Here is a 57671-nt window from a genome sequence, read left to right on the forward strand (position 1 = left end):
GCCGGGCTGTCCAGGGAGACCTGCCAGGCGTCGCCCTTGGTGCCGAACCACTGCGCACCGGCCTGCCAGGCCAGGCCCGCGTAGTTGTAGGCGTCGTTGCCGAAGGTGCCGAGGTAGACGTCGGGGTCCGCGCGGTGCACCTTGCGTGCGGCGGCCCGGTACTCCTCCCAGGTGGCGGGCGGCTTGTCGATGCCGTACTTCGCGAACAGGTCCTTGCGGTAGAACAGCGCCATCGGGGCGGAGTCCACCGGCGCCCCGAAGGTCTGGCCCGCGATGCTCACCTGGTTCCAGGTCCACTGCGCGAACTTCTTCTTGTGCGGGGCGGCGTACTCGGTGATGTCCTGCAGCGCCCCGGCGGCGGCGAAGCTCGGCATGGTCTCGTAGCCCACCATCGCCAGACACGGCGCGTTGCCGGCCTTCGCCGCGGTGAGCATCTTGGTGTAGCCGCCCTTGGAACCCGATGCCGTCTTCTGGAAGTTGACCTTGATGTCGGGGTGGGTCTTGTTGAACTGCGCCACGGCTTCCTCGTAGCCGGGCGACCAGCCCCAGAAGTCGAGGGTGACCTTCTGCCCGGCGGTGTCGGAGCCGCCGTCGCTCGACGAGCACCCCGTCGCTGCCATGATCACAACACTCGCGGCGGCCAGCGCCGCGCTCCGTATCCGTCGGGACCTCATCGTCACCACTCCTCGGCCGTAATAAGTTCGGCTAGGATCTAAAATAAATAGTGGCTCGTCAACGGGTTGGGAGTGGGCAATTCCGCCGCCGGTCGACAGGCGCCTGTCGTACGCTCCCGGCAACCGCGTAACTTGACGGACAGCGCCCGTACGGAACAGGAGCAGGCACTGGTGAAGGCAGATCTACGTGGAGCAGGCGTACGCGACTTGGGCAGTGAGGGCCCGGCGCGGGCGAACGACCGCGCCTCGCTGCGCCGGTCCAACCTCGGTCTCGTACTGCGCCTGCTGCGTGACGCGGGGCCACGCCCCCGCACTCAGATCGCGGCCGAGACCGGCCTGCCCAAGGCCACCATCACCAACCTGGTCGCGGAGCTGGTGGAACTCGGTCTGGTCCGGGAGGGTGAGACCGAGCGCCACGGCTCCGTCGGGCGACCGAGCCGCACCGTGGAGATCGACGGCCGCACCATCTGCGGCATCGGCGTGGAGATCAACGTCGACTATCTGAGTCTGATCGCCTTCGACCTGCGCGGCGAGAACATCGCCGAGCGGCACACACCGCTCGACGCCCGGGGCAATGCGCCCGACGTCGTCCTCGACCGGATGGCGGAGGCGATCCGTGAGACACACGATGCCCTGCGGGCGCGGGGAGTTCACCCGGTGGGGGTCACCATCGCGGCTCCCGGGGTGATCGGCATCGACACCGGCGTGGTCTCGTACGCGCCCAACATCGGCTGGCGGGACGTCGCCGTCGTCGAGGGCCTGCGCACTCGCCTCGGCCCCGGGGCACCACCGATCCGGCTGGAGAACGATGCCAAGCTCGGTGCCATCGCCGAATACCTGGTCGCCGCCGCGGACGACATCCACGACCTGATCTACGTGACCGGCGAGACGGGCGTCGGAGGCGGCATCATCTCCGACGGCCGACTGCTGCGCGGATCGGCCGGATTCGCCGGCGAGATCGGCCACATGCCCCTGGATCCGGGCGGGCATCCGTGTGCCTGCGGACGTCGGGGCTGCTGGGAGACCATGGTCGGCCTGGCCGCCCTGCTGCGACTGGCCGCGCCGGCCGACGACCCGGTCCACGACCCCACGATCGATCTGCAGCAGCGACTGGCCGAGCTGCGCCGCCGCGCCGATGCCGGCGAACCCGCCACTCGCGCGGCGCTCCAGCAGATCGCCGACGGCCTCGCACTGGGACTCGCCCTCCTCGCGGACCTGCTCAACCCCCGCGCCGTCGTACTCGGTGGCCACTTCGCCTATTTCGGCGACTACCTCATCGACCGGGTGCGCAGCGAGCTGTCCGCACGGGTCATGGCTCCCGAGGCCGGCCGTTGCGACGTCATGTCGTCCACCCTGGGGTTCAGCGCCGCGGCGCGCGGCGGCGCCCATCTGGCGCTGGATCGGGTCTACCAGGATCCGGGCGGAGCTTCCGCGGCCGCCGGCACTACGCTCCTCGAGAGGGCGGCTCCGCGCGACGGCCGCTGAAGCAAGCTTGACGGAGCTGCCGCTGGGATGGCCGGCTTCCGGGTCCGCTGCGTTCTGGCCGCCGAGCTCGTCGACGAACTGGTCGAGGCGCATGCCCACCGGCAGCTCCGACCTGGAAGGAGAAGTGCGGCCGCTCCGCCATGTCGTTAGAGAACGCTGCCGAAGCCAGCCAGCCAGCCGGTCACGATTGCTGTGACACCCCCCCCACGTCATCGGGCTGCTATGAGCGTGTCTCGCCTTCAAGCTTGCTTCGCGTTGCGGCGCCGTACTGGCCATTGGGGTCTCCATGGATTCCGCGTGCGACCTGGAATCGGAAGACCGCTTCGTGCACCAGGGGAGTGAACCCGCTGTCCTCCGGGGAGCTTTGAGCGAGGAACTCGCACTCCTTGAGGCGCTGTTGCAACTCGACAACTTCGGGGCCGGTGTCACCAGGCCGCAAGATCGGTGCCGGGTCCACGGCTTCGCCCGTCCCTGGTGAATCTCTGGCCGGCGAAGGGTGTGACTTGGGCTGATGAGCATGGTCACGGCGTGACTCGGAGGGGGACGGCGAGGCCGAGCCAGGGGTAGGGCTGTCGGTGCTCGGGGAGTGATGCGTCGGCTCGGTCGCGGAACTGTCGCGCGGGAACGCGCCGCTCTGCGTGTCACTCGTCCCGTCTGGCCATGCCTGCAGCGTGGCGAGAGCCAGCAGGGCTATCACGCCAAAGCCCGTTGTTATCCGCACGAACGAAGCGGACCGGGCACGCGGCTTCCCCCGCTGAGTGCTGTGCCTGACATCGGGTGCGGTGCTGGCGTCATCGTGGTCGTCACGATGTGCGTGGACTGCTAGGGGCCGACTGGCTGTCGGGGTGCCCTCGCGCGATGTCCATCCCGCATCCGGCTCCACGGGGGTCGCGCTCTGGCACTGCGGGAGCTGGTGCAAGTAGGGGCGGATGTGCATGGGATCGGCTTGGTCCTCGGTGAACGGTCCAGCGCACGTGCACATGGCGTCGGGCAGGGCCGTGAGATCGGCTCCGCAGTCCGGGCAGCAGTAGTAGGAGCCAGTCATCAGGTCACTTTCTTGGTGTGCTTGGTAGCTACGGCGGCACGGCGTCGAGAGAGCCCTGTCCACCATCCATTACGACGTCTCGGCGATGCCCTGGGCGTGAAATGTCCGCACGAAGGCCCACGAATTGCCCTTCCGGTAAGGGCCACTTGAGAGTGCTCACCGTTTGTGGGCCCGCCTGGCGGGCGGCGCGTGCGACTTGATTGCCGCGGTGCCGGAGGACAAGGAACCCGCGCCGGGGGTGCCGCGTCCGAGCCATCGGTGAGTGCACGGCCAGATTCTCCAATGGCGGTTAATCGATGTACCTGTGGGGCGCGATGAGGAGCGTAGGAGGGCTTCCAGGAATGGTCAACTCTGTGCCACAACGGTGTCTGCTGAGCTTGATTGGTGTGACGGATACCCGGATCACGGGGGTCAGCGCCTCGGTAGGAAGCAGCAGTCGAAGCGGACACCGATCCGGACGTCCGCGAGACCGCACCAAACAAAATGGTGCCCTAATGGGGCCCTAAGGGTTGCTTAACTGGCCGTTCTCGCCTGGAGTGCAAGGCGCTGTGATCACTAAGTTGCGTGCATGCCCGATCACAAGAAGAAGCGCCGGCGTCTCGCCCTGAGCGCAGCCGGAGCCCTCGTCGCTGCGGCCGGTTCGGCGGTCGCCGTGTCCTCGGCAAGCGCACACCTCGTCGGCTCCGCGCCGACGGCCAAGGAGATCTGGAAGCCCGATCCTGCCCAGGGGACCACAGCGTTCTCGGGCCTCGACTGTGTGAGCCCCGGCGCGGTCACCGCGGAGCGGGACGCCTTCCTCTTCGACAGGCCGGCAGGCGTCAAGCGCTGCGAGGCCAGAAGCATCAGCGCCACCGGCGGAGACAACGAGGGGCGCCCCGACCTGGGCTATGGGTTCAGCGAAGGCAAGAGGTACCACCTGCACTGGAAGGTGAAGACCGACGCGAGCGACGCCGGCACCGTCTTCCAGTGGAAGTCACACCCGAACGCGCGGCAGAACTACCCGGTCCTCCTCAAGGTCGAGGACGGGCGCCTGAAGCTCTTCAAGGTCGCGCCGGGGGAGCAGTGGAACCTTGCCTGGAGCGCGCCCATGCCCAGGAACCAGTACAGAACCATCGACCTGACGCTCAAGACCTCCACGTCCAGCGACGGAGAGGTCTCCCTCTCCGTCGACGGTGAACAGGTCTCCCACTTCGCTTGGCGCACCTGGGACAGTCTCAACCGGCCGCAGTGGGGCACCTACGGCGCCGACGTACAGGACAAGGCGGCCAAGGTATGGCTCGCGGACCTGCGCATCAGCGAGGCAGGGTAGTTAGCCAGCCGCCCAGACGCGCCGGTGACAGCGCCGGATCGAGCACCATGCGCGCGAGATGGTCTTGTCCCACTGGATCATCGGTTCCAAGGGGTTCAGAGGCGTGGGCGGTTGGGGCGTGCAGGGCTGCGGTCGGTCGGTGCGATCGCGCTCATTCACCGCACCCGGGTCACGGCAATCGCCTCACGATATGCGTCCGCCAAGTCCGAGGCGGTTTCGTCGGCGGTCACCGCACCCTCGTCGCCCTCGAGCTCGCGGTGGGCGCCGGCGTAGGCCCGGACGAACCAGTTGAGCTCGACGGCCGTCAGGTGCTTGAGCCGCGTACTCTCGGCTACGTGCCACGCCACTCGAAGAAGCCCCGCCGACTGATCGCGGATGGGCGCGTGTACATGTGGACGATGCGCCACAGCCACCAAAAGGACGATCACGGCCGGTCCGTGGACTGCCGCCAAGTCCTCACCGTGTTCCCGCAACCGGCCGGAACCGGCGGACCGCTGCGCATTGTCTTCGCCGACGGCCCCGGTCGGTACGTCCCGGGCGGGGCTCCCTTCGGCTCCGGGGACGTGGGCTTCACTCGGGGTGCGGACCTGAACCTGCATGAGCCGGGCGCTGTCCGCGCCCTGCTCGACGTGGCGCTGGCCGGTGGGTGGCAGCCGGGGGAGCGGCGGGCGGTGGAGGTCGACGGCTGGTCGCTGCTGGAACAGGCGGCGGCCGCGCGAGCCGGGGACACCGGCCCCGATGCCTCGTAGGGGTGCCGACTCGGCGGTGAGGGTGCTCGACGAGGTGAGCGTCCCGGCGGGCGAGATTACCGCCGTCCCGGCCTCCAGCCGATCGCACCGGCGGCGATGCCCGGCACATGACGCCATCACGTCTGCCGTGCTCATATCCCTCCACCCCGAAAGTGAAACAGCAGTCAGGCAGTTTCGGTGTGGCACGCCCCCACGACTGATCAGCCAAGGCGACTGGGAGAGGTGCGGCAGAGCTCGGCGAAGGCGCGAACTCGGGCGCTCTCGCCGGATGTTGGCCAGATGAGCCCGTACTCGATGGGAGGGGCATCGTGGAAAGGGACCCAGGTGAGATCGGGGCGGCTGTTGTAACGCTCTACTCCCACGGCGACGGGGGACACCCCTTTGCCCACCGCGACGAGGTTCAAGATCTCGGGCCAATAGGTGGCGGCGTAGCCGTGGCGAATGGGTTGTCCGTTCGGGGTGTTCCGAGGGAAGTGGTAGTCCAGCCAGTACTGCGGAACAAGGTCCCCGGCGATGGTCAGGAGAGTCACGTCGGCGAGATCTTCGAGTGACACGGACGCGCGCTGGGCGAAGGGGTGGCGCCTCGGGACCATCAGTGCACGCTCCTCGGACACGAGGACGCCGCCGACAGCGAGGTCGGGTTCGTCGACCGGGTACTCGGTGACCTGGAGCTGGACCTCACCGCTGCGGATCGGGCCGAAGGGGTCGGAGAGCTGTACTTCCTGGATCTGGACTTCGCAGTCCGGGTGACAGTGCCGGAACCGCTCGGCCACCGCAAGGACGGCTGCGGCCACGATGGAGCCGGAGTAACCGATGTGCAGTACGCCAGTGATGCCACGCCCTGCCGACACAGCGCGTGCGATCGCCCGCTGGGTCTGCTGGTGCGCGGGCAGCAGGTCGTCGCGGAGCTGTGCTCCGACAGCGGTCAGTGCGACGCGGCGGCTGGTGCGCTCGAAGAGCGGTACGCCGATGTGTCGTTCCAGCTTCTTGATGGTCTGGCTGACCCGGCCCTGCGCCAGTCCGAGCCGCTCCGAAGTACGCCTGAAGTGCAGCTCTTCGGCCAGCGTCAGAAACGCCTCGATCTCGTGCCGTTCCACCACCGGCCTCCATTGGTGAGTTGGGGTCACCGATCATAGATCAGCTCGATCTTGTTCGGCGCTTCGGTCCCACAGAGAGTTGATTCAGCCGGGTGGCCGTATCTCGCCGTCGGCTCCCCCGTTCGCCGCAGAAGCGGCTCGAAAGGAACTCACTGTCATGTCCACTACCAAACTCGCGCCTTCGGCAGGGGCCGCCGCGTCTGCAGATGTCCCCGCGCCTGCAGATGCCCCTGCGCCGTCAGACGCCTCCGCCCCGAAGATGACGGGCCGTCTGAAGCTGATCCTTGCGGTGCTCCTGGTGGCCCAGTTCATGCTCGCCGTCGACTTCTCGATCCTGAATGTCGCGCTCCCCGCGATCGGTGACGGCCTCGGGTTCTCCCTGACCAACCTGCAGTGGATCGCCACCTCCTTCGCCCTGTCCGCGGCGGGCTTCACTCTCTTCTTCGGCCGCGTCGGCGATCTGATCGGACGCAAGCGGATCTTCCTCGGCAGCCTGGCGCTGCTCGGCCTGTCCTCCCTGGTGGGTGGTCTGGCCACGAGCCCCGAGATCCTCATCGTCGCTCGCGTGGCCCAGGGCCTCGCGACCGCAGCGGCCACTCCGGCCGGACTCGCCCTGCTCACCACGTCCTTCCCAGAGGGGCCGCTGCGGCAGAAGGCCCTCGGCCTCAACGGTGCGCTGATGTCCGCCGGATTCACCGCGGGCGCCGTACTCGGCGGCGTACTCACCGATCTGCTCTCCTGGCGCTGGTCGTTCTTCATCAACGTCCCTGTCGCCCTGGCCGTCCTGCTGGTCGCCCCCTCCATCATCACGGAGTCGCGTCCCGCGGAGCGCCCGAAGATGGACCTGCCCGGCGCGCTGTCGGTCACCCTCGGACTGCTGGCCCTGGTCTTCGGCCTCACACAGGCCGGTGAGCACGGCTGGACCCACCCCGCAGCCCTCATGGGCCTGGCCGCCGGCGCCGTGTTGCTCATCGCCTTCTACCTCATCGAGCGCCGGGCCGAGCAGCCGCTCGTGCCCGTGCACGTCCTGAAGAAGCCGACCGTGGCCTGGGGCAATGTGCTCGGTCTGCTGGCCTTCGTCACCGAGACCTCGCTGGTCTACCTGCTCACGCTCTACATGCAGAAGACGCTCGGCTTCTCCGCCCTCACCGCCGGAATCTCCTTCGGTGTCCTGGGCGTTGGAACCGTGACCGGCGGGATGCTCGCGCCGAAGGTCATCGCCCGTACCTCCACCCTGACCACGCTCGTCGCGGGCAGTCTGCTGCAGGCCCTGTCCACTGCCGCTCTGCTGCTGCTCGGCGACACAGCGGCGTCCATGTGGCTGCTGCTGCCCGCCACCTTCCTCGGCGGAGTCGGCAACATGCTCGTCATCGTCGGCTTCATGGTCACCGCCACCACCGGTCTGCCCGACCGCGAGCAGGGCCTGGCGACCGGACTTGCCTCCATGTCCCAGCAGGTCGGCATCACCCTGGGCACCCCGGTCATGTCCGCGGTCGTCGCGGCCACCGCCGGGGGCGCGCTCGGCGCCCAGGCGATCCTCGACGGTGTCACCGTCGCCATCGCCGTCAACACGGCGCTCGTCCTGCTCGGTGCCCTCATCGCGGCTGTCGCCCTGCGCACCAGGAAGCAGACACCCCGTACTGCCTGAGGCCCTGTACTGGCGGTGATCTTGAAGACCGGTGGCGGAAGGCGTCAGATGTCCGTCCCGGTGAACGCACGGAGGATGCCGGCGGGGGAGTGGGGGCCTTCCTCGGCGGGCCGGGGTGCCCCCGGGTGGCCACTGGTGGGGGCTGCCGGGGCAGAACTCCGCGCGGGCGCGGTGTCCTTGCTCTCGTGCGACTGCCGGGCTGTGCCGGTCACGACCAGTGCCCAGGCCAGGCAGGCGAACGCAGCTGTGTGCAGCAGCGCGCGGATGATGTTCCAGAGGACCCACTTGTTCTCGAAGTCCGCGCGGACCGCCGCCAGGTGTCCGATGCGGGCGGGATCACCGGCACCCGCGAGCTGGTCGTTCAGGGGGACGTTGACGCCGCTGGTGACCATGAAGGCCACCAGGTACAGGACCAGTGCGGCGATCAGCCAGGGCAGTGCGGGGCGGCCGTGCCCGCGCCAGGCCAGGAAGACGGTCAGCCCGATGAGGGGGATCGCGCCCATGAACAGGAGCATGAAGACCGGGTTGAGGATGGCCTTGTTGATGCCCTGCATCGCCTCGACGAGAGTGCGGTCGGAGGACCGGGCCAGGCCCGGCATGACCGCGTAGGAGAAGGCGGCGAACAGTCCGGCCATGAGCCCGGTGGACAGGGTGGCGGCGAGCAATACGCCGGTCTGTAGGTGTTTCATGCTGCGTCCTCTTGGTTCGGCCTCGCATCGACGGCGCACCCGCGCCGAGTCCGTCGGCTCAACCCTCGGTCCAGGCGGGATCATCGACAACGGCCTTTTCCGCAAGGCTCGTTAACCTGGTGGTTAACGGGGCTGAAGAGCCACCACGGGGCTGGGGGTAAGTATGGAGATCAGGGACATCGAGATTTTCCTGACGCTCGCTCAGGAGCTGCACTTCGGCCGGACCGCCGAACGGTTGCACGTGTCCCCGGCCCGGGTCAGCCAGGCGATCAAGAAGCAGGAGCGCCGCATAGGCGGCGCACTCTTCGACCGCTCCAGCCATCACGTTCGCCTCACTCCGCTCGGCCGGCAGTTCTACGACGATCTGCTCCCGGTCCACCGCGGCCTCCAACAGAGCCTGGAGCGCGCCACGCTGGCCGCGAAGAAGAAGACCGAAGTCCTACGTCTGGGCATGCTGTCAAGCAACAGCGAGGACCTGCGTCCCGTCCTCACCGCGTTCGCATCGCGTCGGCCCGGCTGCACCGTGCAGATCCGCGCGGTCGGCTATAACGACCCCTTCTCCGCACTGCGCCGCGGCAGCGTCGATGTCCTGCTCGCCTGGCTCCCCATCCGTGAACCGGATCTCACCGTCGGCCCGGTCCTCTATACCGAGCCTGTTGTGTTGTGCGTGTCCTCCACTCATCGGCTGGCCGCACGTGACTCCGTCTCCTACGAAGACCTCGCCGACGAGGCCGTCCTGACCGGTGCCGCACCCGACTACTGGCGGGAGGCGCTGATCCCCTCCCACACTCCCGGCGGACGGCCGATCCCTGAGGGGCCACCCGCGATCGACGGCTCGCAGCTGCTCGCCATCGTCGCCAGCGGGGAAGCGGTCTGCCCGGCGCACGCGCACGCGTCGCGCTACTACGCCCGACCCGACATCGCCTACATCCCCATTCGCGACGCCCCGCTCAGCCGCTGGACCTTGTGCTGGCGCACCAGCAGCGAGACAGGCCCGATCCGCGAACTTGCCGAGGTCGCAGGCGAGCTCAGCCCCCTGACCCTGTGACCGGGCCGGACCGGGCCGGGGGCCGCGGCCGGAAGCCGGGCCGTCGTCTCTGCCGCTGTCGGGACACGCAGAGGCAGGATGCCCCTTCGGCGGCCCGGCCCATGACGGCATCCTGCGCGCCCAGTACTCCGGCTATGGGTCGTGATCTGGGGAGGGGCTTGCGGTGGGCTGTCCGGGCTTGGGGTGCTCGGAGGCGGTCTGATCAGGCATCATGCCCGGGTGAGTACCATCATCGAATTCTTCATAGCCCCTGACGACTCCTCGGCGGCAAGCTGCGTGGACAGCGGCCCTGACGGAGTCTTCGACTCGCTGGCCTGCGGGAACTTCGACGCCTCCGAGGCGGTGATCGAGTGGGAGAGCCTGCTCACCGGGCAGAGCTTCGAGGCGCTTGTCGCTTCCGATGAGCCTCGTACGGTCGCAGACCCCGAGGAAGGGGACGGTCCACTGCTGTTCATCGTCTCGGACGCGCTTCAAGGGGCGCTGACCAGTGCTTCCCCTGCCCGGCGAGCGGAGGTCGGCCAGTTGTGGATTCAGGAGCGGGCTGCCGAGGGCGACACCTTCGGCCCGGAGATGGTGGAAGAACTCCTGGGGGATCTGGCGGACTTGGCCCGCACCGCCGACCGGCGGGGCCAGGGCCTGTACTGCTGGATGGCCTGAGCTGTCGGCTGCCACCGCGCGGTCCCGCCATCTGGACCGCGAGCGGGCTGAGCCTGGACGGCGTTGCAGCAGGGTGCCGCGCCACGCTGGGGCTGGGGCTGGGGCGTGCGACGGGGAGCCGGGCGGTCGCACCCGTGGCCTCCGCTGCGGCGCCGATGAGCATGGCGGCGCAGGCTACTACTGCGGTGGTGATGCGTTGGCGCATGGGCGGCCCTGAGGACATGGGGCGGAGGATGCTGCCGAAACCGCGCGGTGGCCCCCTACAGCGTGAGCTGTACGGGGCCACCGCGCTGCCTGCGAACTCGGCACCGCCGATCCGTCACCTTCCCTCATGTGACCAACAGGAGCCGCCGGACGCCCGGCCGGGGATCAGCCGCTGGAGTCGGCGACCGGACGCGCACGGAGAACCGCTGCGGTGGACAGCAGCGTCGACGCGAGGACCAGAGCGAACGTCGCGGCGATCACGGTGACCAGGATCAACGGGGAGCCGCCCGGCAGCGGGGAGCCGAGGATGCTCAGGCTCAGTGGCACCAGTGTCGCGGCGGCGACGAGCAGGCCGAGGAGCAGGCCGGCCAGTGAGATCATCAGCGCCTCCACCGTCATCATCCGCAGGACCTGCCGGCGGGTGGCGCCGATCAGACGCTGGAGCATGAACTCCCTGCGCCGCTCCGTCGTCGCCAGGATCTGCGTGTTGAGCAGCGAGATGACCGAGTAGCCGACCACCACGCCGAGGACCAGATACGCCATCCACGCCTGAGTGTCGTCAGATTCGGCCTGTACGGCTTCGAGGGCCGCCCGGTCGGCGAGGTGCAGGCCAGGGTGACGGTCCGTCAGCTTCGTGATCCCTGCGCGCAGTTGGCCGATGTCGGTGTCCGGGGCCGTGCTGACCAGGATCGTCGGGACCAGGCCCGCGTCGGTACGGCCGATCAGCAGCGATGCCGGTACCAGGGCCGTCTCGTAACCGCGTTCTGCGCCCACCGTGGCCACAAGTCGCAGCTGTACCCGGCTGCCGTCCCCGAGCCTCATCGTGACCGTGTCGCCGATGTTGTGGCCCTTCGCGGCGCGGGCCGGCAGGGCGACCGAGTTCCCGCGCAGCGCGTCGAGGTCACCGCTGGAGGCGCGGAAGGCCGTCGTACGCGCGGCTCCCTGGGGGGTGATGCCCTGGAGGGACAGTTCGGTGGGCTGCGGGCCTGCCGATTCCTGGTCGTCCTCCGACGTCCCTTCGTCCTGGGGGCTCGGGGCGGCCATGGGCTCGTCGGGCTCCAGGTAGCCGACGCTGGGAATCTGCGCGGTGGCCGCGGCGACACCCGGCAGCTCCCTGATGGCGTCGACCGTCGACAGCGGTACCCCGCCGGAGTCCGATGTGACCACCAGATCGGCCCGCAGGCTGTCGTCGAACGCTTGCTTAGCGCCGTCCGACTGAGTGGTCTGCAGGTAAGTGAGCCCGAGGGCCAGTCCGGAGGCGAGCATGACGGGCAGCGCCGCCGCCGTCAGCCGGGTGGTGCGCGCCTTGGCGTTACGGGTGGCGAGGTGACCCGCAAGCCCGAGCCGGCGTTCGACCGGACGACGCAGCGCGCCGACGACGGCCCGTACGAGCACCGGACCGAGGAGCCCGAAGCCGACCGCCCACACCATGGCCGCAGGGGTGGCCACTCCCGGTGCGTCGGGCCCGGCCGAGGCGGCCGTGCCCATCGCCAGCGCGACACCGCCGGCCACGCACAGCAGCCCCACGACCAGCCGGAACCGGCTGAACCAGCGGCGCTGGAGACCGGCTTCGGCGAGGGCCTCGGTCGGCCGGGTACGCACCGCGCCCTGCGCCGAGATGAGGGCCGCGCCGATCGCGGTGACCAGCGCGGTACCGGCGCCGACGATCAGCGGGACGGATCCGGCGCGGTACACGACGGCGTCGGGCACCGCGCCCGCGTCGCTGAACGCGGTGAGCAGCCACCGGCCGAACGCGGGACCGGGCAGGCAGGCGAGAGCGGTGGCGAGTACGGAGAGGACCATCGTCTCGCCGAGGATCAGCCGGCGCAGTTGCCCCGGGGAGGCACCGATGGCGCGCAACAGGGCCATTTCGCGGCGCCGTTGCTGGATGGAGAGGCCGAGCGTGCCGGAGACGACGAAGACGGTGACCATGGCCGACAGCCCACCGAAGGCCGCGGCCAGCGGGACCAGGTCGCTGCCTTCGGCGAGGACCGCCGGATTCTCGGCCCGGCCGCGGTCGTCGCCGGTCAGGACGGTGATCTGCTGTCCGGCGGTCCGCTGTCCCGCAGCCCGCTGCCGGGCGACCTCGTCACGTAGCCGCTCCGCGATCTCCTGCCGGTCGGTCCCGGCGGCGGGGAAGACACCGATGGTGTCGATCGTGCCGGGGTGACCGGAGGCGCGGGCGGCCTCCGCGTCGGAGAGGAAGACGTGCGCGTCGTCGTCGGGCCCGGTGGCCAAGCCGGAGATCTCGTAACTCCTGGCTTCTCCGCCCGTCGTCAGCTTGATGTGCTTGCCGGGCCGCAGCCCGGACCGTTCGGCGAGGCCGGCGCCCAGGACGATCCGGTCGGGCCCGGTGGGCGCGGTGCCGGCGGAGAGGGTGTACGGCGCGAGCTCGGCGGACGACCAGCCGTGGCCGGTCACCTTCGTGCCGGACGTGCGGGCGAGGTGCGTGCCGGGAGTGCGGGCGAGGCCGGCCGGGAACGACACGTCCTTCACCGTCGTGGCGACACCCGGCACCGACCGCAGTTCCTCGGCCAACTCGTTCTTCAGGCGGATGCGTTCGGGGAAGACGAGTTCGCGCTCGGTGCCGATGTAGCGCTGGTCGCCGGTGACCACGACGGGCGCCGCGGCCAGCCGCGCGGGCGGGGCCGCGTTGTGCACCCCGGTCTCCAGCAGCCCACCGCAGCCGATCACGATCGTGGCGCCGAGGAAGAGTGCGATGAACGAGGCGATGAAGCCGTACTTGTGGAAACGCAGGGTGCGCAGCGCGATCCTGATCATCGTTGGCCCCCGATTCCACGCGCCGTGACCCGTACCGCGGAGCGGGGGGCCTGCCGGGCGGTGGCCCGCTCGTCGTCCCAGGCACCGAGGTGCGTCATCTGCGCGGCCACCTGTTCGACGGTCGGCCGGTCCAGGGATCCGGCCAGCCGGCCGTCGGCGAGGAACAGCACGCGGTCCGCGTGTGCGGCGGCCACCGGATCGTGGGTCACCATGACGATCGTCTGCCCCGCGTCCTCCACGGCCTCGCGAAGTAGCGACAGCACCTCACTCGCGGTACGGGTGTCCAGCGCGCCGGTCGGCTCGTCACCGAAGATCACGGCTGGCCGGGTGATCAGGGCCCGTGCGATGGCTACGCGCTGCTGCTGGCCGCCGGAGAGTTCACCGGGGCGGCTGTCGCGGCGGGTGCCGAGGCCGACCCGACCCAGTACCTCGTCGACGGCGGCCCGTTTCGGACGGATCCCAGCCAGCCGCAGGGGCAGGGTGACGTTGTCGACAACGGTGAGCGCGGGCAGCAGGTTGAACGACTGGAAGATGAAGCCGATCCGTTCACGGCGCAGCTTGGTCAGCCGGCGCTCCTTGAGGGTCCCGAGGTCGGTTCCGTCGAGCCGTACCGTCCCCGCCGTGGGCCTGTCGAGTCCGGCCGCGCAGTGCAGGAGGGTGGTCTTGCCCGAACCGGACGGGCCCATCACCGCGGTGAAGGTGCCCTCTTCGAGGCCGATGCTCACGTCGTCAAGGGCGGTGACCCGGTTCTTCGGCCCTCCGTAGAGCCTGCTCACCGAATCGAGGCTGACGACCGGCTCCCCGTGCTGCTTCCGTGTCTCGTTCATGGTGTTCATGCTGGCCGCCGGGGTGCGGGCGCCGACAGGCTCGACAGGTTGAACTCGGTGTCCACCGGTCGGTGGACACCGAGTCGGTGACCGGGGGGACCGCGGCCGACCGGCGGCGGCCCGTGGCAGGGCGGCGGGGGGCTACGCGGTGGGGCGGGAGGCGCGCGAATCCCGCCCCGTGCGTACCAGCAGGCCCTGTTCCAGCGCCACGACCACCGCGTGGGTGCGGTCGCTGACGTCGAGTTTGGCGAAGACGCGCAGCAGATGGGTCTTCACCGTGGCCTCGGCGATGACCAGCCGTCGGCCGATGTCGACGTTGGATAGCCCGTCCGCCACCGCGTGCAGGACGTCCAACTCCCTTGCGGTCAGGGCGACCTGGGCCGGGCGCCGCATCTGGGCGACGAGGCGCGCCGCGACCTGCGGCGCCAGTACGGTCTCGCCGCGGGCTGCCGAGTGGATGGCGTCGACGAGCTGTGCGCGGGTGGTGTCCTTGAGCAGATAGCCGATCGCCCCGGCCTCGATGGCGCGCTCGATCTCCACATCGGTGTCGTACGTGGTGAGGATCAGCACCCGGGTCGCGGACCGTGCGGCGACGATCTCGGTGGTCGCCTCGACACCGTCAAGCACGGGCATCCGCAGGTCGACGAGTGCGACGTCGGGGGCGAGTGAGGCGACGAGGTCGACGGCCTCCCTGCCGTTGCCCGCCTCACCGACGATGGCGATGCCGGGGGCACCGGCCAGCAGCGCGGCGACTCCCGCGCGCAACACGGTGTGGTCGTCCGCCAGGATGACACGGATCGGACCCTCGTCCTCTGGCATGTGTCACTCCTGACCGGTCGTGGATACGGGCGCGCCGGGTGCCCGGTACGTCGCGATGGTTGCAGCTGTCACAGGCGTGCCCGCTGCCATAGGCGTGCCCGCTGTCACGGGTGTCCCCGCCGGCTCCAACGCCTCCACTGTCTCGGGCGTGCCCGCGGCCTCCGGAGCCGGGAGCGAGGCGAGGACGCGCGTACCGTCGCCGACAGAGCTGGTGACCGTGAGTTCGCCACCCATCTCCGCCAGCCGCTTGCGCATTCCGTCCAGGCCGAAGCCGTGCGACTCCTGGACGACGAAACCACGCCCGTCGTCGGTGATCTCCAGCTCGACGACGTCCTGGTGCCGCGCCAGGACGACGCCGACCGCCGAAGCGGCGGCGTGCTTACGTATGTTGGCCAGCGACTCCTGCGTACAGCGCAGCAACGCGATCCGCGCCGCCCGGTCGCAGTCGATGTCCGGCAGTTCCGCGCTGACGGCAAGACCGGTGTCCTCCGTGAACCTGTCCAGGGTCCGGCCGAGCGTCTCGGCGAGCGAGCCCGCGGCGAGAGTTCCACTCGGGGCGGAGCCGACCAGGATTCTGGCCTCGGTGAAGTTCTCGCGGGCGGTCCGCTCGATGGAGAGCAACTGCTGGGCACGCCTGGCGGGATCGGAGTCGGCCGAGGACCGGGCCGCCTCCGCAAGCACGATGATGGACGCGAACCCCTGGGCGAGGGTGTCATGGATGTCGCGGGCGAGCCGCTCGCGCTCCTCCACCGCGCCCTGGCGCTGATACGCCTCGACGAGCCGCCGTTGAGCGCTCTCCAGCTCAGCGCTGAGCTGGGCGGCACGCAAGTCGCTCTGTCCGACGAACCGGTGCAACCACAGCCCGAGTGCGGTCCCCGCCGCGAAAGCCGCGACGGTGACGACGTTGTTCCCGGTGAGGAACTGCGGGCTCCACCCCTGCGGCAGCGTCCCGCCGAACACCGTGGCCAGCGCGGTGAGTCCGCTCAGGACGACCGAGGAGCGGGCGTCGCGCGCGTAGATCCAGAAGAGCGGCAGCGACACGATGTACAGCGCGGCCGCGCCTTCCAGCACATAGGAGGTACCGCCCAGTCCGAGGGCGAAGACGCTGAGCAGCACCAGCTGGCAGCGCCCGGGACCGCTCCCCAGGGCGAACAGCGCCCCGTAACAGACCGCCATCGCGCCAAGACCCCCCAGCGGCCAGTACCTGTGCCCATCGGGGGAGTCCACTATCGCGAGCGCCGTGGGCAGCAGGCCCAACAGGACCCAGGAGACGGCGTTCCAGCGGGCGAAGGAGGCCGCGTAGGGCCGGTCGTCCGCCTGCGACTTGGCAATCATGCGGTCAGCCTACTGATCCGCCGGCCGCTCGGAGCGGATCTTGGTTGAGGTACCGGCTCGGGCGGCCACACCGATAGCCGACCGGCGCGGAGTGGACTTTCTGCGGGCAACAGGAGCCGCACCACCGACGACGCGGCTCCTGCCTGAGCCCTTCGTGGTGGGAAATCCCGCATCTCACCCATGGAGGGCACCGCGCGAGGAAGCGACGAGGGGAGCCTCGTTCCTCGCGCCCCGGGCGGCCGTCGCCACTCAGTGCGCGGCGGCCACCGTCGAACGGTCGCTCCGATCGCACAGAGGCGACATTACTCCGCCGGTCCTCCACCGTCCGTACATAGGTGCGGAGTTGATACGAACCGTTGCACTGTGTGGGGACTCGCACCGGTGGCCAAGGCATGCGCAATGCTTGCGATGCGCAGCGCCACTCCTGCTGGTGCGGGATGTCGGCGCCGTGGTTGAACGTGCCAGGCCTTGGATCACCTGGCGGACCAGCGGAAGAAGGCGGTCGCACAGGGTGCGGCCGCCATGACGCGATCTTCAGGCCACCCTGTCCGCCAGAAACGCCTCCCAGGTCCGGTCTCCGTGCACCGCGCCCTTTGCCGGAGCGAGGTTCACGCCCTCGCGGTACGCACGGCCCGCCTTGCCGGGCATCCGCAGGCCCAGGACCGGGCGTCGGCGCCCTGTGGCGCTCAGGTAGGAGCGGACCACGTCGTCCATCGTGTACACCGTCGGCCCCGCCAACTCCGCTACCAGGCCCGCCGGTTCACCGAGCGTCAGCTCCACCAGGCGCTGCGCGACGTCACGTACGTCCACTGGCTCCAGACGCATCCCGGGTGCCGGGATGAAGGGCAGCCTGGCCATCTTCGAGACCATCTGGTGCACCAGGTCGTGGAACTGGGCGGCTCGCAGCATCGTCCACGCGATGCCCGAGCCGGTGATGACTTCCTCCGCCGCGCGCTGCGTGGCGAACCAGGCCATCGGCATCCGGTCAGCGCCGATCACCGAGATGTGCACGATGTGCTTCACTCCGGCCGCCTTGGCCGCCGCGACCAGGTGGCCGGCCACCACGTCATCGCCCTTGGCGCCGCCGGCAAGGTGCAGCACCGTGTCCACCCCGGCCAACGCGTCAGTGACGCCCTCACCGGTCATCAGATCTCCTCTGACGTAGGTGATCCCGTCGGTGTCCGGCCGTTCGCTGCGGCTGAGCACCCGCACCGGGCGTGCGGGCGCCGCCTGACGAAGGAGCGGGAGCACGTGGCGGCCGAGCGTTCCCGTACCGCCGGTGACCAGGATCGTGGCGTCAACAGTCATGATGTACCCCTAAGTTGCTTGATGTGTGGTGTGCGAGCTTCGGTTCTGCTGCTCTGACACGCCACCGAGGGGGGATGTGACAGATGGACGAAAAGAATCTTGAGAACCGTCCCGATCGGAGTCTCGGGAAGAGCCTGAGGGCCGGGGATTTCGAAGCCCACCGCCCGCATCTGCGCGCGGTCGCCTACCGCATGCTCGGCTCTCTGGCGGAGGCCGAGGACGCGGTGCAGGAGACCTGGCTACGGGCAGCGGCCGCTGACTCGAGCGAGGTGGTGAACACCGGCGGCTGGCTCACCACCATCGCCACCCGCACCTGCCTCAACGTTCTGCGCTCGCGTGCCACACGCCGCGAGGAAGAGCTGGAGACCGCCTACGGAGCCGACCGGCCTGACGGCCGCCCCAGCCCCGAGCAGGAGGTGGAGGCCGCCGACGCCGTGGGCATCGCCCTCCTCGTCGTGCTCGACACGCTCACTCCCGACGAACGCCTTGCCTTCGTCCTGCACGACCTGTTCGCTGTTCCCTTCGACGAGATCGCAGCGATTTTGGAGCGCACGCCCGCCTCTACGCGACAACTCGCCAGCCGCGCCCGACGTCGGGTCCGGGGCACATCCCCGTCCACGCTCGACTCCTCGCGCCAACAGCAGGCGGTGTCCGCTTTCCTCGCGGCGACCCGCACCGGCGACTTCGAGGCCCTGGTCGCCCTGCTGCACCCGGACGTGGTCCTCACCGCGGACCCGGCCGTGATCCCGACCCCGGAGCCGGTCGTCGTCCTCGGTGCGCACACGGTCGCGAAGGGCGCCATGGCAGCCACCGGACGCGCCCAGTTCACCGGCCCGGCTCTTTTGGACGGCGTCTCCGGCCTGGCCATGGCCCCCAATGGACGCCTGCGCCTGGTCCTCACCTTTACCGTCCACCCCGACAGCGGACTGATCACCGCCGTCGAGGTCATCGCCGAACCGCAGCGACTGGCCGCGCTGGAAGTGGCGGTCGTCGGGCAACCATGAGACAGCCGTGCGCTTCGCCGGACCCGGGTGAGCTCGTGATGCAGGGGCATCCCGAGCTCGCGGGCCTGGACGGCGAAGACCCCGCCGCGCAGTGGCGCCGCTGCGGGGGCGTTCCGGGCCGGCGTCACCACCCACGCGACGGCAATCAGCCAGCCCCGGCACTTGGTCGAGGTGGTCGGATGCCGTAGGCGTGCTCGAACACGGGAAGTGCCGGCGTCTCCAGTCAGGCAGAGATGGTGTTGAGCGGCAGGTAGACGAGCGCGTAGGCCATGGGCGATGCGATCGCCGCAGCGGCCAGGCTCAACCACCGTGCCCTCACTGTGCGGGCCAGCAACAGTGGAGCTGCTACGGCCACGGCGGCGCAGACAAACGCCTGCCCCCGGTGATGATTGGACAGCCAGGCCTGCAACGCTTCGCTGCCGAACAGGCCACCGAGGGCGCCCAAGCCGATTACCCGCTTCCATAGTTGGGTGCCGCGACGCCACCAGGCCCCCGCCAGGCCGAACAAGGGGCCTGCCACGCAGGCCAGGCTCAGCCGCACCAGCGGGAAGATGAGGCTTCCCATGCCACCTCGGCCGAACTGGGCGTAGCCGTAGTACCCGAGCACCAGTCCGCCCTCCGTGAGTCCGCCGGCGACTGCGAGCCGCAGCGGCTCCTGGGTGCGGACGACCAGGAAGGCGCCGGCGGCGAATGCCGCCACCGTGTGTCCGTGCCCCTTTTGTTACTTCGGTAGACGTGAATGCTGGCTAGCCGTGGCCGGTGGCGTCCGGTGAACACCATGTTCGAGCTGAACGACTCTGATAGAACGTCGTCTTGAAGGGGCCGCCCGCCCTTCATCATCGACGTGACGAACAGCGACGCTCTCCGCAGTGACGTGCACGGTGGTGACGTGCAGATCGATCTCGGGAAGCTGCGCCTCGGGGTGCGCTGGTACGAGCCCGGTGTCATGGGTATGGGGCGCACACGATGACGTCGGCAGGGAGAAGAAAGCGACGATGGACGTGGCCACGGCAGGCGACAGCGGTCCACCGGCTTGGCTGACCGAAGCCGAGGCAGGAATGTGGGAGGCGTTTCGCACGGGGAGCGTCTACGACATGCGCACGGGTGACAAGGACCGCGACGACCCGCACGGCGAGCACCCCTGGGGTCCTGAACGCAGCGTGCGTGCACGGGTCGTGGCATGGCTGTTGCTCCACGGGCCGCCCGCCCGGGGCGGCAGGGTCACCTCTCTCAAGCTCCGGGGCGTGCAGATCACCGACGTGCTCGATATCGCGGGCGGCACCGTCGCCCCGTACGTCGAGATGAAGCAGTGCCGCTTCGAGAAGGAGGTGTTGATCCAGAAGGCGCGGCTCACAGCGGTACGGATCGTGGACTGCTCTGTGCCCTGCCTGGCAGGGGGACGCGTCTCTACCGAGGGCGACCTCGACTTGTCCCGCTGCCGATTCCAGCGCGGTGTCCGCCTGACCGACGCCCGCATAGGTGGGGACTTGCTGTTCAACGAGGCAGTGGTTTACCGCGACCGGCGCGGCAACTCGATAGCGGCGGACGGGCTTTCGGTCGGTCGGGACCTGCAGGCCGAGTCGCTGGAGTCGCACGGCGAGCTGTGCCTGCGCGGCGCGATGGTCGGCGTCTCGCTGTCCCTGCGCGGCAGCAAGCTCGTCAATCCGTATGGCCTGTGGGCGCTCAACGCCCCGCAGATGACCGTGCAACGCACGCTCCACATGTCGCCTGCCGCGCTCGGTGACCGACTCCAGACCGGCCGGACCCCCGACCGGGCCTCCCGAGTCCAGCCCTTCGAGTGCCAGGGCGGCATCCGCCTCGACGACGGCCTCTTCGGGGAGGCCGTCGACCTGGCTCATGCGCGCTTCACCCTGGAGCACGACCAGGAGGTGTCGCTGCGCCGCGTCCAGACCCCCGAGCTGCGCTTCCTCGGCGAGGCCCCGCAGCGCGGCAGGGTCATTCTGTCCGGCGCGAAGGTCGTCACGCTCATCGACAAGTCGACCAGCTGGCCGGGCCCCGGCGGCCTCCAGATGGACGGTTTCAGTTACGAGTACCTCGTCCCGCAGGGCAGCTTCCCGCTCTCCCGGCGGCTGAGCTGGGTGGCGGCCGCGACCGCCGAGTACAACCCCGAGCCGTACGAGAAGCTGGCCGCCACTCTGCGCAACGGGGGTGAGCACGCCGACGCCCGTCAGGTCTACCGAGCTCAACAGCGGCGATGGCGGACCACCTTGCCATGGCCGGAGCGGGTATGGCATGCGTTGCGGGCCGTTCCAGGGATCTCGGTGATTCTGTGGACCATCATCGTGATCGCGTTGCTGACGGTGGCCTGGCGCAGCACGCGGGCGGTGCTGCCGGACATCAGCCACGGTGCTGAACTGGGGCCATCCGACGCGCCTCCCGTGGTAGTTGCGGTCGTCAGCCTCATCACAGCTTCCGGAGTGCTCATCGGCGGGATCCTGAACGGACTCGCCAAGTTCGTCCGTGCCCGAGGGCAAAACGCCTCCGACATCGTCCAGGTTCGCGGGCAGGCGGATGCCGATCTCATCCGCGCGCAAGCCGACATGAGAAGGGCTGAAGCCGACATGCTCCGCGCCCGTGCCGGTCTTCCTCCGGGAGAGCCGTCCTCCCCGGAATGGGGCGGTAATCCGGCGGACGGCGGCCCTGTCGCCCCTCCTGCTCTCTCCGGGAACGACGACGGGGCGCCGTCGCCGTCGTGACTTACTTTCGACGAGCGCCCCCGCCGAGAGGGTCGCTGCCCGTGAGGCTCACGGAACCTGGAGGACGGGTGAGCCATTGGTCTGCATGCTCAGCGCTGATGGAAGACGCGCCCGGGGCTGCGCATTGAGGAACCGCCGGGCAGGCGACGCCCCGAAGAGTGCTTTACGTACGCGTGGTTGCCCCGGCACGGGTGGGTTGTGGGCGTACAACCTCGAGTACCTCGACTGATGGTGGCGGCTCGCCATGTGAGTTGAGATGCGTGATCACTTCTTCACTGGGCGAATGTGCAGTTCGGCCAGGAAGCCCTGAACATCCGTGGCGGTCTGTGCGGGCGTCGGCCGAGGCCCGGAAGGGATCACCGGCTGTGCGGTGACGGTTGCCGTGTCGTTGCCCCAGACGCAGCGTGAACTGGTCGTGTCCGCGACCTCGTACTTCACGCATCGCAGCTTGCCCCCTATAGGCCCGGGAGCGTAGTTGCGTACTTTGCCCGAATCAACACCCGTGTTGAGAAGCACCGAGATGACCTCGTCGTCCTCACCCGGATCGGAGACGTCGACGGTCGGGTTGAGTTCCAGGGTGACCATGTAGGACTTCTTGCCGTCCGGGCGCACGTAGGTCGCGTGAGCTGTCTCCTTGGTCGGGTCGAGATTGTCGCCACCGTGCGTCGACGTCCACAGCGACTTGCCGTCCTTACCCGCGAGCCGGTAGTCGCCGAAGCCGACCGGCACCTCGGCAGTGTGTTTGACCGGCGCCTCGTCCCTTTCCCCTGCCGCGAGCCAGATCCCGACTCCCGCACCGGCCATGAGGGTGACGGCAATGGCTCCACCGATCACCCGTCGACGTTTGCGGATTCGGGCTGTCCGCGCCCTGGTGGCCGCCCAGTCGATGGGACGTCCCAGGGGCCCGGCATCATGGGCGGCAGGTGGGCTCACGTGCGGAGCTTCGTCGGAATCGGAGGTCGTGCCTGGGTTCGGCATGTGGTTCTTCCTTGGGTGTTCGGCTCGTAGCCACTCAACAGTTGGGTGACTGGACTTCCTCGACCATGCTTCGTGGAACCAATCTCATGAAAGCCCGGCGTCCAAATGGGCCGCGATGCGCGTGATGGTCCGGGCGTTGTCCTCGAACCGGTGCGCCTGCATGCCCGTCGCTTGGGCGGCCTCGACGTTGAGGGCGACGTCATCGATGAACAGGCAGTCTTCCGGCCGGGCGTTCAAGCCGGCGCACGCGGCCTCGAAGGCGCGCGGGTCGGGCTTCTCGATGCCGATCTCGTGGGAGTAGACGATCTGGTCCGTCCAGTCGTCGAAGTGATACAGCGTCTTTTCCCGTTCCCGGGCGCCGACGAAGCTGTTGCTCAGGATGCCCAGCCTGCAGCGCCCTTGCAGACCCCGCAGATAGGTAATCAGGTCCTCGTTCGGCGTGCCCAGATACTCCGTCCAGAGATCAGCCATGAAGGCTTCGGTCTCGGGGCCGTCGAGACCCAGGCGGGCGGATATCTGCTCACGCACCGCTGGCTCGCTGATACTCCCGACGCTCCCGGCCCGCCACACGTCGCGCATCCGCTCATGGACAGTGCCGGGTGACAGTTTCAGTCGCGCTTCCCACCGTTGCACCCACCCGGTTTCCGGCGTGAACTCCAGCACCCCGCCGATATCGAGAATGACGCAAGTCTCGGTCACCCGAACTCCCCTCTTCGTTCTGGTCCAGCGAGCACAGGAGCGTCAGCTCGTGTGAGTGACACAGACACTGTCGACTTTTCCCCCGGGGCAAGGTCAAGCGATCTTCGAAGCCTGTGACAGCACTGTCGCAACCCCGTCGACCGACCCAACCCGACCCGCAGACGAGCGGCGCCGGTCGGCTTCGAGCTGCGTTCGAGCCCGAAGGACCTTCGCGAGACCGGGGTGCAGGACCACATAGGTTCGCCGGGTGGGAGGTCCTGATCTCGGGGTGCCGATCGATCCAGCCGTAGGCTCCGCTGCCATGGGATCAGCGACGACTTTCATCCATCACCTTGGCGTGTGCGCCTCCGACTTCGAGGCGAGCGAAAGGTTCTACACCGCGGCGCTTGAGCCGCTCGGGATCTCTGCCGGTTATCGAGCCGATGGTGTCGCCGAGTATTGGCATCCGGATCGGGATACGCCCTCGGTGTCGTTGGAACGCGCGGATCAGTCGGCTACGGCGACGCGGGGGATGCACCTCGCGTTCGATGCCGGGAGTCGAGCAGCGGTAGACATGTTCCACTCCGCTGCGGTGGCGGCCGGGGGCGTCTCCCGGCACACTCCGCGGCCTTGGAGTGAGTACCGCGCCTACTGTGCGTTCGTCAGCGACCCCGATGGCAACAACATCGAGGCCGTTCACAAGGAGCTCCAGTAGCGTCGATGACCTCTTCGGGCGCGGCTCCCGCCGCGGGATCACCTACAAGCGCGCCAAGACGTGGATGCTTCGAGGGCTGCTCGTGAGCAAGGGAGCGAAGCATCTTGCTACGTGCCTCCCGCGCCCCGAGTCGACCGGTCCTCCGCCCCCTCCGCCGTGGTCAAGAGCGCGCGAGCCGGGCCGCGAGGTAGGGCGCGGTGGCGCTGCGGCGGGACTTCGCCACTTTGGCCGGTGGGCCCGCCGCGACCACTCGCCCGCCCGCGTCGCCACCGCCGGGCCCGAGATCGATGACCCAGTCGGCGGTGGCGATCGTGTCCAGGTCGTGCTCGACGAGGACGACCGTGTTGCCGGCGTCGACGAGCCGGTGCAGCTGCCGCAGCAGCAGCGCGATGTCCGAGGGGTGCAGTCCGGCCGTCGGCTCGTCGAGCAGGTACAGCGCGTGGCCGCGGCGAGCTCGCTGCAGTTCGGTGGCCAGTTTGATGCGTTGCGCCTCACCGCCGCTGAGCTCCGTCGCGGGCTGGCCCAGCCGCAGGTATCCGAGTCCCACCTCGCGCAAGGTCTCCAAACTGCGGGAGGCGGCCGGGACGGCGGACAGGAACTCGGCGGCGGCGTCGACGGACAGCGCCAGCACGTCCGCGATGTTCTTGCCCCGGTAGGTGACTTCCAGCGTCTCGGCGTTGTACCGGGCGCCCTGGCAGGCCGGGCACGGCGCGTAAGTGCCGGGCAGGAACAGCAGCTCCACCGCGACGAATCCTTCGCCCTGGCACGTCTCGCACCGCCCTTGAGGCACGTTGAAGGAGAATCGCCCGGCCGAGTAGCCGCGCGCCCTGGCCTCGTCCGTCGCCGCGTACAGCTTGCGCACCGCGTCGAACATCCCCGTGTACGTGGCCAGGTTGGACCGCGGAGTCCGGCCGATGGGCCGCTGGTCGACCCGCACCAGGCGGTCGAACGACTCGACCCCCGACGCGTCCTGGACGTCGACCTCCAGCTGCGCCTCGTCGGGCTCCTCGGGGACGAGGCCCAGGTGGCCACGGACGACCTCGGCGAGCACCTGCGTCACCAGCGTCGACTTCCCGGAACCGGACACGCCCGTCACCGCCGTCAGAACGCAGAGCGGTACGTCCACGGACACGTCGCGCAGATTGTGTCGGGAGACGCCGCGCAGGTGCAGCCAGCCGTGCGGGGCGCGCGGGCGGTGATCGAGCGGCTGGGCGCGCCCGAACAGGTACTGACTCGTGGGCGACTCCCCGACCCGTTCGAGACCGGCGACCGGACCGCTGTACAGCACGCGCCCGCCGCCCTCGCCAGCGCCGGGACCGATGTCGACCACCCAGTCCGCCCGCCGTACGACGTCCATGTCGTGCTCCACGACGAACAGCGAGTTGCCCGCGGCCTTGAGACGGTCCAGCACGTCAAGCAGCGGTTCCGCGTCAGCCGGGTGCAGACCCGCGGAGGGTTCGTCGAGGACGTAGACGACGCCGAACAGCCCCGAGCGCAGCTGGGTGGCGATCCGCAGACGCTGAGCCTCGCCGGGCGACAGGGTCGTCGAGCGGCGCCCGAGGCTCAGATATCCGAGGCCGAGGTCGAGCAGAACGTCCACCCGTGCCACCAGATCGGCGCAGATCCGGACCGCGACCTCGGTCGTCTCCCCGGACCGGGCGGTCGACGTGGTGGCGTCGGCCTCGGACCGCCCCGCGACGGGCCGCAGCAGCGCCACGACCTCGCTGAGCGGCATCGCGTTGATCTCGGCGATGGAGTGTCCTGCGAACGTCACGGCGAGCGCCTCGGGCCGCAGTCCGCTGCCCCGGCACTCGGGGCAGGGCACACTCCTGACGAACCGGAGCGCCCGTTCGCGCATCTTCTCGCTCTTGGAGTCTGCGAGGACGTGCATGACGTGCTTGCGGGCGCTCCAGAACTTGCCCTGGTAGCCGTAGTCGACGCGGTCCTCCTCCGGCTCGATGTACACGGAGGGCTGCTCGTCCGTGTACAGCAGCCACTGCCGGTCCTTCTTCCTGAGCCTGCGCCACGGTCGGTCGATGTCGATCCCCAGGCCGTTCACGACACTGCGCAGGTTGGCGCCCTGCCAGGCACCCGGCCAGGCGGCGATCGCCCCCTCGCGGATGCTCAGCGCGGGGTCGGGCACGAGCAGGTCCTCGGCGACGTCGTGCACGACGCCCAGCCCGTGGCACTCGGGGCAGGCACCGGCCGCGGTGTTGGGTGAGAACGACTCGGCTTCCAGCCGAGCAGCCCTGGCCGGGTAGGTGCCGGCGCGGGAGTACAGCATGCGCAACAGGTTGGACAGCGTGGTGATGGTGCCGACCGTCGAGCGCGAGCTGGGCGCCCCGCGTCGCTGCTGCAGGGCCACGGCGGGTGGCAGTCCGGTGATGTCCTGCACGTGCGGTGCGCCGACCTGTTGCAACAGCCTTCGGGCGTACGGTGCCACGGACTCGAAGTAGCGCCGCTGAGCCTCCGCGTAGAGCGTGCCGAAGGCGAGCGAGGTCTTGCCCGACCCCGAGACGCCGGTGAAGGCGACCATCGCGTCCCGCGGCACGTCGACATCGACGTTCCGCAGGTTGTTCTCCCTGGCGCCCCGCACACGTACGAAGGGGTCGTTCTCGTCCTTGTTCACCGTTCCTGATTACCCGACGGTGCCGGGAACCGCGCGACAGGCGCGCCCCGGGCCCCGCTCGCACGAGCTGCGGAGACTCTCGGTAGGAGCCGCTTCCGGGGAGCATCCGGGGAACATTCGATGGTGCATCACTGTTGATCCGTATGTGGGCGTGGAGGGAACTGTGTCCCCGGGCCTCACCCCTTCGCCCATGAGGACGATCGTTCGGCTGAAGCCTCATGGAGCCCCCGCCGCGAGGCGACCGCCCTTCGCGCCCACACCCGACCGGCCCCGGCCGGCGATCCCCCGAACCAGTCGGGGCCTTCGCGGGCCCCCTTGCGGCCGCTCGGTCGAGGTCGATGTTTCTCCCTCGCGCCACGTTCATGCAGGTTCTTCATCCGCGTCCCCGCCAACTGCGCTGAGTTTGTCGGCGATGCGGTTGAGTGCGGCGAGGTCCTGAGTGCTCAGGTGCTCGATGAAGTGGCGACGTACCGAAGCGAGGTGTGCCGGGGCGGCCTCCTTGAGGGTCGCCAGGCCGTCGTCGGTGAGGATCAACAGACAGCCACGGCCGTCGGCAGGATCCGGCGCGCGTCGGATGAGTCCACGGGCTTCCATGCGGGTGGCATGGCGGGACAGGCGGCTGCGGGACCACTGCATCTTGGCGGCTTGCTCGCGCAGCGTGCTGGTCGCATCCGTGTGCTCCGACAGCGTACTGAGTACCTCGTAGTCGGGCTCGGACAGGCCGAGTTCGGCCAAGTCCCGGGCGGTGTGCGCCTGAACTGCGGTCGTCATGCGCCGGTAGGCCCGCCAGGCTCGCTCCTCCGGAGGTGTCAGCCATGGGACGCCCGGCTCCGGCTCGGCGGCACTCGACCTTTTCGTTGACATGTAACCAATCTACTCTCTACTGTCATTTCCATGTCAACGAAATGGTCGCGGATTCTCGTCCTTGTCTGCAGCACCCGCCCCAACGCGCTCGGTCCGGCCGTCGCCTCATGGCTTACGGAAACCCTGGCACCCTCCGCGCACACCCTTGATGTCGACCTGGTGCCCGTATCGCTCGCAGACCTTCACCTGCCTTTTCTCGACGAAGAGGAGCACCCGGCGCGCGGCATCTACCACCACGAACACACCCGGCGATGGAGCAAGACGGTCGCGGCAGCCGACGGCTTCATCGTGGTGAGCCCGGAGTACAACTACGGAATGCCCGCGACGCTGAAGAACGCTCTGGATTTCCTGGGTGCCGAGTGGGCCTGGAAGCCGATGGGGTTCGTCAGTTACGGCAACACCTCGGCCGGCACCCGGGCGGTCCAGCACGCCAAGCAAGTGACCAGTACGTTGCGTCTGGTTCCTCTCGGCTCGACAGTGGCCCTCCGGATCTCCGAAACTCTGCCGCAGGGCAGCTTCCAGCCTGCTGCCCACCACGCCCGAGTAGCGGTGGACATGCTGGAGGAACTGGTCCGGGTCGCGAAGGTGCTGGCTCCGCTCCGTGACCACGGGCAGGCGATACCCGGCCCTCTGCCCGGCTCCTACGCACAACGCCTCCACCCTGATGACGGGCCACACGTCACGGTGCTCCAGCGCTGCTGCTGGGTCGAGGAAGCGGTCGCGAACAACACCCTGCAACTCCCGGCACTGCGCGAATCGCCCGCCGAAGTCCGCGAGTGGCTGACCGCCTGGCACGGCACGGGCCTGTGGCATGCCGGGCGGCTCCTTGGCATGGTCCGCGCGCGCCGCCAGGGAAATGCACTGCACATCGGACGCCTTGCCGTGGCCCCCGACCTCCGGGGGCGGGGCCTGGGCCGGTGGCTCCTGCACATCGCGGAAGGGCAGGGGAGTGGATGCAGCCGCCTGATGTTGTCCACCGGAGCCGCCAGCAGCCACAACCTGGCCTTCTACCAACGGCAGGGCTATGTCCCACTTGCCCACGCGGCCGACGTTTCGGCGAGCGGCAAGGGAGAGGTCCGCCTCGGTAAGGATCTCACCGCCTGAACGGCCGGCGCGTGCCCGCGTAGAGACGGCACAACCATGCCGCCGGCCTGGCTTGGCTCAACTGCCCTGGCGTGTACGGCCGGTAGCCGCAGGGTGATGCGGGCAGGCCCGGTCACGCCGATCAGCCGCCGGACGGCCCACCGGATCGAACCCGGGCCAGCACCTGATCGACCAACTCCCGCGGCGACAACTCGCCGTCCTGGACCACGGTCTCGCCGGGCAGGGTGTAGACCGTGTTACTCCCAGCCGGTACTGCGTTGACGCCTTGCTGCAGGCTTAGTTGGGGAGGGTGGTGCTCTGCAGCCAGATGGTCTTGTGACCCTTCTTCGACTCGTAGCCGCGCAGCTTGATCTGGCGGTTCTCCTTCAGGTTGAAGTAACAGGTCTTGGAGTACATGCTGCTGCCATTGCTGTCCTTGCAGTAGCGGTACTTGCCGCTGCCATCGGAGATCCGGACGCCCATCGAACGGCCATCGAGGTCAATGTCGTTGACGATGACCTTGTCCTTCGAGTCGCAAAGGGTCACCTTGCCGACGATGTACGTCTGGCCGTTCTCCTTCTGCGTGAACTGAGTCCCGTGGCAGTCGGCCTTCTTCGCCTGGACGGCGGCTTGGGCGCCAGAGGCGGCCATCGCGGGCGACGCGGCTGCCGTGCCGAAGGCGACGCCGGTGGTGGCGACGGCGGCCAGGCGGATCTTGCGGTTCATGTAGTGCGGCATCCTTCTCGTCGAGCGCGGTGCAGTCACGCGGCTACGGTGGTGCCCCATGAGCACACCCTGGCTGCTTGCCCTGGTCCCGTTCGTCGCGGGACTGGCATTGATGGCGACGTACATAACCCAGCTCGTCACCGAAACCCTGCGCCGCGCGACGGGCACGGTGGTCGAGGCGACGGTCACCGGTCACACGGCCTCGCGAGAGGCGACGTACGCGACGCTGCATCCGGTGGTGGCCTGGACGGCCCCCGATGGCACGACGCACGAACGGGCCCTCCCCGACGGCACGGGTGCCCACGCCCTCCCCGAGGGATCCCGGGTGCGCATCCGCTTCGACCCGGCCCACCCGGAACTGGCCGCGCTGGACACGGACACGCGCTACCGGCGCTGCGTCCGCGGCTTGTACGGGAGCATCGCGCTCTGGGCGGGAACATTGCTCGTGGTGATCTGGCGTCTGGCATACGTGGTGTCGCACGACGGCTGGACGACCTGGCACTCCTGAGCAGCCTGCCGCCAGGCTCGACGAGACCTGGGGAGGGCCGAAGTTTGGCGGGCTCGCAGCCGGTGCCGTAATGAGTTTTACGCTCCCGGGATCGATGTCTATCCTGGTGAGCGGTCCTGTTGTCGCCGATTGAGGTGGATTTTGCGCATCTGAGGCTCGTGCCCCTGCTGCCAGTACGGCGTCTGCCGTGCGGCCCTGCCGCGGCCGGTCATACCGGCGGTGGCGGTTGTGCATGTGACCTCGGAGCCTGCCCGGACCACCCCCCCACGCGCGGTGGTCCCCTGCCCTGCGCTGTCTCCCGTACCCGGATGCCCGCACTTCCGCCTGCCGCTGGGACACCGGCCGTGTGCTGCCCCTGACACTCCTGCACCCGCCTCGTATGACCGCGGGTGATCGACTCCCCCGGTAGGCACACCATGACCGCAACCCTCGTAGCCAAGAACCTCGCCGCGGGCCACGGCGACCGCTCCCTGTTCACCGACCTCGACCTGAGCGTGGCGCCGGGAGAAGTGACCGGGCTCGTCGGAGCCAACGGAGCGGGCAAGTCCACCCTGCTCCGCATCCTCGCCGGCCTCGACACCCCGGAAATGGGCCAGGTGCACACGGCCCCGGCAACGGCGACCATCGGATATCTGCCCCAGGAACCCGACCGCCGCCCGGGCGAGAGCGTGCAGGCCTTCCTCGCCCGCCGCACCGGCGTGACCGCCGCCCAGGACGCGCTGGACCGCGCCACCCAGGCGCTGGCCGACGGCACCACCGGGGCCGACGAGGCCTACGCCACCAGCCTGGATCGCTGGCTGAGCCTGGGCGGCGCGGACCTGGACGAGCGCGCCGAGCACGTCGCCGCCACGCTCGGTCTCGGGGTCCGGCTCGAGCAGCCCATGACCTCGCTGTCCGGCGGGCAGGCCGCCCGTACCCAGCTCGCCTCGCTGCTGCTGTCGCGCTACGACATCCTGCTGCTGGACGAGCCCACCAACGACCTCGACCTGGCAGGTCTGGAGCAGCTGGAGCAGTTCGTGCAAGGGCTACGCGCGGGCGCGGTCGTGGTCAGCCACGACCGCGAGTTCCTCGCCCGCACCGTCACCCAGGTTCTCGAACTCGACCGCGTCCAGCAGCAGGTGAGCCTGTTCGGCGGCGGCTATGCCGCCTACCTTCAGGAGCGCGAACGCGCCCGGCACCAGGCCCGCGAGCAGTACGAGCAGTACGCCGACCGCAAGGCCGCGCTCCAGCAGCGGGCGAACATGCACCGGTCCTGGGCCGACAAGGGGGTACGCACCGCGCAACGCCGCAGCCGGGACAACAACAAGTTCGCCCGCAGCGGGCGCATGGAGAACAGCGAGAACCTGGCCGCCAAGGCGAAGCAAGCCGAACGGCTCATCGAACGCTTGGAGGAGGTGGAGGAGCCACGCAAGGAGTGGCAGCTGCGCATGCAGATCGCCACCGCGCCACGCTCAGGCACGGTCGTCGCCACGCTGCGCGAAGCCAGCGTGCACCACGGCGACTTCACCCTCGGCCCCGTGTCGCTGCAGATCGACCGGACCGACCGCATCGCGATCACCGGCGCGAACGGCTCGGGCAAGTCGACGCTGCTGGCCGCACTGCTCGGCCGCACCCCGCTGGACACCGGCCATCAGGCACTCGGCTCCGGCGTGGTCATCGGCGAGATCGACCAGGCAAGGGAACTCTTCCACGGACGCGAATCCCTGCTGAACGCCTTCCGAGCCGCCACGCCCTCGATGGAACCCGCCGAAGTACGTACCCTGCTGGCCAAGTTCGGGCTGGGCGCCGAACACGTGCTGCGCGAGGCGACCACGCTGTCTCCCGGCGAACGCACCCGGGCCGCACTCGCACTCCTCCAAGGCCGCGGGGTGAACCTCCTCGTCCTGGACGAACCCACCAACCACCTCGACCTGCCGGCCATCGAGCAGCTGGAATCCGCCCTGGACACCTACGACGGCACCCTCCTGCTCGTCTCCCACGACCGCCGCCTGCTGCAAGCCGTACGTCTCACCCGACAACTGGAACTGGACGACGGCACAGTCACCGCCACCTCGGTGTAACACGCGTCGTATCGTGCTGCACAACTTGAGCCCGGACCGCTCTGCGTGAGGCTACTCGTCTCACCTTTCTGGAGGGCCGGGGACGGGAACCCGTGGGTGGCCTGCACATCCGTCAGCAGGCTTAGGGGCCTCACCGCATCTCTTACGGCGAGGCCCTCTTGACGGTTACGCCGCCACTAGCAGTCGCTTCCCCATTCTCGCCTGCATATCGGGGTGGTTGGCCTAAGAGCTCGGACAGGCCGTGAACCCCTCGGGTGTGGTGTCAAGTTGCCGGGCGGCCAGCTTTTGACCGTATGCGGACAACAGCGGCAGTTTCGCTCCCGGGGCCGGTGGGGGAGCGGGATGCTCCTCGTGACGCCGCCGGTCGCCGGCTCTGCCGGTGCCAGGGCGGGGTGAGGCTGTTGCGGCCCGGTCCCGGCCGCGGCGGTGCGCGACCTGTGCGTCGTGGCCCCGACGCTCGGCGGTTGAGCGGACCGCTGGTGGTGGGGCTTGCTCGGCCGTACCGCTGCCGGTCCTCGGGGTCCTTCGGATCTGCCGTCAGGGTGCGGAACCGATGAAGGGGGAAGTTCCTTGATTTGTGCACCCTCCAGGCTCTCCAGACCCTCCAGACCCGGCCGTTCCCTTTCCCGCTGGGGGCGGCGACTGACCTCGCTCGCTGCCGGTGGCGCTCTGGCGCTGACAGGCGTGGCGACGCTCACCGAGCCCGCCCATGCTGTGGCCGGCCCGAAGGCGTATGTCTCGAACTTCGGTGGTGACGACGTCTCGGTGCTCGATACGGGCACCAACACCATCACCAACAGCATTGATGTCGGCAGCAATCCCACCGGCGTGACGGTCAACCCGGCGGGAACACAGGCGTACGTCACCAACTTCGACGACGGAACCATCTCGGCGTTCGACACAGGGACTGACACGGTCACCGCGACGATCCCCGTCGGCACCAACCCCCTCTCCGTGGCGTTCACCCCATCCGGGGCCCGTGCGTACGTCACGAACCTCTCCGATTCCACCGTCTCGGTCATCGACACCGCGACGAACACCGTCAGCGGCAGCGTCCCGGTCGGGACCGGCCCGAACTGGACAGTGGTCAACCCGTCGGGCACGACCGCCTATGTGACGAACAACAGTGACGACACGGTCTCGGTCATCAACACCGCGACCAATACGGTGACCGCGACCGTCCCGGTCGGGGACGGCCCCTCCGGTGTCGCGGTCAGCCCGTCCGGGACCAGCGCGTACGTCACCAACAACGACGGGACCACGGTTTCGGTCATCGACACCGCGACGAACACGGTCAGTGCCACCGTCCCGGTCGGGACCGGCCCGAACGGCGTCGCGTTCAACCCGTCCAGCACGAGGGCCTACGTCACCGACGGCGGCAGCGACGACGTGAAGGTGATCAACACCGTGACCAATACGGTGACGGCGACCGTCCCGGTCGGCGACGGCCCGGCCAAGGTCGAGGTCGACCCGTCCGGCACAGCCGCGTACGTCACCAACCGATCCGACGACACCGTCTCGGTGATCGACACCGCGACCAACGCCGTCACCGCCACGATCAGCGGGTTCAACAGCCCCTACGGCATTGCCTTCGCTGCCGCGCCGTCACCGGCGAACGCGGACATCGACGTCAACCTCACCGCTCGGCCGAACCTCGGCCTGCTCGTGCCCTATCTGAGCTACACCCTCACCGCTCACAACACCGGCCCCGACCCCGTCACCTCGGCAACGCTGACCGCCACGCTCCCGCCGGGCGCGTCCGCCACCAGCCTCTCCGCCGGGTGCACCGCCGTCGGTACCACGGTGACCTGCACCTACGGAGCCGTAGCCGACAACGCGAGCGTCAACAAGACCTTCCGTGTCCCCCTGCACCTGCTGACCCTGGGCACGGTCAAGGTCACCGGCCAGCGCACCGCCTCCGCACCCACCGACCCCAACCCCGCAAACAACACCGCGGCCGTCACCTGCACCGCCGTCTCCATCATCCTCGTCACCTGCCCCTGACACGCGCAGGCGGTGATCCCGCGCCGCCCGCCACGCGTGCCCTCCGCCGGTCGCAAACCGGCGGAGAACCGCGGCAGGCGTCACGTGGGGTATCCGCCCAGCCAGTTGCGTTGCGGCACCGAGTGCTCCGCAGGAGCCGTGCAAAGCCTCACTCCTCCTCGTCGTCATCCTCGACGACGTGGACGGCGAAGACATTGAGATTGATCTCGGACATGCTCAAGTCGGTCATGGTCTCCACGGCGTCGATGACATGCGTGCGGATCTGGTCGGCGAGTTCGTGGATCGGCATGCCGTACTCGACCTCGATGTCCACGTCGATCACGACCTGCTTGTCGGTGACGTCCACCCTCACCGAGCGGCCCGCGTTCGACGTTCCGGGCATCTTGCCGGCAACGGTTCCGAAGGCCTTCGACGCACCCTTGCCTACGGAGTGGACGCCGTCCGTCCCCCGGACCGCGATCCCGGCGATGGTGGCCACGACGCTGTCGGCGATAGTGGTCGTGCCGCGCGAGTCGGTGTCCGTCGAGCCCCGGGCCTGAGCGGGCGTCGACGTGCCCGACCTGCCTGTCGACGCGTTGGTGCTGATGGTTCCTGTGTCGGTCATGGCCGCCTCCCAAGTGGTGCAGGAACGAGCGGCTCATCCACCCGTCAGGGCGCCACTTTCACTCTGCGCCTGCCCGCCGCACTCCGCCATTCGAGGGCCTGATGGTCACCGTCCATGTCCATGATGCAGACGGCTGTGACCACTATGCGGACGTACGTACGGACGATTTCCGGCCGATGCGACGATGCGCCGGTACGTCCGCACCACCCCGGAAGGCGCTCGTGAGCTCCACCTCCCCCTTGTCCGGCAGCACGATCCCGGCGACCGAACCGGGCACGGTTCTGATCCGCTCCGCGGCGGACGTCTCCGACCTGGTCAACTCGGGCACGGCCCGCGGCAGGCACGCCAAGATGATCGTGATCATCGCGCTCGGCGGCATCTTCCTCGACGCCTACGACCTGAGTTCCCTCGCCTACGGGCTTCCCGACATCACGGAACAGTTCGGCCTCAGCTCCGCCATGGCCGGCACGGTCACCGCCTCGATCAGCGTGGGATCGCTCGTCGGAGCTCTCGTCGGCGGCTGGCTGGTGGACCGCATCGGACGCTACCGGGTCTTCATGGCGAACATGCTCTTCTTCGTCGTGACCGCGCTCGTGTGCGCGCTGGCGCAGGACGTGTGGACGCTCATCGTGGCGCGCTTCGTGATGGGCATCGGCGTCGGCATGGACATCCCCGTCGCGATCGCGTTCCTCGCCGAATTCTCCCGGCTGCGCGGCAAGGGCAGCAAGGGCTCACGTACGGCTGCCTGGTCGCCGGCCTGGTACGCCGCGACCAGCGGCTGCTACCTGGTGATCATGTTGCTGTACTTCCTCCTGCCGGACGCCCAACTGGGCTGGCTGTGGCGGTTCACCGTCGGCTTCGGCGCCGTACCCGCGCTGCTGGTACTGCTGCTGCGCCGGCGCTACATGAACGAGTCCCCGACCTGGGCCGCCGACCAGGGCGACCTGGAAGGCGCGGCGCGGATCCTCCGGCAGTCCTACGACGTGGACGCGCGCGTCGCCGACGATGTACCCGCGCAGGCGCCCCGCCCGCCCAAGCCCGGCCTCGCCGCGTACGCACGGCTCTTCACGCCTCCGTACCGCACCCGCACGATCCAGTCGGTGACGGTCGGTCTGGCGGAGACCTTCGGCTACAACGCGGTCGCGTTCGGGCTGCCGATCATCATCGCCACCCTGATGACGCAGGGCCCGCTGACCACCATTGCTTCCTCGTTCGCCCTGAACCTCCTCTTCGCCCTGACCGGCGGCCTGCTCGGGATCCGCTGGGCGTCGACCCGCGGCGCCTGGCCGATGATGACGCTGGGCTTCGCGATCCAGTTCGTCGCCATCACGGTGCTCGGCCTCATCGCGGACCCCTCCGGCACGGCCGCTGTCGTGGCAGGGATCCTGATGCTCGGCGCGTTCATGTTCGCCCAGGGCTTTGGCCCCGGCGCGCACATCATGAGCTATGCCTCGCTGGGCTTCCCCACGTCGATGCGCGGCGTCAGCATCGGTTTCAACCAGGCGGTACTGCGCCTGGGTTCGACGCTGACCCTGTTCTTCTTCCCCATCCTCAGCAGCGGCTTGGGCACTCACGTCTTCTGGGTCATCCTCGCCGCCCCCGTACTGGGTCTGATCGCACTGCTGGCCAAGCGCTGGGAACCGGTCGGCTTCGACGCGGACGCAGAGGAACGGGCCCGGCGCACGGCGTCGTAGAGCCGCCTCTGAGCAGGTCCTCTGGGCAGGTCGGCAGGTCCGGGATCAAGGCCAGAACTGAGCGAGCACGCCCTCCTTGAAGGGGGTGGGCGAAACCGCGAGGTCGCCCGAGAAGGGATGGTCCAACGTCAAGCACAGCAGCAGGCTCACGCCGATCAGAGCGGCGACCGACACGACGAACATCAAGTTCGCACGCAGGCTCCTGATGCCGTAGAGCAAGGTCAGGGGAAGCATGACGAGTGCGCCGCCGTAGACGAGGATGTTGAGGAGCGACGGCAGGGACTGCTGGGCGTCGGAGAGCCGCGTACGGCGTGCTCCCGCGATCTCGCCCAGGGTCGAGACGGACTGCGCGTAGTAGGTCTTCTCGGCCTCGGTCTGCGGCTCGTATTCCTGGAACGCCTGGTACAGCGCGGTCACTTCGGGATTGGTGATGCCGGGGTCGGGCTCTCCTGCGCGCATCAGCGGCCATTGCTCGTCGACGACGACACGCACGTACGCACCGACGGCGTTCGTCACCCGGCGCTCCTGGTCGGCCGGGAACGCGGAAGCATCACGCAAGACCTCGGCGGTCTGGCTGGCCTCGAGCGCGACGTTGGTCTCCGCGGCGTTGAGGCCCTCCCACTCGGCCACGACGACGAAGGCCAGGATGATGCCGTAGATCGCGGCGTACATGCCGAGCACGACGCCGATCATCTCGTTGTGCGTGCCGTTCACGTGGTGAGGAAAGCCGCGCCGCACTACGAGCGCGCCGACCACGGCGGCCAGTACGGCGCCGCCGCCGAGGAGCCCGGCGAGCGCGAGAGTGGTGAAAGTGTTCAGCAGCCAGATACCCACGGCCTCATAACGCCGGGCCCCCTGCCGGGTTACCCGTTGGCTGCGGCGAGTTGGGCGTGACCCTCGTCGACGTCGGACAGCCAACCGCCTCGCCGCGGGGTAGCCACCGCCGCGTGGTTCAACGCTCCTCCAGCGACCGCTCCGCCGCCGCCCGCCCCGTCGCCACGCACGCGGCGACACCCACTCCCTCGTACAGCGCCCCGCACACCTCGACCCCGGGCAGCCTGCTGATCGCGTCCCGGATCGCGGCCACGCGGTCGGCGTGCCCGACCTCGTACTGCGGAAGACCCTGCGGCCAGCGGGTGACCCTCGACTCCAGTGGTTCGCCCAACGGGCCCAGCGCGTGGGCCAGTTCCCGCTGCGCCAGGCCGATCAGGCGCCGGTCGTCGAGGCCGATGAGGTGCTCCTCGCCCACCCGGCCCACCGAAGCGCGCAGGATGAGCTTCGTTGGGGCATCGGCGCCCTGCCAGGGCCACTTGTGGGAGAGGATCGTTGCCGCCTTGATGGTCCGGCCGTCCACCGGGGGTACGAGGAAGCCGTTCAGGCCCGGCGAGGGACCGCCCTGCCGTGGCCGGGCGAACGCCATGGTGATCACGGCCGATCCGGCATGGCGGACCCCGTCGAGTTCGGCCTGCGCGGCCGGGGAGTGCGGGCCGAGCAGCGTGGCCGCCGCGTGCGCGGGCAGCGCGATGATGACCGCATCGGCGTCCAGCGTCGTCGGGCCCTGGCCGGTGGCCGCGTGCACGCGCCAGCCCCCGCCCGGTACGCGTTCCAGGGCGAGGGCGGTGCTGTGCGTGAGGACGCGGGCGCCGCTCGCCGCGGCCACCGCGCGGGGCAGCCTGCCGGTGCCGCCCACGATGCCGCGGACCACGCTCGGCCGGGGGCCCGTGGACGGCGGCCGGCTCTCCCGGCGGCGGCGCAGGCCGGCGAGCAGCGAGTCGCCCGACGCGGCTGCCGGGGCGAGGAACGGCATGGCCGAGCGCAGGGAGAGCCGGTCGGTGCGGCCCGCGTAGATCCCGCCGAGGAGCGGTTCCACGAGGCGGTCCACCGCTTCCCGGCCGATCCTGGGGACCAGGTAACCGGCGATGCTGATGTCCGTCCCCTCGGCCAGGGCGGGGCTCGCGGGGATCGCCTCCTCCTGGGCGAGCCGGGCGAGGCCCTCGGGGGACAGCAGCCCGGTGCCGTCGAGGGCGGCCGGGTCCGCGGGGATGCCCATCACGTGCCCTGCGGGCAGCGGGCGCAGGGCGTCGCGGGTCCAGAAGGTGACGGGGGCGGGCGCCGGGTCGCACAGGCTCTCCCCGAGGCCGACCTCCTCGGCGAGCCGTACGGCCTCGGGGCGCAGCGCCATGATCGACTCCGCGCCCTCGTCGACGGGGGTCCCGGCCAGGACACTGGTACGCAGCTTGCCGCCCACGCGGTCGCTCGCCTCCAGGACGGTGACCTCGGCCTGGCCGCGCAGCTCCCAGGCCGCGGCGAGACCGCTGATGCCTCCACCGATGACGATCACAGAACGCACGTGGACTCCTTGCCGGGGGCCTCGGGGGCGTCGGGAGTGTGAGCGGAGCCCGGTCCATCCACTTCGCCCGGCTCGTACGCGCACCAGGGGTCCTCGGCCAGGTAATCGCCGGTGACCGCGTACGCCCGCGAGCGCGAACCGCCGCACAGGGACCGGTACGCGCAGCGCCCGCACTTGCCGCGCAGGAGCCCGGGGTCGCGCAGCTCGGTGAAGAGCGGGGAGTGGCGGTAGATGTCGGTCAGCGGGCGGTGCTTGGTGTTGCCCGCCGACAGTGGCAGGAATCCGCTCGGTGTGACCTCGCCCGTGTGGGACACGAAGACGAAGCCGCGCCCCGACGAGACATCCATCGGCGGCCTGCGCACCGCACGCCGCTCCCCGTCGAAGAGCCCGAGCGCGGCGGCACGCGCCGTGAGGCGTGCGTGCAGCTCACCGGTGGCCGGCGTCCCGCCCCGCTCGGCCAGGGCGGTCCGCTGCAGCACGACGCGACGGAAGTGGTGCCCCTCGGTGGTCTTCGTGGCCATGAACGCCCCGCAGTCATAGAGGAAGTGCAGGACGTCCTCGGTCTCGGCGGCGCTGAGCGAGGCGAGGTCGGCGCCGCGCCCGGTGGGCACCAGGAGGAAACCGGACCACAGCATCGCCCCCTCCCGGCGGACGAGGGCGGCGATGTCGGCCAGGTCGTCGAGGCTGTGCCGCGACACGGTGGTGTTGATCTGCACCTTCAGGCCGAGCTCGCGCGCCGTCCGCCAGCCCCGCAGTGTGAGGTCGAAGACCCCGTCCACGCGCCGGAAGGCGTCGTGCCGCGCGGCGCTGGAGGCGTCCACGCTGAGCGAGAGCGCGACGGCGCCCGCGTCGCGCACCGCCGTCAGGTTCTCCCGGGTGAGGGTGGGCGTGCCGGACGGCGACACGGCGACGCGTAGGCCCAACTCCGTACCGAACGAAATCAGTTCACTCAGGTCCGGCCGCTGGAACGGATCGCCCCCGGTGATGACGAACAGCGGGTGGGGGCGCCCGAAGGAGGCGATCTGGTCCATCAGGGCGCGCGCCTGCGCCCCGTCCAACTCGTGCGGGCTGCGGCGGGTGTTGGCCTCGGCCCGGCAGTGCAGGCAGGCCAGCGGGCAGGCTCGCGTCGCTTCCCAGATGACGAGGAAGGGGCGGTCGGCCACCGCGTGCCGTGGCGTACGGACGAGCCGCGTAGCGGGAGGCGCCACCGCCCGCTGGTGATGAGCGATCGTCATCGGACCCGCTCCCAGCCGCGCCGCTCCGGGCGCGGGGTGAGCCGCTTCGGGTCGCGGCTGCGGTAGACGACGAAGGGCCGGAACACGTACCGCACCGGGGCGCTGAACATGTGCACCAGGCGTGAGTACGGAATGAGCGCGAAGAGCGTGAAGCCGAACAGGATGTGCAGCTTGAAGGCGAGCGGCGCGCCCGCCATCAGCTGGTAGTCGGGCGAGAAGGTGAACAGCGAACGGAAGCACGGTGAGATGCCCTCACGGTAGTTGTAACCGTCCGTCGCTCCGGTCGAGTTGAGGATGGTGGCCAGGAGCCCGAGCACGATCGCGCCGAGCAGGAAGGTGTACATCAGGTGGTCGCTGCGCAGGGTGGCCCGGCGCACGGCGGGCACGGTCAGGCGGCGGTGGAGGAGGATCCCGACCCCGGCGACGGCCGCGGCGCCCGCCACGGCCCCGGTGCCGACCGCCACCAGGTGGTACGTGTGGTCGCTGACGCCGACCGCGTCGGTCCACCTCTGCGGGACCAACAGGCCTACGACATGGCCGAGTACGACGAACAGCATCCCGAAGTGGAACAGCGGCGAGCCGATGCGCAGCAGCCGCGACTCGTGCAGCTGCGATGAGTGGCTGGTCCGGCCGAACCGATCGTAGCGTGCGCGCCAGACGGTGCCGGAGATCAGCAGCGCGATCGAGACGTAGGGCAGGACGCCCCACAGGAGCAGGTCGGTCATGCCGACGGCCTTTCGGAGATTCCGTGCGCGTCGAGGATTCCGTGCGCGGCGGAAGGGGTGGGCCACGGCAGGTCGATTACGGCGCCGAAGGGCTCCAGGGGCGAGCCGATGCCGACGAGTTCCTGCGGCGGCCCCTTGCGTGCCATCGCCTTGGCCTCCTCCCGGGTGCGTGGGGAAGGGCCGGGCAGCGTCGTGCAGAGGGCTTCGAGTACGGCCGCGTAGGGGGTGTCCGCCGCGGCGACGGCGAGGCGCAGCAGTTCGAGGCCGACCCGGTGCTCCTCGAGCAGCTCCGTGCCCGCCTCCGGGCGGCGAACCGCGAAGTCCAGGACGACGGGCAGGAAGTCGGGCAGCTCCTCGTCCTCGTACGGCAGGCCGTGGTCGCGGTGGATCTGCTTGACGCGTACGAGGGACATGCCGCGCCGGCGGGTGTCGCCGTCCGCCCACCAAGTCAGGTACAGGCAGCGGCGGTTACGGGTGTCGAAGGTGGACGTGTAGTGCGCGCACAGGTCGAGCGGCTCGGTGGCCGCGACGTGGTCGAGGAACCCGGCGAGCAGCACGGCGGCCTGGGGCGTCGCCTCGTCGAGTGCCGCGCGCAGGGCGGGCAGGTCGGCGTAGAGCCGCGTCTCGGGGTATTCCAGGCACCGCCCGACGATCAGCCGCGTGACGTCGTCGGCGGTGACCGGCGCGGTCACGGATGCCACGGCGGGCGCGCTCATGTGGTCCTCCGGGTGGCCCCGAGGTTGAGCAGGACGCGCGCGGGGGCCCCGGCGGCATCGGGCAGCCCGGCGACCGGGCAGGCCGCCTGCTCCTGAGCCTCCGACCCCGTAGCCACCGGGTCCCCGGCGTCCTGGAACGGATGCGCCTGCGCCAGCGCGTCCGCGTCCGCCCGCGCCGCGCTCGGCACCACAAAGCGGTCCTCCAGCTTGGCCACGGCGAGCAGCCGGAACATGTCCCGCATCTCGACCCCCGTCAGGCCGACCGCCTGTGCTATGCCCTCATCGGGCTCCTCGCCGAGGTTGATCCGCCGCATGTAGGCACGCATGGCGGCCATCCGGTGCAGCACGGCGTCGACGACATCCGTGTCCCCGGCGGCGAGGATGCCCGCCAGATACTCCACCGGGATGCGCATCGCGTCGATCGCCCCGAAGAGGTTGCCCGCGTCCTCGCCGTCGCTCCCGGTCGCGGCGACGGCGTCGACCACGGGGGAGAGCGGCGGCACGTACCAGACCATCGGCATCGTGCGGTACTCCGGGTGCAGCGGCAGCGCGACCTGATAGGTGGCGATGAGGTCGTACACGGGGGAGCGGCGGGCCGCCGCCAGCCACTCGTCGGTGATGCCGGACGCGCGCGCGGCAGCCTGCACGGCCGGGTCGTGCGGGTCGAGGAAGCAGTCCAACTGGCTGGGATACAGGTCGTGTTCGTCCTCGACGGCGGCGGCATCGCCGACCTTGTCCGCGTCGTAGAGCATCACCCCGAGGTAGCGCATCCGGCCCACGCAGGTCTCGGAGCACACCGTGGGCATGCCGACCTCGACGCGCGGGAAGCAGAAGGTGCACTTCTCGGCCTTGCCGGTGGCGTGGTTGAAGTAGACCTTCTTGTACGGGCAGCCGCTGACGCACATCCGCCAGCCCCGGCAGGTGTCCTGGTCGACCAGGACGATGCCGTCCTCCGAGCGCTTGTACATCGCGCCGGACGGGCACGCGGACACGCAGGCGGGGTTGAGGCAGTGCTCGCAGATGCGCGGCAGGTAGAACATGAAGGACTGCTCGAACTCAAAGCGGATCTTCTCGCCCACCTCGTCGCGGATCTTCTCCACGATGGGGTCGCGCGGCCCGTGCTCGGGCGCGCCGCCCAGGTTGTCGTCCCAGTTCGGGCCCCATTCGATCTTCTCCATGGGGGCGCCGGTGACCTGCGAGACGGGCCGGGCGGTGGGCAGGTCGTCGCCCGCCGGTGCCTCGGTGAGGTTCTTGTACTCGTAACTCCACGGCTGGTAGTAGTCGTCGAGACCCGGCAGGTCCGGGTTGGCGAAGATGGTGCCCAGGCGCTTGGCGCGGTTGCCGGAGCGCAGCCGCAGCTTGCCGGAGCGGGTGCGCTCCCAGCCGCCCTTCCACTTCTCCTGATCCTCCCAGCGGCGCGGGTAGCCCTGGCCGGGGAGGGTCTCGACGTTGTTGAACCAGACGTACTCGGTGCCCTGGCGGTTGGTCCACGTCTGCTTGCAGGTGACCGAGCAGGTGTGGCATCCGATGCACTTGTCGAGGTTCATCACCATCGCGACCTGTGCCATCACTCGTCTACTGGTGACTCCGTCACGGGGCATCAGTACGTCACCTCCTGGTTGCGGCGGCGGATGACCGTCACCTCGTCGCGCTGGTTCCCGGTCGGGCCCAGGTAGTTGAACGCCCAGGTCAACTGGGCGTAGCCGCCGATGAGATGGGTGGGTTTGAGCATCACGCGGGTGAGCGAGTTGTGGATGCCGCCGCGCCTGCCGGTCTTCTCGGTGCGCGGGACGCCGACGGTGCGCTCCTGGGCGTGGTTCATGTAGACCGTGCCGGGCGGCATCTTGTGCGAGACGATCGCGCGGGCGGTGACGACGCCGTTGCGGTTGACCGCCTCGATCCAGTCGTTGTCGGCCACGCCGATCGACTGGGCGTCCTGCGGGGACATCCAGATGGTCTGGCCGCCCCGGCCCAGCGACATCATGTACAGGTTGTCCTGGTACATGGAGTGCACGGCCCACTTGTTGTGCGGGGTGAGGTAGCGCACGGCCACCGTCTTCTCGTCGACCCGACCCAACTGCGGCTCCCCGTACAGGCGGTGCATGTTCAATGGCGGCTTGTAGACGGGCAGCGCCTCGCCGACCTCGTGGATCCAGTCGTGGTCCAGGAAGAAGTGCTGGCGTCCGGTGAGCGTGTGCCAGGGCTTGAGGTGCTCGGTGTTGACGGTGAACGCGGTGTAGCGCCGCCCGCCGGACTCGCTGCCCGACCACTCGGGCGAGGTGATGACGGGCACCGGGCGGGCCTGGGTGTCGGCGAAGGTGACGCGCTTTCCCTCGGCCTCCGCGGCCAGATGGGCCATGCGGGTGCCGACCTTCTTCTCCAGGGTCTCGAATCCCTGGGTGGCGAGGCGGCCGTTGGAGGTGCCGGACAGCGAAAGGACCGCCTCGCAGGCACGCTGCGCGGTGTCGATACGGGGCCGTCCATCGGCCACGCCGCCCCGTACCGTCCCGTTCTTCGCCCCGAGATACTCGACTTCCTCGCTCACGTCGAAGGTGATGGCCTTGGTGGTGACACCGAGGGTGTCGATCAGCGGGCCGAGTGCGGCGAACTTCTCGCCGACGGCGCCGTAGTCGCGCTCCACGACCGTCAGGTTGTACATGGTGCGTCCCGGCACCGGCTCGCACTCGCCCTTCGACCAGTCGAGCGCGACCCCACCGGGCTGCGCCATCTCCCCGCCGGGAGTGTCGTGTTGGAGCGCGGTCGCCACCACGTCCTTGCGTACGCCCAGGTGCTCGGCGGCCAGGTCGCCGAACCGGCGGGCCAGCGTGAGGAACGCGTCGAAGTCGGAGCGCGCCTGCCAGGGCGGGTCGACGGCCGGGGTGAAGGCGTGCAGGAAGGGGTGCATGTCCGTGGAGGACAGGTCGTGCTTCTCGTACCAGGTGGCGGCCGGGAACACGACGTCGGCGAGCAGCGTCGTGGACGTCATCCGGAAGTCCATGGCGAGCAGCAGATCGAGCTTGCCCTCGACGTCCTGCTGATGCCAGGTGACATCGCGCGGCGCGCAACGCGGCCCGTCGTCGGGCAAGTTGGAGTGGGTGCCGAGCAGATGCTTGAGGAAGTACTCGTTGCCCTTGGAGCTCGAGCCGAGCAGATTGGCCCGCCACACGGTGAGGACGCGCGGCCAGTTGCCGGGTGCGTCGGGGTCCTCGCCCGCGAACTTCAGCTTCCCCGACTTGAGTTCGTCGACGGTGTGCTGGACGGGGTCGTCCGCGCCGCCGAGATCCAGGGGGTTACGGTCGAAGGTGGGGTACGACGGCATCCAGCCCATACGGGCGGACGCGGCCAGGCAGTCGGCGCCGCTCATGCCCTCGAAGTGCCCGTCGGCCAGGGGGGAGGAGAGGGACTCGGTGGGCAGGGTGTCGTAGCGCCACTGGTCGGTGTGCAGATAGAACCAGCCCGCGCCGATCATGTGCCGGGGCGGCCGCGCCCAGTCGGCGCCACTTGCCAGGGTGGCCCAGCCTGTGACCGGGCGGCACTTCTCCTGGCCGACGTAGTGGCCCCAGCCGCCGCCGTTGCGGCCCTGGCAGCCGGTGAGGGTGAGCAGGGCCAGGAACGCGCGGTAGATCGTCTCGGAGTGGAACCAGTGGTTGGTCCCCGCCCCCATCAGGATCATGCACCGGCCCTTGGACTGCTCGGCCGTCTGCCCGAACTCCCGTGCCACGCGCGCCGCTTGAGCCGCGGGGACGGAGGTCAGCGTCTCCTGCCAGGCAGGAGTGCCCGGCTCCGACGCGTCGTCGTACGAGGTGGGCCACTGACCCGGCAGGCCCTGACGCCCGACGCCGTACTGCGCGAGCATCAGGTCGAAGACGGTGGTGACGAGGTGCCCGCCGATCCGCCGGACCGGCACGCCGCGCCGCATGGTGGTGTCCGCGTCCTCCTCGAAGCGGGGCAGCACGATCTCGGCGGTGTCACCTCCCGCCTCGCCGTGCAGGGTGAGGCGCGGAACGGTGTCGCCGAGGTCGAGATTCCACTCGGGAGTCTCGTTGCTGCCCCAGCGGTGGCCGAGGGTGCCGTTCGGGACGACGGGGTCGCCGGTCGCGTCGTCGACCAGGACGGTCTTCCACCGCGCGTTCTCGGTGGCCTCGCCGAGGTCGGACGCGTTCAGGAACTTGTGCGGGACGAGCCCCTGTTCGGTGTCCCGCAGGGTGACCAGGAACGGCAGGTCGGTGTATTGGCGCACGTAATCCGTGAAGAACGGCGTCTGCCGGTCGACGAAGAATTCCTTGAGGATGACGTGGCCCATCGCGAGGGCGAGCGCACCGTCCGTCCCGGGGTGCGGATGCATCCATTCGTCGGCGAATTTGGTGTTGTCCGCGAAATCGGGGGACACGGTGACGACTTTCTGCCCGCGATAACGCGCCTCCGCCATCCAGTGCGCGTCGGGAGTGCGCGTCACGGGGACGTTCGAGCCCCACATCATCAGATACGCGGCGTCCCACCAGTCACCCGACTCCGGTACGTCGGTCTGGTCGCCGAAGACCTGCGGGGATGCGACCGGCAGGTCCGCGTACCAGTCGTAGAAGGAGAGCATCGGGGCGCCGATGAGGGAGTGGAAGCGGGCCCCCGCCGCGTGCGAGGCCATGGACATCGCGGGGATGGGGGAGAAGCCCGCCACCCGGTCGGGACCGTGCTCCTTGATCGTGTGTACGTGCGCCGCGGCAACGATCTCCACCGACTCCTCCCAGCTCGCCCGGACGAGGCCGCCCTTGCCGCGCGCCTGCTGGTAGGTGCGCCTGCGCGCCGGGTCGCGCTGGATGTCGGCCCAGGCGAGGACGGGGTCCTTCAGGCGTTTCTTCGCCTCGCGGTACATCGTCAGGAGGGTGCCGCGCACGTACGGGTGGCGCACCCGCGTCGGCAAATAGCTGTACCAGGAGAAGGAGGCGCCGCGGGGGCAGCCGCGCGGCTCGTACTCGGGGCGGTCGGGACCGACCGAGGGGTAGTCCGTGGCCTGGGTCTCCCAGGTGATGATCCCGTCCTTGACGAAGACCTTCCAGCGGCAGGAGCCGGTGCAGTTCACGCCGTGGGTGGAGTGCACGACCTTGTCGTGGCTCCAGCGCTCCCGGTAGAAGACCTCTCCGTCGCGCCCGCCGGTGTGGTGCACCGACCGCAGGTCCTCGGAAACGTCGGCACGGCCGAAATACCGTCCGGCCTTGAGCAGCGTCTCCGCGGCTCCGCGCTGATTGTGCCGCAACTTGACCCTCCGAATGGGAGAAACTCCGGCCCGGACTTGCCGACAACTCGCCGGGAAATTCGCTGGCCTGACCAGACTCTATGCCCGCTGAGCAGGCAGAACCCGGGGACTTAAGTCCCAGTAGGCAGTGACCTAATTCCGCAATTCCGGCTCCATGCACGTGACATGGTGGAACTCAGGGCCAAATCGCGCGGAGAAAGGGGCTTTTGGCCCGCCGCTCGCTGTTCGCTGCTCGCCGGCAGTCGCTGTTCGCTGCTCGTCGGCGGTCGCTCGCCGCGCCGGCGGCCGCTCCTGGGAAGGTCTGTCACTCATGCACAGCAGGGCGCACGCTGTCACGCACGGCGGAGTGCGGGCCGACCTCCCGCACGGCAGGGCGCAGTCTCCCGCGCAGGGGAGCAGGGCGCCCGCTCCCGCCGGGGGTGGGAGCACGACACTCGCTCCCACCCCCGGGAGCAGGGCACGCGTCCGCTCCAAGTGGGTCCCCGACCAGCACGGCGCCTGGGCGATGCTGGCCGTCCCCTTCGCGGCGGGCACCTTCCTGGGCGAGCCGACCTGGCTGCACCTGCCGCTCTTCGTGTGCTGGCTCGTCGCCTACGCCACGGCCTTCCACCTCCAGCAGCACATCCGGCTGACCCGCTGCTCCCGCAACCCCCGCGCCGCCGAGCGGCACGTCCGGCCGTTCCTCGTCTTCGCCACCGTGCTCATCCTCCTGGGCACACCGCTCCTCGTCTGGCGGCCCTGGCTGGTCGTGGCGGTCGCCGCCGCGCTGCCGTTCGTCGCGGTGAACACCTTCTACGCGCTGCGCAACCGGGAGCGGGCGCTGGTCAACGGCCTGGTCGCGATCGTGCCCGCGTGCGCCATGCTGCTGGTCGCGCTGCGGATCGGTGGCGGTGCGCCGGGCGGGGGAGTGGGACCCTCGCTGGGCGAGGGAGTGGGACCCTTCATCGCTTGCCTCCTCTACTTCGGTGGCACGGTCCTCTACGTCAAGTCCATGATCCGCGAGCGCCGCAACCGCCGGTTCCTGTTCGCCTCGGTCGCCTACCACTGCGCGGCCCTGACCGCCGCGACGCTGCTCGACCCCCTGCTCGCGGTGCTGTTCGCCCTGTGCCTGCTGCGGGCGGCGCTGCTGCCGGGCCGGGGGCTGCGCATCCGCACGGTGGGCCTGATCGAGCTGGCCCTGTCGGCGGTCCTGCTGGTGACGCTGCTCGCGCTGTGACGGCTGGGTGGGGCCCTGGGGCCTGGGGCCACTGGACCGGGGGCGAATCCCCGGACCCGGGCGAAACCCTGCCATGACAGGGCCAGCTGGGGTCCAAGGGCCCTCCTTTCCGGGTCCTTCGGCGCGGTTGCGACGGTCCGCGGTGGCGCAGACTGGGCCTCGGGCGAACCTACGGTTCCGTAGGTTCCGGAGCCCGAGCAGCGAGGTTGAGCGCGATGCCGAAGACCGTTGTCACACCGAAGCCCGCCCTGCGCAGGATCGCCGCGGGCGGCGCCCCGCCCCAGATCATCCAGGGCGGCATGGGCGTCGGCGTATCCGACTGGCAGCTCGCCCGCGCGGTCTCCCGCGCCGGTCAGCTCGGGGTCGTCTCCGGCACGGCGCTCGACGCGGTGCTCGCCCGCCGTCTCCAGCTCGGCGACCCGGGCGGCGACGTGCGGCGCGCCCTCGCGGCCTTCCCCGTACCGGAGTTGGCGTCCGCGGTCATCGACCGCTTCTACGTCGAAGGCGGCATAGGCGAGCACGAACGCTTCCGTACGGTGCCGATGCTGCGGGCCGAGCGCGGCCGGCCCGCGGAGCTGCTGACCGTGCTCGGCAACTTCGTCGAGGTGTGGCTGGCAAAGGAGGGCTACGGGGACGGGGCGGGCCCGGTGGGCATCAACTACCTGGGCAAGGTCGAACTGGGCCTAGCCCCGGCCATGTTCGGGGCGGTCCTCGCGGGCGTCGACTGCGTCCTGGTCGGCGCGGGTGTCCCCGGCCACGTCCCGGACCTTGCCTCACGTCTGGCCCGCGCGGAACCGGTGACGGTCGCCGTCACGGTGGAAGGCGACGAGGAGCCGTACGCCCACCGCTTCGACCCGAGGGCCACGTTGACGGTCGGTGACGCCGACCCGGTGGAGGAGGGCGGCTGCGGCGGGGGCGGCGGATCCGGCTCGGGTGACTGCGCGTGCGGGGGCGGCGATTCCGGTTCCGGTTCCGTCGAAGGGAAGCGCCGGGTGCAGGACGTGACGATCGACGGACTCCACGCGACCGCATCCTCAACTCAACACTCAACAGCAGGAGTTAAGGCATCGCAGGCGATGGCGGGCCTGCGCCGCCCGGACGTCCTCGCCATCGTCTCGCTGCCCGTGCTCGCCTCGTATCTCGCCAGGGACGAGGTGACCCGGCCCGACGGCTTCGTCATCGAGACCCATGGCGCGGGCGGGCACAGTGCACCCCCGCGCGGCAGGCTGAGCCTGGACCCGGACGGCGATCCGGTCTACGGCCCCCGCGACCACCCCGACCTGGCCAAGATGGCCGCGCTCGGCATCCCCTTCTGGCTGGCCGGCGGCGCCGCCCACCCCGACCGGCTAGCGGTGGCGCGGGCGGCCGGGGCCGCGGGGGTGCAGATCGGCAGCGCGTTCGCGCTCAGTGAGGACTCCGGCCTCGACCCGGAGCTGCGCAGGGAGCTGAGGGAGCGGGCCCACGCCGGAGCCCTCACGGTGCGCAACGACCCGCTGGCCTCGCCGACCGGCTTCCCCTTCAAGGTCGCGAAGCTGCCGGGCACTCTCGCCGACCCCGATGTCCTCGCGGGACGCCGCCGGGTCTGCGACCTCGGATATCTCCGTACGCCCTACCGCACCCCCAAGGGGACCATCGGCTACCGCTGCCCCGCCGAACCCGAGGCGGCCTACCGGCGCAAGGGCGGCGATCCATCCGCCACCGAGGGCCGCCTGTGCCTGTGCAACGGCCTGCTGGCCACGATCGGCCTCGCCCAACGCCGCCCCCACGGCACGATCGAACCCCTCATCGCGACCCTCGGCCAAGACCTCACGTTCCTCACACCCCTGAGCCCGAACGGCGCACCCTACGGCGCGGCCGACGTGGTGCGATGGCTGCTGCCCCGGCAAGAGCCGGCCGCCCAACCTTTCCGTTGATCTCGTACATACACTGTGGCAGAGGGGCGGCCCCCATTGTGCTCTGCGCTGGCGGGTGCCGGGCGCCAGTCAGTTCTCGGTGCGGTAGGCCGCCACCGTGTGGTCGAAATCCGTGAGGGCGACGCAGACACACCCGTCGCTGAACACGACCTGGACGGATCTCGGCCGTGCGTCCCGCATGATCGACGCTCGATGCCACCATCCAGCAGCCAGGTGCTGGCCGCGGAGCTGCTGCCGCGCAGGATCCGCGTCAACAGTGTGGCCCCCGGCTACTTCGACACACCGCGCAAGGATCGGCGCGGGCGCGGGTACCTGAGATCGAACGGGCGGTCGACGTGGCCGACAGTCCGGTGGGGCTGTCGGCGGCACTGGGGCTAAGCTGACCTTGGCGGCGGCACCGAGAGAGCCTTGGCGAAGGCTCCAGAACGGCGCTCGGACCTACCGCAGGCCCACGCACGCAGCCTAGGAGCGGCAGGGGACGATCAATCCGAGCGCGCTGCGACCTTGCCGTCCAACCAATGGAACAGCAGACGGTCTTCGCCTGATATGACGGGGGGGCCGTCCCTGACCACGGCCAGGGGCGGCCCGCCAAGAATGGCCGCGGTCAGGCCTTATGCCGGCCCTGGCTCTCCTTGATGACCTTCTCCGTCACGTCGGCGGTGTCCGAGGAAGCGGGCGCGTCGACGTCGACGTTCGTGCCGAAGTCGCTGAAGTCCATGACGACCTTGACCTTGTCCTTGCCCGCGGATCCCTTTCCGTTCTTGGCGGACATCTCTAGTTGCATACGGCGGGTAAGGCCCTTGTCATCGACCCATATGTTCACCGGCACGGAGTCGCCCAGCTGCTCACGCATCTTGTCCGCCTCTTTCTGATCCCCCTGGGCGAGTTTGTCGATGTCGAGCGGGACCCGGTAATGCGTGGTCTGCACACCCCCGATCTCCTCCTCGCCGACCTGCTTCGCACCCTTGTCGGACAGCGACTTGGAGTAGGCGAAGGAATCGGAGGGATCGCTGGCCTGATCGGTGTCTGCCACCCCGGAGGCCTGCAGTCTCTCCAGGTCGATCTTCAACCAGGTCTTGCCGCCGGGCAGTTGGGCCTCTCCCTTGGGAGGCTTCTGATAGAGGACCTTGTCCACGACGCGCTGCTCGACCTTCTTGCCCTGCTGCCCCATGGTGAGCTTGCTCGTGCCGTCCCCGAAGTCCATGACGCCGGAGCCGGTGACCGCCTCGCTCTTGCCGTTCGTACTGACCATCGTGGAGATCTTCAGCCGGGCGGAACCGGCGTCCGCGGTCTTCTCGTTCGTCGCCTGCAGTACCTGCGACGGGGACTTCTCGCCGCCTTTGGCCCCCTCGGTCTTCTTCCCGGAACCGGAACCGGTGTCATCACCCGACCCCTCCGACCCACAGCCCGTCAGCACCGTAGCGGCCAGCAGCCCTGCCACCCCGAAGGCTGCTGTCTTCGAACGCCGCATCCTCGAAACACGCATGTTCCATACCCTCCCCAGCTGAAAATGACCTACGTCAGGTACGCCTCCGAATGCCCCGAAGATCCCCCCACATTCCCACTGATCCCTGTACGCCACCTGAGGTACCGCCCGTCCACCACCGCACTCGCAGGCCCGTGACGCCGAGGAAGCGACGCAGGAGCGTACTGCAACGGTCCTGGCCGGATGGGTGGGCAGTTTCTGGTGATGTGTTGCCGCGGAGTGAACCCATGGGGGTTGGAATCGTCGCAGGCCAGTGGTGAGCCGATGGATCAGGAAGGGTCTGGGTCTCTGCCCGGTCTCTGCCTGATCGGCAGCTCCGGCACCGAGCTCCGCCTCCGCGAGGCCCTCAGGGCCGTCGGTCTGCCCAGCGGCCTCGTTGAGGTCGACGGCCGCCCGCCTCAGCTCGGTGTAGCTTTCGTCGATCTCCCCTGGCACACCAGGTCGGGCGCCGAGTCCCACGACGCCGGGTGGCCGGTGACCCCCGGGGGCTCTGCGGGGCGTCCGTAGAGGTGGTGACCGAGTACCGACGTTCCGTCACGGAACCCGCGAGGAGCATCTGAGTTGAGTCACCCCACCCCCGCAGGGCCCCCGCCGCAACCGTCGCAGGGGGCGTTCAGTGCGATCCCGCAGCAGGAGACTTCCCGGGCCCCATACACGGCGGCGGGCTACGCGTCCTTCCCGTCCGCAGCGCAGAACCCGCCGTTGTACGCCGCCTGGTGGCAGCGCGCGCAGGCGAATCTCCTGGACTGTCTGATCAACTTCGGGCCGATGTGGCTGCTGATAGGCGCGAGCGGGCGTGCAGCTGGTGGGTGAGGGGCGCACCGGGCAGAGCGTGGGCAAGAAGGTCTTCAAGATCAGGGCCATCCGCGCCTACGACGGCCTGGTGCCCGGTATCAGCCTGGCCTTCGCCCGCCGGCTTTTCCAGTTCCTCAACTACGCGGCCTTCTGCCTGGGTTGGCTGTGGGCCATCCGGGGCCCCAAGAAACAGACCTTCGCCGACGCGATCACCGGTGTGGTCGTCGTCCCCGCAGACGCCACCTCTCCCCGACAGTTCACCCCGGAGGGCTGGTAGAAGGGGGAGAACGAACAGCGACCGACCCGCTCCGGCGGGGTCAACACGGTAAGCGGGCCGCTGCGTTGGGGCTCCTCGGCACGCTCGCCGAAGGCGGCCAGCTCGCCACGCGCACGATCGGCCCACATCTGCGCGCCGAGAGGCTCGAACGCGGACACCGCCCCCGCGAGATGGCCGCGGGCTTCGGCTCGTCCACGACGGCGCCGCAGCCATTCGCCGTAGACCAGCTGGGCGCGGGCGTGCTCATCAGCCATCGACACGGTGTGGTCGAGAAGAAACTGATTTCCCGGTCCCCGGTACGCCCGGCAGCCCTGACGACGCCCCGCTGCGAGCAACGCGCGCGTTCTCGAGCAGACGCTGAACCCGCGCCTGCTCGACGTCCCTCCCCACCAGCGACATGCGCCCCCTAGTCCGCAGTTGCGAACGGGGGCGATTGAGGAGCACGGGGTGTCTGTGTGTGCCGCGCCAGTGAGGTTGCACAGGCCCAGGCACACCACCCGGCGCGCCCGCCGCGGGTCCGGACCTGCCGTGTGGTCAGATCACTTGGCTGCCGGCGGCGTCACCGCCCGGGTCGTCGGCCAGGACAATGGTGGTCTGGATGCGTTTGCCGACCGGCTCGCGGTGGACCGCGAAGCTACGGCACATCGCCATGACGAGCTCCAGCCCGTGCTGACCGATGCGTGTGGGGTCGGGTCCCATGATCAGGGGCAGCGTGGTGCTGCTGTCCCACACCGTCACCTCCACGGCCGCCCCTTCGTTGATCTCCAGCGTCAGTAGACACGGTCCAGGGGCATACCGATGGACGTTGGTAACCAGCTCGCTCACCACCAGCTGGACCGTGCCCATTGCCCGCTCCGATACCGGCAGTCCGTGCACAGCCTGAACCGACGCCAAGAAGGCACGGGCCATGTCTCGAGCGGCTGCGATCTCCGCGCTGCCCTCGAACGCGGCGGAAACAGCCAGCGAGCGGCTTGCGAGCAGCTGTTGGCCCTCGTCGTACCCAACCAGGTCCATACAGACCGCCTCACGTTCACAGCGGAGTCGAATTCACATCTTCGCTACCCCGTACCCCTCGCCTTAGAGGTCCTAACAAAGACGTTGGACGTGTCGGTGGGTGATCAGGCAGGTGGCGAGGCCGAGGAAGGCTTCGTGCATGTCGTCGCGTCGTTCCCAGCGGACGCGAAGACGGCGGAAGCCGTGCAGCCAGGCGATCGTGCGTTCCACAACCCAACGGAAAACGCCCAGGCCAGAGCCGTGTTCGACCCCTCGTTCGGCGATCACCGGGCGAATGCCGCGCTGCCAGAGCAGACGACGGTACTTGTCGTGGTCGTAGGCACGATCGGCGAGCAGCGCATCGGGTCTGCGCCTCGGGCGGCCGACCACGCCCGCCACCGCCGGAATCTTGTCCAGCAAGGGCAGCAACTGCGTGACGTCGTTGCGGTTTCCGCCGGTCAGCGACACCGAGAGCGGGATTCCCTGGCCGTCGGTGACGATGTGGTGCTTGCTGCCCGGCCGTGCACGGTCGACCGGGCTGGGACCGCTTTTGGGCCCCGCCGAGCCGCCCGGACATGCGAGGAGTCGATCACCGCCCGCGACCAGTCCAGCTGGTTCTTCGACCGCAGCCTCTCCAGCAGCACCACATGCAGCTCGTTCCAGACACCAGCCTCGTTCCAGGCCGCCAGGCGCCGCCAGCAGGTCATTCCCGAGCCGAAGCCCAACTCCTGGGGCAGGTACTCCCACTGGATCCCGGTGTGCAGCACGAACAAGATGCCGCACAGGCCTGCCGGTCCGGCACCCGAGGTCTGCCCTGCACCAGCTTCGGTCCCGGCTCCGGCAGCAACGGTTCGATGAGCGACCACAGTTCATCCGACACGATCCACGGCCGCGACTGACGTTTCGCCACAACCAGACCAACGAGCCGATACGCAAACAGTCACATGATCAACCGCTTTTGTTAGAACCAGTTAGTCCTGGCATTTCGGAATCGGGCGGGACTGCACCCCTGCACGCCTTCGCATCCCGGATGGTGCGGCTGCCTCCTCGACCAGTTCCGCCTCCAGTGCGGGGCTCGGGGGGCTCGGGGGGAGGGCTGACGCATTCGCTACTGCAGACACGACTGCATCTGCAGTACGAGACGGTCACCAGCTGCTGGGAGCGGCTGTTGGAGGACGAAGCCGACGTCAGTGGATCGATTTGGGCCGCGTGCGCTGGTCCCCGTTGTGGCACCCGTCCGAGCAGGGCCATTTCCTGGGTCGGACGTTGAATGAGACAACGGTTCAAGACGCTTGCTCAGGCCTGGGGCGGGGCCGGACTCCCGGAGGGGGAGGGCAGGCCGGGGAGGCGGCCGCACATCAGGTTGCCCGGTTCTGCGGCGTCGTCGCTGATCCAGAACTGGATCCACAGGGCAGCGAACTCGGCGCGGGTGAGGTAACCGTCCCCGTCGTGGTCGAGAAGGGGGAAGATGTCACGCGTTTCGCGGGGCTGTCCGTGCCATGTCTCGACGAGTCGCTGGTGTTCGGTCGGCGAGATACGGCCGTCCTTGTCGGTGTCAACGGCGTCGAAGATGGTGTCGGCCGTGGCCGCGACCTCCTTCCGCATGGTGGGCAACTGGTCGACCACGGAGAGGAGTTCGCTCATGTCCACCGTGTTGTCGCGGTTGGTGTCGGCTGCTGCCAGCAGAGTGCGCCACCAACCCCGGCAGACCGCGTCCACCCGGGCTCGCAGCTCGGTGCCCGGCTCCACGCCGGGCAGCCGTCCCCAGCGGGCAGAGAGTGCCTCGAAGTCACTCTCTTGAAGGTAGCCGTCGCGATCCGCATCGAAGGCCTCGAACATGGCTTCCAGCTTGTCGTGTTGGAACTGACTGGCCACAGCAGGTCTCCTCGACGTAGTACCGGATGCCCTCGGGGTGCCTGAACCCCGGGGCAGTCGGTGCGGTCTGTGCCGGTGGATGATGTCTGTCCGCGTAGGGAGCATTCAGAACGACACGATCGGATGGCCTTGACCAGCCCTTTCAGGGGAAGGGGGGCGCAGCTGAGGCAAGGGCCGCCGCTCGACGGACGGCGGACGGACCTGGAGCCGGGATCGCCGCGGTGCCTTGACCGGAGGCGCGAGTGTCCGTGCGGAGCGGGGAAGTGGGGCGCGCCTGTGTCGATCGTGGGAGTGGCGCGCTTCTGTAGATCGGAGAGGCGGGACCGTCGCTATCGGTGCAGGGCAATCGACCATCTGCGGTTCCGACACCCTCCCGAAGCGACGGATTCTGCTCAGCCCGACGCGCTGCTCTCCGGCTCGATCAGGCCCTCGCGGTAAGCGATGCCGACGGCCTCGGTACGGCTCGCGGCACCCAGCTTGGCGAGGATGTTGGAGACGTGGACACTTGCCGTCTTGCCGCTGATGTACAACTCTTCGCCGATCTGGCGGTTGGTGCGTCCCCGGCCGAGCAGCCGCAGTACCTCGCTCTCCCGGGAGGTCAGGTCGGCGATACGCTCCCCGGTGCCCGCTGCGTCGGCGATACGGCCGCGGCGTATCAAGGCGTCGAGCGCCTCCCGCAGCGGTACGGCACCGAGCCGCACGGCCGTGTCCCGGGCCGCGTGTGCCTGCTCGGCCGCCTCTTCGCGGCGGCCGACGGTGAGCAGGGCCTCGGCGAGCCGCCGTCGGCACCGGGCGAGTTCGTACGGCTCGCCGTAGCCGAACGCGGTCACCGCCCGCTCCCAGGTGGCGACGTCCGGGCCGGTGGCGGCGCGTACTCCCTCGGCTTGGGCGCGGGCCAGCCAGGCCAGGCCTTCGGGACCCTGCTCAGTGCCGTCCTCGCCGTGGGCCGCCGTGGTGCGTGCCAGTTCTACGAGCTCGGCCGCGATGTCCGTCCAGCGATTGGTGCCCGGCGCGTCGCCGGCCAGGCGGGACTCCTCCGCCGCGTCCGCGACGGCTGACAAGGTGAGTGCGGCCAGCCGGACCACGGCGTCGGGCTTGTCGGAGACCGAGCTTTCCGTGAGCGCGTCGACCGCGGCTCCCAGCTGCCGTACACACTCCTCGGCGTCACCGCGCAGCGCCGCGGCGTCGGTGAGCACGACGCTCGCGACGAGCGAGGCCATCCAGTCCGGGGCGCCGTCGAGCAGTGCGCGGGAGCCGCCGACCGCCGCGTCGAACTCGCCGCGCGCCAGCGCGACGTACAGCGCGGGTGCGGTCGCGAACCCGGACGTGGCCGTGAGGAGGGTGACATCGTCGGCGGCCGTTCGCGTGCACTCGTCCCAACGACCCAGCGTGTAGAGCAGCAGGGATTGCAGATAGCGCAACTCCACCGCGTACGGCGAGGAGAGGAGGCCGGCACGGCGGGCGCGGTCGAGTCCGTCGCCGATCCAGGCCAGGCACGATTCCATTTCGCCGCACTCGTGGCAACCGATCGCCAGGTTGTACAGCGCCCGCATCTCCACCTGGAAGTTCCCGGCTGTGCGGGCCAGCTCACGGGCTCCGAGCAGCCGCTCCCGGCCCTGCGGAGTACGCCGGTTGTGCGCCTCGAGACCGACCAGCGAGGTCACCAGATCGGCCTGGGCGTCGGGCAGTCGGAGCCGTTCGGCGATGTCCAGGGCCTGCCGGGCGACGCGTGCGGCGTCCTCGTCACGGCCCACGTAGCGGGCCGCCATGACGTGGGTCGCGGCCGCCCACACCCAGGTGCGCGAAGGCGGCTCGGCCGGGATCAGCCCGAGTGCCTCGCTGCTGTATGTGAAGGCGGCCTCCAGATGGTCGATCCGCATCAGGTTGCCCGCGAGGGTGTAGCGCACACGGGCGGCGAGTTCGGAGTCGGCCTCCGAGCCGACTCGCGCGAGCGCGGAGCGGGTGAGCTGGACCGCTCGGTGAGGTTCCCCGGCGCGTGCGGCGGCGGCCGAGGCGCGCAGGGTCAGAGTGACCGGGTCGCTGTGCTCGGGGTACGCGGACGGGTCCACCACGGCCCACAGTTCGAGCGCGGTCTCCAGGTGGCGCAGTTCTTCGGCGGGTGCGCGGAGTCGCTGGGCGTGGTCGGCGGCTTCGAGGGAGGCCGCCAGCGCGTCGGCCAGGTCGTGGCTCGCGCGTGAGTGATGGGCTCGCTCCGCCGCACTGTTCGCCGGACGGTCCTCGCCGGCGAGGAGCGCAGCGAACACCCCGTGCAGCCTGACCCGTTCGCCGGGCAACAGATCCGCGTACACGGCCTCGCGGGTCAGGGCGTGCCGGAAGGAGTACGTCGCGGTGTCGTCGGTCACCAGCAGTTGGTGCCCGACTGCCTCACGCAGCGCCGATTCCAGCTCCTCCTGCGGCAGTTGTACTGCGTCACGCAGCAGGTCGTGCCCGACCCGGCGCCCGGCCACTGCCGCCGTGCGCAGGACCTGCTGGGCAGTCTCGGTCAGCTGCTCGATCCGGATGAGCAGGACGTCGGCCAGGCCGCTGGGCATGGCGGCTGAGTCCGGGCCCTCGCCGTCCTCGGGCAGCGCTGCGAGCAACTCCTCGGCGTAGAAGGCGTTTCCCTCGGCGCGGTCGACGATGCGGCGAACCGCCGCCTCGGAGACCGGGCCCATGCGTTGCGCGTGCACGAGCCGGGCCACGTCCGCGTCAGCCAGTGGGTGCAGTTCGAGCCGGTCGACGGCGGGCAGCCTGATCAGCTCGGCGAGCAGCGGCCGCAGCGGGTGACGGCGGTGCAGGTCGTCCGCGCGGTACGAGGCGAAGACCGCGAGCCGGTGGGGCGGGCCGCCGGGCGTGGGCCGCTGGAGGACACCCCGGCTGAGCAGAAAGCGGAGCAGGTC

The 57671-nt window shown here is 69.6% G+C and carries 47 protein-coding genes and 1 pseudogene (2 of these 48 only partly in view); 19 read left to right on the forward strand and 29 right to left on the reverse strand.

Going from position 1 to position 57671, the window contains the following annotated elements; genetic code table 11:
- Positions 1-620: the 5' end (the start) of an ABC transporter substrate-binding protein gene (locus ACIBCK_RS23060; protein WP_399392979.1), read on the reverse strand. Its footprint begins 634 nt before the window's first position; the window shows 620 of its 1254 coding nt (coding positions 1-620); it begins with the start codon at positions 618-620; the stop codon falls past the left edge of the window.
- 186 nt (positions 621-806) lie between these two features.
- Here ACIBCK_RS23060 and ACIBCK_RS23065 point away from each other — a divergent pair, with 186 nt between their 5' ends.
- The gene (locus ACIBCK_RS23065; protein WP_399392981.1) at positions 807-2159 is read left to right on the forward strand and encodes an ROK family protein; all 1353 of its coding nucleotides are present in this window, start codon (positions 807-809) and stop codon (positions 2157-2159) included.
- A gap of 220 nt (positions 2160-2379) precedes the next feature.
- Here ACIBCK_RS23065 and ACIBCK_RS23070 read toward each other — a convergent pair whose 3' ends face one another.
- The gene (locus tag ACIBCK_RS23070) at positions 2380-3270 is read right to left on the reverse strand and encodes a peptidoglycan-binding protein (RefSeq protein ID WP_399392983.1); all 891 of its coding nucleotides are present in this window, start codon (positions 3268-3270) and stop codon (positions 2380-2382) included.
- A 502-nt stretch (positions 3271-3772) separates the two neighbouring features.
- Here ACIBCK_RS23070 and ACIBCK_RS23075 point away from each other — a divergent pair.
- Positions 3773-4513 carry a hypothetical protein gene (locus tag ACIBCK_RS23075; protein WP_399392985.1) on the forward strand — a complete coding sequence of 247 codons (741 nt, stop codon included), beginning with the start codon at positions 3773-3775 and terminating at the stop codon, positions 4511-4513.
- Positions 4514-4668: 155 nt separating this feature from the next.
- Here ACIBCK_RS23075 and ACIBCK_RS23080 read toward each other — a convergent pair whose 3' ends face one another.
- Complete coding sequence (locus tag ACIBCK_RS23080; protein ID WP_399392987.1) at positions 4669-4860, reverse strand: hypothetical protein; 192 nt, start codon at positions 4858-4860, stop codon at positions 4669-4671.
- Between ACIBCK_RS23080 and ACIBCK_RS23085 the strand changes: the two genes are divergently transcribed.
- Positions 4849-5262, forward strand: a complete 414-nt coding sequence (locus ACIBCK_RS23085) for a hypothetical protein (RefSeq protein WP_399392989.1) — start codon at positions 4849-4851, stop codon at positions 5260-5262. The two genes, ACIBCK_RS23080 and ACIBCK_RS23085, sit on opposite strands and share 12 nt — an antisense overlap.
- A gap of 200 nt (positions 5263-5462) precedes the next feature.
- Here the strand turns inward: ACIBCK_RS23085 and ACIBCK_RS23090 are convergent, their stop codons facing one another.
- Positions 5463-6359 carry a LysR family transcriptional regulator gene (locus tag ACIBCK_RS23090; RefSeq protein WP_399392991.1) on the reverse strand — a complete coding sequence of 299 codons (897 nt, stop codon included), beginning with the start codon at positions 6357-6359 and terminating at the stop codon, positions 5463-5465.
- Positions 6360-6618: 259 nt separating this feature from the next.
- On the opposite strand from ACIBCK_RS23090, the gene ACIBCK_RS23095 reads away from it, so the two are divergent.
- Positions 6619-8007: an MFS transporter gene (locus ACIBCK_RS23095; protein ID WP_399392993.1), complete on the forward strand. Its 1389-nt coding sequence runs from the start codon at positions 6619-6621 to the stop codon at positions 8005-8007.
- Between the two features lie 44 nt (positions 8008-8051).
- On the opposite strand, the gene ACIBCK_RS23100 is transcribed toward ACIBCK_RS23095, so the two are convergent.
- A complete protein-coding gene (locus ACIBCK_RS23100) occupies positions 8052-8696 on the reverse strand; it encodes a DUF1772 domain-containing protein (RefSeq protein WP_399392995.1) in 645 nt (214 codons plus the stop codon).
- A 163-nt stretch (positions 8697-8859) separates the two neighbouring features.
- On the opposite strand from ACIBCK_RS23100, the gene ACIBCK_RS23105 reads away from it, so the two are divergent.
- A complete protein-coding gene (locus tag ACIBCK_RS23105) occupies positions 8860-9744 on the forward strand; it encodes a LysR family transcriptional regulator (protein WP_399392997.1) in 885 nt (294 codons plus the stop codon).
- A gap of 219 nt (positions 9745-9963) precedes the next feature.
- Positions 9964-10401, forward strand: a complete 438-nt coding sequence (locus ACIBCK_RS23110) for a hypothetical protein (RefSeq protein ID WP_399392999.1) — start codon at positions 9964-9966, stop codon at positions 10399-10401.
- A gap of 369 nt (positions 10402-10770) precedes the next feature.
- On the opposite strand, the gene ACIBCK_RS23115 is transcribed toward ACIBCK_RS23110, so the two are convergent.
- The 5 genes from ACIBCK_RS23115 to ACIBCK_RS23135 all read right to left on the reverse strand — a co-directional run bounded on the left by ACIBCK_RS23115 (position 10771) and on the right by ACIBCK_RS23135 (position 17675).
- On the reverse strand, positions 10771-13386 hold the full coding sequence (locus ACIBCK_RS23115; protein ID WP_399393000.1) for an ABC transporter permease: 2616 nt from the start codon (positions 13384-13386) through the stop codon (positions 10771-10773).
- Complete coding sequence (locus ACIBCK_RS23120; protein WP_399393002.1) at positions 13383-14222, reverse strand: ABC transporter ATP-binding protein; 840 nt, start codon at positions 14220-14222, stop codon at positions 13383-13385. The genes ACIBCK_RS23115 and ACIBCK_RS23120 overlap by 4 nt, the downstream gene beginning before the upstream one ends.
- Positions 14223-14354: 132 nt before the next feature.
- Positions 14355-15032, reverse strand: coding sequence for a response regulator (locus ACIBCK_RS23125; RefSeq protein ID WP_399393004.1), 678 nt, complete (start codon positions 15030-15032; stop codon positions 14355-14357).
- Between the two features lie 3 nt (positions 15033-15035).
- A complete protein-coding gene (locus tag ACIBCK_RS23130) occupies positions 15036-16367 on the reverse strand; it encodes a sensor histidine kinase (RefSeq protein WP_399393006.1) in 1332 nt (443 codons plus the stop codon).
- Positions 16368-16901: 534 nt separating this feature from the next.
- Positions 16902-17675, reverse strand: a complete 774-nt coding sequence (locus tag ACIBCK_RS23135) for an SDR family oxidoreductase (protein ID WP_399393008.1) — start codon at positions 17673-17675, stop codon at positions 16902-16904.
- An 83-nt stretch (positions 17676-17758) separates the two neighbouring features.
- On the opposite strand from ACIBCK_RS23135, the gene ACIBCK_RS23140 reads away from it, so the two are divergent.
- A complete protein-coding gene (locus tag ACIBCK_RS23140; protein ID WP_399393010.1) occupies positions 17759-18679 on the forward strand; it encodes a sigma-70 family RNA polymerase sigma factor in 921 nt (306 codons plus the stop codon).
- 223 nt (positions 18680-18902) lie between these two features.
- Here the strand turns inward: ACIBCK_RS23140 and ACIBCK_RS23145 are convergent, their stop codons facing one another.
- Complete coding sequence (locus tag ACIBCK_RS23145; protein ID WP_399393012.1) at positions 18903-19379, reverse strand: DUF6518 family protein; 477 nt, start codon at positions 19377-19379, stop codon at positions 18903-18905.
- A 144-nt stretch (positions 19380-19523) separates the two neighbouring features.
- On the opposite strand from ACIBCK_RS23145, the gene ACIBCK_RS23150 reads away from it, so the two are divergent.
- Both ACIBCK_RS23150 and ACIBCK_RS23155 read left to right on the forward strand, forming a co-directional pair.
- The gene (locus ACIBCK_RS23150) at positions 19524-19649 is read left to right on the forward strand and encodes a hypothetical protein (RefSeq protein ID WP_399393014.1); all 126 of its coding nucleotides are present in this window, start codon (positions 19524-19526) and stop codon (positions 19647-19649) included.
- A gap of 25 nt (positions 19650-19674) precedes the next feature.
- Positions 19675-21396 (forward strand): oxidoreductase, encoded by a 1722-nt coding sequence (locus ACIBCK_RS23155; RefSeq protein WP_399393016.1) that lies wholly within the window; start codon positions 19675-19677, stop codon positions 21394-21396.
- 264 nt (positions 21397-21660) lie between these two features.
- Here ACIBCK_RS23155 and ACIBCK_RS23160 read toward each other — a convergent pair whose 3' ends face one another.
- Positions 21661-22230: a hypothetical protein gene (locus tag ACIBCK_RS23160; RefSeq protein ID WP_399393018.1), complete on the reverse strand. Its 570-nt coding sequence runs from the start codon at positions 22228-22230 to the stop codon at positions 21661-21663.
- A gap of 228 nt (positions 22231-22458) precedes the next feature.
- Positions 22459-23073 (reverse strand): HAD family hydrolase, encoded by a 615-nt coding sequence (locus ACIBCK_RS23165; protein ID WP_399393020.1) that lies wholly within the window; start codon positions 23071-23073, stop codon positions 22459-22461.
- A 301-nt stretch (positions 23074-23374) separates the two neighbouring features.
- On the opposite strand from ACIBCK_RS23165, the gene ACIBCK_RS23170 reads away from it, so the two are divergent.
- Complete coding sequence (locus ACIBCK_RS23170) at positions 23375-23767, forward strand: VOC family protein (protein ID WP_399393022.1); 393 nt, start codon at positions 23375-23377, stop codon at positions 23765-23767.
- A 160-nt stretch (positions 23768-23927) separates the two neighbouring features.
- Here the strand turns inward: ACIBCK_RS23170 and uvrA are convergent, their stop codons facing one another.
- Both uvrA and ACIBCK_RS23180 read right to left on the reverse strand, forming a co-directional pair.
- Positions 23928-26396, reverse strand: a complete 2469-nt coding sequence (gene uvrA / locus ACIBCK_RS23175) for an excinuclease ABC subunit UvrA (protein WP_399393024.1) — start codon at positions 26394-26396, stop codon at positions 23928-23930.
- A 360-nt stretch (positions 26397-26756) separates the two neighbouring features.
- Positions 26757-27260: a MarR family winged helix-turn-helix transcriptional regulator gene (locus tag ACIBCK_RS23180; RefSeq protein WP_399393026.1), complete on the reverse strand. Its 504-nt coding sequence runs from the start codon at positions 27258-27260 to the stop codon at positions 26757-26759.
- Positions 27261-27290: 30 nt separating this feature from the next.
- Between ACIBCK_RS23180 and ACIBCK_RS23185 the strand changes: the two genes are divergently transcribed.
- Complete coding sequence (locus tag ACIBCK_RS23185; RefSeq protein WP_399393028.1) at positions 27291-28364, forward strand: GNAT family N-acetyltransferase; 1074 nt, start codon at positions 27291-27293, stop codon at positions 28362-28364.
- 276 nt (positions 28365-28640) lie between these two features.
- Here the strand turns inward: ACIBCK_RS23185 and ACIBCK_RS23190 are convergent, their stop codons facing one another.
- Positions 28641-29069, reverse strand: coding sequence for a hypothetical protein (locus ACIBCK_RS23190; RefSeq protein ID WP_399393030.1), 429 nt, complete (start codon positions 29067-29069; stop codon positions 28641-28643).
- Positions 29070-29127: 58 nt separating this feature from the next.
- On the opposite strand from ACIBCK_RS23190, the gene ACIBCK_RS23195 reads away from it, so the two are divergent.
- From ACIBCK_RS23195 to ACIBCK_RS23205, 3 genes are all read left to right on the forward strand, one after another.
- Entirely contained in the window at positions 29128-29577 is a 450-nt protein-coding gene (locus ACIBCK_RS23195; RefSeq protein WP_399393032.1) for a DUF3592 domain-containing protein, read from the forward strand.
- A 416-nt stretch (positions 29578-29993) separates the two neighbouring features.
- The gene (gene abc-f / locus ACIBCK_RS23200) at positions 29994-31637 is read left to right on the forward strand and encodes a ribosomal protection-like ABC-F family protein (protein WP_399393034.1); all 1644 of its coding nucleotides are present in this window, start codon (positions 29994-29996) and stop codon (positions 31635-31637) included.
- A 684-nt stretch (positions 31638-32321) separates the two neighbouring features.
- Positions 32322-33641, forward strand: coding sequence for a beta-propeller fold lactonase family protein (locus ACIBCK_RS23205; protein WP_399393036.1), 1320 nt, complete (start codon positions 32322-32324; stop codon positions 33639-33641).
- 148 nt (positions 33642-33789) lie between these two features.
- Here ACIBCK_RS23205 and ACIBCK_RS23210 read toward each other — a convergent pair whose 3' ends face one another.
- Complete coding sequence (locus ACIBCK_RS23210) at positions 33790-34245, reverse strand: Asp23/Gls24 family envelope stress response protein (RefSeq protein WP_399393038.1); 456 nt, start codon at positions 34243-34245, stop codon at positions 33790-33792.
- 221 nt (positions 34246-34466) lie between these two features.
- On the opposite strand from ACIBCK_RS23210, the gene ACIBCK_RS23215 reads away from it, so the two are divergent.
- Positions 34467-35939 carry an MFS transporter gene (locus tag ACIBCK_RS23215; RefSeq protein WP_399393040.1) on the forward strand — a complete coding sequence of 491 codons (1473 nt, stop codon included), beginning with the start codon at positions 34467-34469 and terminating at the stop codon, positions 35937-35939.
- A 45-nt stretch (positions 35940-35984) separates the two neighbouring features.
- Here ACIBCK_RS23215 and ACIBCK_RS23220 read toward each other — a convergent pair whose 3' ends face one another.
- The 7 genes from ACIBCK_RS23220 to ACIBCK_RS23250 form a co-directional block, all read right to left on the reverse strand.
- Positions 35985-36773, reverse strand: coding sequence for a DUF4239 domain-containing protein (locus ACIBCK_RS23220; protein WP_399393042.1), 789 nt, complete (start codon positions 36771-36773; stop codon positions 35985-35987).
- Positions 36774-36891: 118 nt separating this feature from the next.
- Entirely contained in the window at positions 36892-38289 is a 1398-nt protein-coding gene (hemG, locus tag ACIBCK_RS23225) for a protoporphyrinogen oxidase (protein ID WP_399393044.1), read from the reverse strand.
- The gene (locus ACIBCK_RS23230) at positions 38277-39524 is read right to left on the reverse strand and encodes a TIGR04053 family radical SAM/SPASM domain-containing protein (protein ID WP_399393046.1); all 1248 of its coding nucleotides are present in this window, start codon (positions 39522-39524) and stop codon (positions 38277-38279) included. Before ACIBCK_RS23230 ends, hemG begins: the two co-directional genes overlap by 13 nt.
- Positions 39521-40249 carry a respiratory nitrate reductase subunit gamma gene (narI, locus tag ACIBCK_RS23235; RefSeq protein ID WP_399393048.1) on the reverse strand — a complete coding sequence of 243 codons (729 nt, stop codon included), beginning with the start codon at positions 40247-40249 and terminating at the stop codon, positions 39521-39523. Before narI ends, ACIBCK_RS23230 begins: the two co-directional genes overlap by 4 nt.
- A complete protein-coding gene (gene narJ, locus ACIBCK_RS23240; protein WP_399393049.1) occupies positions 40246-40965 on the reverse strand; it encodes a nitrate reductase molybdenum cofactor assembly chaperone in 720 nt (239 codons plus the stop codon). The genes narI and narJ overlap by 4 nt, the downstream gene beginning before the upstream one ends.
- Positions 40962-42566, reverse strand: coding sequence for a nitrate reductase subunit beta (gene narH, locus ACIBCK_RS23245; RefSeq protein WP_399393051.1), 1605 nt, complete (start codon positions 42564-42566; stop codon positions 40962-40964). Before narH ends, narJ begins: the two co-directional genes overlap by 4 nt.
- Positions 42566-46216, reverse strand: a complete 3651-nt coding sequence (locus ACIBCK_RS23250; RefSeq protein WP_399393052.1) for a nitrate reductase subunit alpha — start codon at positions 46214-46216, stop codon at positions 42566-42568. Before ACIBCK_RS23250 ends, narH begins: the two co-directional genes overlap by 1 nt.
- 310 nt (positions 46217-46526) lie before the next feature.
- Here ACIBCK_RS23250 and ACIBCK_RS23255 point away from each other — a divergent pair, with 310 nt between their 5' ends.
- Both ACIBCK_RS23255 and ACIBCK_RS23260 read left to right on the forward strand, forming a co-directional pair.
- The gene (locus ACIBCK_RS23255) at positions 46527-47432 is read left to right on the forward strand and encodes a YwiC-like family protein (protein ID WP_399393055.1); all 906 of its coding nucleotides are present in this window, start codon (positions 46527-46529) and stop codon (positions 47430-47432) included.
- Between the two features lie 215 nt (positions 47433-47647).
- A complete protein-coding gene (locus tag ACIBCK_RS23260) occupies positions 47648-49345 on the forward strand; it encodes a hypothetical protein (protein WP_399393057.1) in 1698 nt (565 codons plus the stop codon).
- 604 nt (positions 49346-49949) lie between these two features.
- Here the strand turns inward: ACIBCK_RS23260 and ACIBCK_RS23265 are convergent.
- On the reverse strand, positions 49950-50831 hold the full coding sequence (locus ACIBCK_RS23265; RefSeq protein ID WP_399393058.1) for a hypothetical protein: 882 nt from the start codon (positions 50829-50831) through the stop codon (positions 49950-49952).
- A 561-nt stretch (positions 50832-51392) separates the two neighbouring features.
- Here ACIBCK_RS23265 and ACIBCK_RS23270 point away from each other — a divergent pair.
- Positions 51393-51644 carry a hypothetical protein gene (locus tag ACIBCK_RS23270; protein WP_399393060.1) on the forward strand — a complete coding sequence of 84 codons (252 nt, stop codon included), beginning with the start codon at positions 51393-51395 and terminating at the stop codon, positions 51642-51644.
- Positions 51628-51903, forward strand: coding sequence for an RDD family protein (locus ACIBCK_RS23275; RefSeq protein ID WP_399393061.1), 276 nt, complete (start codon positions 51628-51630; stop codon positions 51901-51903). The genes ACIBCK_RS23270 and ACIBCK_RS23275 overlap by 17 nt, the downstream gene beginning before the upstream one ends.
- Before the next feature lie 534 nt (positions 51904-52437).
- Here the strand turns inward: ACIBCK_RS23275 and ACIBCK_RS23280 are convergent.
- The 4 genes and pseudogenes from ACIBCK_RS23280 to ACIBCK_RS23295 form a co-directional block, all read right to left on the reverse strand.
- Entirely contained in the window at positions 52438-52917 is a 480-nt protein-coding gene (locus ACIBCK_RS23280) for an ATP-binding protein (RefSeq protein ID WP_399393062.1), read from the reverse strand.
- Between the two features lie 72 nt (positions 52918-52989).
- Positions 52990-53806: pseudogene (locus tag ACIBCK_RS23285) on the reverse strand (IS5 family transposase).
- Positions 53807-54192: 386 nt separating this feature from the next.
- Positions 54193-54771: an EF-hand domain-containing protein gene (locus ACIBCK_RS23290; protein ID WP_399393064.1), complete on the reverse strand. Its 579-nt coding sequence runs from the start codon at positions 54769-54771 to the stop codon at positions 54193-54195.
- A 392-nt stretch (positions 54772-55163) separates the two neighbouring features.
- Positions 55164-57671: the 3' portion of an AAA family ATPase gene (locus ACIBCK_RS23295; protein ID WP_399393066.1), read on the reverse strand. Its footprint extends 471 nt past the window's final position; 2508 of the gene's 2979 nt are visible here — the last part of the coding sequence; its start codon lies beyond the right edge, outside the window; it ends in the stop codon at positions 55164-55166.

The sequence above is a fragment of the Streptomyces sp. NPDC051218 genome (genome assembly GCF_044455475.1).
GTDB lineage: Bacteria > Actinomycetota > Actinomycetes > Streptomycetales > Streptomycetaceae > Streptomyces.

Coding starts and splice junctions, on each gene's coding strand:
- narI (WP_399393048.1), bottom strand. CDS start 40,249: ATGACCGACCTGCTCCTGTGGGGCGTCCTGCCCTACGTCTCGATCGCG.
- ACIBCK_RS23180 (WP_399393026.1), bottom strand. CDS start 27,260: ATGTCAACGAAAAGGTCGAGTGCCGCCGAGCCGGAGCCGGGCGTCCCA.
- ACIBCK_RS23210 (WP_399393038.1), bottom strand. CDS start 34,245: ATGACCGACACAGGAACCATCAGCACCAACGCGTCGACAGGCAGGTCG.
- ACIBCK_RS23190 (WP_399393030.1), bottom strand. CDS start 29,069: ATGAACCGCAAGATCCGCCTGGCCGCCGTCGCCACCACCGGCGTCGCC.
- ACIBCK_RS23115 (WP_399393000.1), bottom strand. CDS start 13,386: ATGATCAGGATCGCGCTGCGCACCCTGCGTTTCCACAAGTACGGCTTC.
- ACIBCK_RS23105 (WP_399392997.1), top strand. CDS start 8,860: ATGGAGATCAGGGACATCGAGATTTTCCTGACGCTCGCTCAGGAGCTG.
- ACIBCK_RS23095 (WP_399392993.1), top strand. CDS start 6,619: ATGACGGGCCGTCTGAAGCTGATCCTTGCGGTGCTCCTGGTGGCCCAG.
- ACIBCK_RS23230 (WP_399393046.1), bottom strand. CDS start 39,524: ATGACGATCGCTCATCACCAGCGGGCGGTGGCGCCTCCCGCTACGCGG.
- ACIBCK_RS23075 (WP_399392985.1), top strand. CDS start 3,773: ATGCCCGATCACAAGAAGAAGCGCCGGCGTCTCGCCCTGAGCGCAGCC.
- ACIBCK_RS23265 (WP_399393058.1), bottom strand. CDS start 50,831: ATGCGTGTTTCGAGGATGCGGCGTTCGAAGACAGCAGCCTTCGGGGTG.
- ACIBCK_RS23260 (WP_399393057.1), top strand. CDS start 47,648: ATGCCGAAGACCGTTGTCACACCGAAGCCCGCCCTGCGCAGGATCGCC.
- ACIBCK_RS23135 (WP_399393008.1), bottom strand. CDS start 17,675: ATGACTGTTGACGCCACGATCCTGGTCACCGGCGGTACGGGAACGCTC.
- ACIBCK_RS23125 (WP_399393004.1), bottom strand. CDS start 15,032: ATGCCAGAGGACGAGGGTCCGATCCGTGTCATCCTGGCGGACGACCAC.
- ACIBCK_RS23140 (WP_399393010.1), top strand. CDS start 17,759: ATGGACGAAAAGAATCTTGAGAACCGTCCCGATCGGAGTCTCGGGAAG.
- ACIBCK_RS23100 (WP_399392995.1), bottom strand. CDS start 8,696: ATGAAACACCTACAGACCGGCGTATTGCTCGCCGCCACCCTGTCCACC.
- ACIBCK_RS23130 (WP_399393006.1), bottom strand. CDS start 16,367: ATGATTGCCAAGTCGCAGGCGGACGACCGGCCCTACGCGGCCTCCTTC.
- narH (WP_399393051.1), bottom strand. CDS start 42,566: ATGCCCCGTGACGGAGTCACCAGTAGACGAGTGATGGCACAGGTCGCG.
- ACIBCK_RS23280 (WP_399393062.1), bottom strand. CDS start 52,917: ATGGACCTGGTTGGGTACGACGAGGGCCAACAGCTGCTCGCAAGCCGC.
- ACIBCK_RS23170 (WP_399393022.1), top strand. CDS start 23,375: ATGGGATCAGCGACGACTTTCATCCATCACCTTGGCGTGTGCGCCTCC.
- ACIBCK_RS23120 (WP_399393002.1), bottom strand. CDS start 14,222: ATGAACACCATGAACGAGACACGGAAGCAGCACGGGGAGCCGGTCGTC.
- ACIBCK_RS23070 (WP_399392983.1), bottom strand. CDS start 3,270: ATGGTGGACAGGGCTCTCTCGACGCCGTGCCGCCGTAGCTACCAAGCA.
- ACIBCK_RS23155 (WP_399393016.1), top strand. CDS start 19,675: ATGGACGTGGCCACGGCAGGCGACAGCGGTCCACCGGCTTGGCTGACC.
- ACIBCK_RS23255 (WP_399393055.1), top strand. CDS start 46,527: ATGCACAGCAGGGCGCACGCTGTCACGCACGGCGGAGTGCGGGCCGAC.
- ACIBCK_RS23185 (WP_399393028.1), top strand. CDS start 27,291: ATGTCAACGAAATGGTCGCGGATTCTCGTCCTTGTCTGCAGCACCCGC.
- abc-f (WP_399393034.1), top strand. CDS start 29,994: ATGACCGCAACCCTCGTAGCCAAGAACCTCGCCGCGGGCCACGGCGAC.
- narJ (WP_399393049.1), bottom strand. CDS start 40,965: ATGAGCGCGCCCGCCGTGGCATCCGTGACCGCGCCGGTCACCGCCGAC.
- ACIBCK_RS23195 (WP_399393032.1), top strand. CDS start 29,128: ATGAGCACACCCTGGCTGCTTGCCCTGGTCCCGTTCGTCGCGGGACTG.